46 protein-coding genes and 2 tRNA genes are annotated in these 57,671 nt (G+C 50.1%); 28 read left to right on the top strand and 20 right to left on the bottom strand.

The genetic code is table 11. The features are described 5' to 3' along the window. The first annotated feature begins 132 nt into the window (after positions 1-132). From rpmH to PG728_RS04245, 8 genes are read left to right on the top strand one after another with little or no spacing between them, the layout of a single operon-like run. Positions 133-270, top strand: coding sequence for a 50S ribosomal protein L34 (gene rpmH, locus PG728_RS04280; RefSeq protein ID WP_072510464.1), 138 nt, complete (start codon positions 133-135; stop codon positions 268-270). Between the two features lie 3 nt (positions 271-273). Continuing rightward, positions 274-627, top strand: coding sequence for a ribonuclease P protein component (gene rnpA / locus PG728_RS04275; RefSeq protein WP_270626022.1), 354 nt, complete (start codon positions 274-276; stop codon positions 625-627). Continuing rightward, the gene (yidD, locus tag PG728_RS04270; RefSeq protein ID WP_072510462.1) at positions 624-953 is read left to right on the top strand and encodes a membrane protein insertion efficiency factor YidD; all 330 of its coding nucleotides are present in this window, start codon (positions 624-626) and stop codon (positions 951-953) included. Before rnpA ends, yidD begins: the two co-directional genes overlap by 4 nt. Positions 954-968: 15 nt before the next feature. Continuing rightward, positions 969-2,339, top strand: a complete 1,371-nt coding sequence (gene yidC, locus PG728_RS04265; protein ID WP_270626021.1) for a membrane protein insertase YidC — start codon at positions 969-971, stop codon at positions 2,337-2,339. A 33-nt stretch (positions 2,340-2,372) separates the two neighbouring features. Further along, positions 2,373-2,894: a Jag family protein gene (locus PG728_RS04260; RefSeq protein WP_270626020.1), complete on the top strand. Its 522-nt coding sequence runs from the start codon at positions 2,373-2,375 to the stop codon at positions 2,892-2,894. A 54-nt stretch (positions 2,895-2,948) separates the two neighbouring features. Continuing rightward, a complete protein-coding gene (gene rsmG / locus PG728_RS04255; protein WP_270626019.1) occupies positions 2,949-3,602 on the top strand; it encodes a 16S rRNA (guanine(527)-N(7))-methyltransferase RsmG in 654 nt (217 codons plus the stop codon). 42 nt (positions 3,603-3,644) lie between these two features. Next, complete coding sequence (locus PG728_RS04250) at positions 3,645-4,565, top strand: ParA family protein (protein WP_270626018.1); 921 nt, start codon at positions 3,645-3,647, stop codon at positions 4,563-4,565. After that, positions 4,565-5,728, top strand: coding sequence for a ParB/RepB/Spo0J family partition protein (locus PG728_RS04245; protein ID WP_270626017.1), 1,164 nt, complete (start codon positions 4,565-4,567; stop codon positions 5,726-5,728). The genes PG728_RS04250 and PG728_RS04245 overlap by 1 nt, the downstream gene beginning before the upstream one ends. Positions 5,729-5,820: 92 nt before the next feature. Here PG728_RS04245 and PG728_RS04240 read toward each other — a convergent pair whose 3' ends face one another. From PG728_RS04240 to PG728_RS04220, 5 genes are all read right to left on the bottom strand, one after another. Beyond that, a complete protein-coding gene (locus PG728_RS04240) occupies positions 5,821-6,783 on the bottom strand; it encodes a D-alanine--D-alanine ligase family protein (protein ID WP_270626016.1) in 963 nt (320 codons plus the stop codon). Position 6,784: 1 nt separating this feature from the next. Then, positions 6,785-8,044: an aminotransferase-like domain-containing protein gene (locus PG728_RS04235; RefSeq protein ID WP_270626015.1), complete on the bottom strand. Its 1,260-nt coding sequence runs from the start codon at positions 8,042-8,044 to the stop codon at positions 6,785-6,787. Positions 8,045-8,139: 95 nt separating this feature from the next. After that, positions 8,140-9,000 carry a cytochrome c biogenesis CcdA family protein gene (locus PG728_RS04230; RefSeq protein WP_270626014.1) on the bottom strand — a complete coding sequence of 287 codons (861 nt, stop codon included), beginning with the start codon at positions 8,998-9,000 and terminating at the stop codon, positions 8,140-8,142. Beyond that, a complete protein-coding gene (locus PG728_RS04225) occupies positions 9,000-9,815 on the bottom strand; it encodes a DsbA family protein (RefSeq protein ID WP_270626013.1) in 816 nt (271 codons plus the stop codon). The genes PG728_RS04230 and PG728_RS04225 overlap by 1 nt, the downstream gene beginning before the upstream one ends. Positions 9,816-9,872: 57 nt before the next feature. Beyond that, the gene (locus tag PG728_RS04220; RefSeq protein WP_270626012.1) at positions 9,873-12,440 is read right to left on the bottom strand and encodes a lysylphosphatidylglycerol synthase transmembrane domain-containing protein; all 2,568 of its coding nucleotides are present in this window, start codon (positions 12,438-12,440) and stop codon (positions 9,873-9,875) included. A gap of 131 nt (positions 12,441-12,571) precedes the next feature. Here PG728_RS04220 and PG728_RS04215 point away from each other — a divergent pair, with 131 nt between their 5' ends. After that, complete coding sequence (locus PG728_RS04215) at positions 12,572-13,231, top strand: DedA family protein (protein WP_270626011.1); 660 nt, start codon at positions 12,572-12,574, stop codon at positions 13,229-13,231. Between the two features lie 42 nt (positions 13,232-13,273). On the opposite strand, the gene PG728_RS04210 is transcribed toward PG728_RS04215, so the two are convergent. From PG728_RS04210 to purB, 3 genes are all read right to left on the bottom strand, one after another. Continuing rightward, positions 13,274-13,546 carry a heavy-metal-associated domain-containing protein gene (locus PG728_RS04210; RefSeq protein ID WP_270626010.1) on the bottom strand — a complete coding sequence of 91 codons (273 nt, stop codon included), beginning with the start codon at positions 13,544-13,546 and terminating at the stop codon, positions 13,274-13,276. 190 nt (positions 13,547-13,736) lie between these two features. Further along, positions 13,737-15,026, bottom strand: coding sequence for a hypothetical protein (locus PG728_RS04205; RefSeq protein ID WP_270626009.1), 1,290 nt, complete (start codon positions 15,024-15,026; stop codon positions 13,737-13,739). A 236-nt stretch (positions 15,027-15,262) separates the two neighbouring features. Continuing rightward, complete coding sequence (gene purB, locus PG728_RS04200; protein ID WP_270626008.1) at positions 15,263-16,693, bottom strand: adenylosuccinate lyase; 1,431 nt, start codon at positions 16,691-16,693, stop codon at positions 15,263-15,265. Positions 16,694-16,778: 85 nt separating this feature from the next. Here purB and hisC point away from each other — a divergent pair, with 85 nt between their 5' ends. Then, positions 16,779-17,834, top strand: coding sequence for a histidinol-phosphate transaminase (gene hisC, locus PG728_RS04195; RefSeq protein ID WP_270626007.1), 1,056 nt, complete (start codon positions 16,779-16,781; stop codon positions 17,832-17,834). A 131-nt stretch (positions 17,835-17,965) separates the two neighbouring features. On the opposite strand, the gene PG728_RS04190 is transcribed toward hisC, so the two are convergent. The 3 genes from PG728_RS04190 to hemL all read right to left on the bottom strand — a co-directional run bounded on the left by PG728_RS04190 (position 17,966) and on the right by hemL (position 21,795). Beyond that, entirely contained in the window at positions 17,966-18,682 is a 717-nt protein-coding gene (locus PG728_RS04190; RefSeq protein ID WP_270626006.1) for a hypothetical protein, read from the bottom strand. Further along, complete coding sequence (locus PG728_RS04185; RefSeq protein WP_270626005.1) at positions 18,683-20,218, bottom strand: hypothetical protein; 1,536 nt, start codon at positions 20,216-20,218, stop codon at positions 18,683-18,685. It abuts the gene before it with no gap. Between the two features lie 158 nt (positions 20,219-20,376). After that, complete coding sequence (hemL, locus tag PG728_RS04180; protein ID WP_270626004.1) at positions 20,377-21,795, bottom strand: glutamate-1-semialdehyde 2,1-aminomutase; 1,419 nt, start codon at positions 21,793-21,795, stop codon at positions 20,377-20,379. 149 nt (positions 21,796-21,944) lie between these two features. Here hemL and PG728_RS04175 point away from each other — a divergent pair, with 149 nt between their 5' ends. The 3 genes from PG728_RS04175 to PG728_RS04165 are packed head-to-tail and all read left to right on the top strand — an operon-like array spanning position 21,945 to position 22,931. Further along, on the top strand, positions 21,945-22,157 hold the full coding sequence (locus PG728_RS04175) for a DUF4244 domain-containing protein (protein WP_072510443.1): 213 nt from the start codon (positions 21,945-21,947) through the stop codon (positions 22,155-22,157). A gap of 1 nt (position 22,158) precedes the next feature. Beyond that, the gene (locus PG728_RS04170; protein ID WP_270626003.1) at positions 22,159-22,563 is read left to right on the top strand and encodes a TadE/TadG family type IV pilus assembly protein; all 405 of its coding nucleotides are present in this window, start codon (positions 22,159-22,161) and stop codon (positions 22,561-22,563) included. Next, positions 22,560-22,931: an Rv3654c family TadE-like protein gene (locus PG728_RS04165; RefSeq protein WP_270626002.1), complete on the top strand. Its 372-nt coding sequence runs from the start codon at positions 22,560-22,562 to the stop codon at positions 22,929-22,931. The genes PG728_RS04170 and PG728_RS04165 overlap by 4 nt, the downstream gene beginning before the upstream one ends. A gap of 165 nt (positions 22,932-23,096) precedes the next feature. On the opposite strand, the gene PG728_RS04160 is transcribed toward PG728_RS04165, so the two are convergent. After that, positions 23,097-25,433 (bottom strand): DEAD/DEAH box helicase, encoded by a 2,337-nt coding sequence (locus tag PG728_RS04160; protein ID WP_270626001.1) that lies wholly within the window; start codon positions 25,431-25,433, stop codon positions 23,097-23,099. Between the two features lie 96 nt (positions 25,434-25,529). Between PG728_RS04160 and PG728_RS04155 the strand changes: the two genes are divergently transcribed. The 4 genes from PG728_RS04155 (at position 25,530) to PG728_RS04140 (ending at position 30,808) form a co-directional block, all read left to right on the top strand. Beyond that, positions 25,530-26,444, top strand: coding sequence for a phosphatase PAP2 family protein (locus tag PG728_RS04155; RefSeq protein ID WP_270626000.1), 915 nt, complete (start codon positions 25,530-25,532; stop codon positions 26,442-26,444). A gap of 235 nt (positions 26,445-26,679) precedes the next feature. Further along, positions 26,680-28,503 carry a ribonucleoside triphosphate reductase gene (locus PG728_RS04150; protein WP_270625999.1) on the top strand — a complete coding sequence of 608 codons (1,824 nt, stop codon included), beginning with the start codon at positions 26,680-26,682 and terminating at the stop codon, positions 28,501-28,503. Next, positions 28,496-29,239 carry an anaerobic ribonucleoside-triphosphate reductase activating protein gene (locus PG728_RS04145; RefSeq protein WP_270625998.1) on the top strand — a complete coding sequence of 248 codons (744 nt, stop codon included), beginning with the start codon at positions 28,496-28,498 and terminating at the stop codon, positions 29,237-29,239. The genes PG728_RS04150 and PG728_RS04145 overlap by 8 nt, the downstream gene beginning before the upstream one ends. A gap of 216 nt (positions 29,240-29,455) precedes the next feature. Then, positions 29,456-30,808: a variant leucine-rich repeat-containing protein gene (locus tag PG728_RS04140; RefSeq protein WP_270625997.1), complete on the top strand. Its 1,353-nt coding sequence runs from the start codon at positions 29,456-29,458 to the stop codon at positions 30,806-30,808. A gap of 91 nt (positions 30,809-30,899) precedes the next feature. On the opposite strand, the gene topA is transcribed toward PG728_RS04140, so the two are convergent. After that, a complete protein-coding gene (topA, locus tag PG728_RS04135) occupies positions 30,900-33,632 on the bottom strand; it encodes a type I DNA topoisomerase (RefSeq protein ID WP_270625996.1) in 2,733 nt (910 codons plus the stop codon). 668 nt (positions 33,633-34,300) lie between these two features. On the opposite strand from topA, the gene PG728_RS04130 reads away from it, so the two are divergent. From PG728_RS04130 to PG728_RS04120, 3 genes are all read left to right on the top strand, one after another. Then, a complete protein-coding gene (locus PG728_RS04130; RefSeq protein WP_270625995.1) occupies positions 34,301-36,067 on the top strand; it encodes a CAP domain-containing protein in 1,767 nt (588 codons plus the stop codon). 417 nt (positions 36,068-36,484) lie between these two features. Beyond that, positions 36,485-37,144 carry a hypothetical protein gene (locus PG728_RS04125; RefSeq protein WP_270625994.1) on the top strand — a complete coding sequence of 220 codons (660 nt, stop codon included), beginning with the start codon at positions 36,485-36,487 and terminating at the stop codon, positions 37,142-37,144. A gap of 213 nt (positions 37,145-37,357) precedes the next feature. Beyond that, positions 37,358-39,763 (top strand): CAP domain-containing protein, encoded by a 2,406-nt coding sequence (locus PG728_RS04120; RefSeq protein ID WP_270625993.1) that lies wholly within the window; start codon positions 37,358-37,360, stop codon positions 39,761-39,763. Between the two features lie 333 nt (positions 39,764-40,096). Here the strand turns inward: PG728_RS04120 and PG728_RS04115 are convergent, their stop codons facing one another. The 4 genes from PG728_RS04115 to purT form a co-directional block, all read right to left on the bottom strand. Continuing rightward, positions 40,097-41,227 (bottom strand): ABC transporter ATP-binding protein, encoded by a 1,131-nt coding sequence (locus tag PG728_RS04115; RefSeq protein ID WP_072510434.1) that lies wholly within the window; start codon positions 41,225-41,227, stop codon positions 40,097-40,099. Between the two features lie 310 nt (positions 41,228-41,537). After that, on the bottom strand, positions 41,538-42,272 hold the full coding sequence (locus PG728_RS04110) for a phosphoglyceromutase (protein WP_072510433.1): 735 nt from the start codon (positions 42,270-42,272) through the stop codon (positions 41,538-41,540). A 53-nt stretch (positions 42,273-42,325) separates the two neighbouring features. Then, entirely contained in the window at positions 42,326-42,649 is a 324-nt protein-coding gene (locus tag PG728_RS04105; protein WP_270625992.1) for a histone-like nucleoid-structuring protein Lsr2, read from the bottom strand. Positions 42,650-42,866: 217 nt separating this feature from the next. Next, positions 42,867-44,081 (bottom strand): formate-dependent phosphoribosylglycinamide formyltransferase, encoded by a 1,215-nt coding sequence (gene purT, locus PG728_RS04100; RefSeq protein WP_270625991.1) that lies wholly within the window; start codon positions 44,079-44,081, stop codon positions 42,867-42,869. 146 nt (positions 44,082-44,227) lie between these two features. Between purT and PG728_RS04095 the strand changes: the two genes are divergently transcribed. Continuing rightward, positions 44,228-44,300, top strand: a tRNA-Lys gene (locus PG728_RS04095). Between the two features lie 355 nt (positions 44,301-44,655). On the opposite strand, the gene PG728_RS04090 is transcribed toward PG728_RS04095, so the two are convergent. Genes PG728_RS04090 through PG728_RS04080 form a run of 3 tightly spaced genes read right to left on the bottom strand, consistent with a single transcriptional unit; the run spans position 44,656 to position 51,247 of the window. Next, positions 44,656-48,573 carry a murein biosynthesis integral membrane protein MurJ gene (locus tag PG728_RS04090; protein WP_270625990.1) on the bottom strand — a complete coding sequence of 1,306 codons (3,918 nt, stop codon included), beginning with the start codon at positions 48,571-48,573 and terminating at the stop codon, positions 44,656-44,658. Further along, complete coding sequence (locus PG728_RS04085) at positions 48,574-50,796, bottom strand: DUF6049 family protein (protein ID WP_270625989.1); 2,223 nt, start codon at positions 50,794-50,796, stop codon at positions 48,574-48,576. Next, entirely contained in the window at positions 50,744-51,247 is a 504-nt protein-coding gene (locus PG728_RS04080; protein WP_072510429.1) for an NUDIX hydrolase, read from the bottom strand. The genes PG728_RS04085 and PG728_RS04080 overlap by 53 nt, the downstream gene beginning before the upstream one ends. Before the next feature lie 86 nt (positions 51,248-51,333). Here PG728_RS04080 and PG728_RS04075 point away from each other — a divergent pair, with 86 nt between their 5' ends. The 7 genes from PG728_RS04075 (at position 51,334) to PG728_RS04045 (ending at position 57,627) form a co-directional block, all read left to right on the top strand. Beyond that, the gene (locus PG728_RS04075; protein ID WP_408648200.1) at positions 51,334-52,836 is read left to right on the top strand and encodes a CCA tRNA nucleotidyltransferase; all 1,503 of its coding nucleotides are present in this window, start codon (positions 51,334-51,336) and stop codon (positions 52,834-52,836) included. 140 nt (positions 52,837-52,976) lie between these two features. After that, a complete protein-coding gene (tmk, locus tag PG728_RS04070; protein WP_270625988.1) occupies positions 52,977-53,744 on the top strand; it encodes a dTMP kinase in 768 nt (255 codons plus the stop codon). Beyond that, positions 53,741-54,934: a DNA polymerase III subunit delta' gene (locus tag PG728_RS04065; RefSeq protein ID WP_270625987.1), complete on the top strand. Its 1,194-nt coding sequence runs from the start codon at positions 53,741-53,743 to the stop codon at positions 54,932-54,934. Before tmk ends, PG728_RS04065 begins: the two co-directional genes overlap by 4 nt. A 4-nt stretch (positions 54,935-54,938) precedes the next feature. Next, on the top strand, positions 54,939-56,501 hold the full coding sequence (locus tag PG728_RS04060) for an alpha/beta hydrolase (RefSeq protein ID WP_072510425.1): 1,563 nt from the start codon (positions 54,939-54,941) through the stop codon (positions 56,499-56,501). 15 nt (positions 56,502-56,516) lie between these two features. After that, a complete protein-coding gene (locus tag PG728_RS04055) occupies positions 56,517-57,044 on the top strand; it encodes a fluoride efflux transporter FluC (RefSeq protein ID WP_270625986.1) in 528 nt (175 codons plus the stop codon). Continuing rightward, positions 57,037-57,426, top strand: coding sequence for a fluoride efflux transporter FluC (locus tag PG728_RS04050; protein ID WP_270625985.1), 390 nt, complete (start codon positions 57,037-57,039; stop codon positions 57,424-57,426). Before PG728_RS04055 ends, PG728_RS04050 begins: the two co-directional genes overlap by 8 nt. Positions 57,427-57,550: 124 nt before the next feature. After that, positions 57,551-57,627: transfer RNA gene (locus tag PG728_RS04045), tRNA-Pro, on the top strand. Positions 57,628-57,671: the final 44 nt, after the last annotated feature.

The raw sequence follows: 57,671 nt of genomic DNA, 5'->3' as shown, positions 1-57,671 counted from the left end.
CTGAATAACTATTTGACCTGGCAAAGCGCTATGCGTAGGCTTGCATATGTTGTCTAATCCAGGTGAAATGAAACTGGAAAATAAAATATCGGAATCATTTTCGGTAAATAAATAACACTCAGGAGAACTACAGTGACAAAGCGGACTTTTCAGCCGAATAACCGTCGCCGAGCCAAAAAACATGGTTTTCGGGCGCGTATGAGTACCCGTGCAGGGCGCGCTATTATCGCTAGTCGTCGTCGCAAAGGGCGCAAGGAACTTACGGCTTAGGGCATGTTGCCGCGGGCAAATCGCCTGAAAAAGTCAGCCGATTTCTCTAAAGTCTTTCGACGCGGATACAGCGCGGGTAACAAGACTGTGGTGGTACATCATTTACCTGCACCATCAGGTGAAGGTAATCCCCTAGTCGGTTTTGTGGTATCGAAAAAGTCTTTACCTCGAGCAGTTGATCGTAACCTGGTTAAAAGGCGACTTCGGGCGGTTTGCGCTATGCGTCTGCAAAATTTTGGGGAAGGTACTGTCACGGTGATTCGCGCCCGGGAAAAAGCTAAGACCGCCTCTTTTCGTCAGCTCACTAGCGCGGTAGAGCAGGCATTGGCTAGGGCGCAGGCGAAAGGTAAGCAGTGAGTGGAAAACTTGCGAAAAGGGCAATCATTGCGGCGATAAACCTTTATCGACGCCGCCTTTCGCCCCTTTTCCCTCCTCGCTGCAAGTACTATCCCACTTGCAGTACCTATGCGCTTTCCGCAATTAACATTCACGGCGCTTTCAAAGGAAGTCTGCTGTCAGCGTGGAGACTTATTCGGTGTAATCCGCTATCTAACGGAGGGGTGGATTATCCTCCCCAAAAGGGAGAATGGAAGAGCGCTCCCTATCATCAAATGTCTTTAAGCGAACTTCAAGCTCATTGGGCAAAAATCGATAGTGGACTCCAAATAAGCAGGGGAAAATAGTAAAGGAGCAAATCCATGATGCTAAGTGCACAGCTGCTAGCGGCATCTACCGAACCCACCTCGGGCGGGTGGTATGACACAGTTTTATTTCCATTTAAATGGGTTACCGCCTGGGTATTAGTTGGTATCCACCGAGGACTAACTACGCTAGGTCTGCCGGAAGGACCGGGAATTACCTGGGTTTTGTCAATTGTGGTGCTCACTATTTTTGTAAGACTTTTGATTATCCCGCTGTTTATTAAACAGATTAAGTCCACGCGGGGCATGAGTGCTATCCAACCGGAAATAAAGAAGATTCAAGGAAAATACAAAGGTCGTAACGACCAGGTTTCTAAGCAGCAGATGAGCCAGGAAACCATGAATCTTTACAAGCAATACGGCGTTAATCCGATGGCATCTTGTTTCCCTCTGCTTATTCAGTTGCCGATTTTGGCCGCCCTGTATCGGGTCCTTTGGCAAATGCCCCTAATTGCATCCAAACCAGGGGCGCATATTGGGGGTTTTGATTCTACTCTTGCTGCCGAGATGGATAAATCTACCGTTTTTGGGGTCTATTTATCAGATACATTTTCTAATAGTGCTTCTAACCCAACGACTACCAAAATCCTGATTATTGTATCCGTTTTGCTTTACGCAGGATTAATGTTCTTCCAGCAGTTCATCAATATGAAGCACAATATGAACACCTCAAATGCGCAACAAATGCGGATGATGAAAATGATGGTGTATTTGATGCCCTTGATGACTGCTTGGTTCGGTTTTATCGTCCAGATTGGGGTGTTGGTCTACCTGGTAGTTACGATGGTGGTCAGCTTTATTCAGCAGATTTTTGTAATGTATTATCTGCCCACCCCCGGTTCAACGGCTCACGATGCGCAAATGCGCAGGCATCAGGCCAAATACGATAGCTTCAAAGAAGAGACTTTAGCGGAATACAACCAAAAGCTAATGGATTTGGGACTCAGTGGCGAGGACGTGGCTAAAGCTCTGCGTCTGGAGGTAAAAGCCACCCGCAAGGGTGAAGATGACCCCTTTAGCGGGATAGAAAACGGCGAGAAATTACGTGAAGGTCTCGCCCTCCATAAAGAAACCCAAGACCATTTACACAAGAAGGCTCAAGATCTTGAGCTAGAAGAAAAGCCAAAGAAACCAGTTAAACAATCAAAGATGATGGCGGCTTTGCAAAAGCAGGCTCGCCAACAAGCTGGGATGCAACCAGGGGTTAGGAATGCGCAAGCACAACCCAAGAGGCTAACGAGGGCGCAGCGTGATGCGCAGGCTAAACGGCGGCGGGCTGCCGGTCAGCTTAGTGAGGAAGAAAAAGCGAAACGCCGACAGGCACGGCGAAATAATAACGCAGGTAAAAAAGGTAACCAGAACCGATAGTATCGATGCTAATAGGCATGGAGGATTTGTGACATGAGCGAAGAACAGTCATCAGAACGGGTAGCAGCTCTAGAAGAAGAGGGCGATATTGCGGCCGACTATTTAGAAGAGCTGCTAGATATCGCTGATTTGGGCGGCGATTTAGAAATTGATGTTGAGCATGACCGCGCCAGCGTAGATATTGTGGCTGATGCCCAGGATTTGGGAGATTTACAGCGACTAGTGGGAAATGAGGGCGAAGTTTTGGAGGCTCTCCAGGATTTAACCCGATTGGCGGTTTCTCAAAAGACTGGGGAACATTCACGTTTGATGCTAGATATTGCCGGCTTTCGCCAGACACGTAAACAAGAGTTGCGGGCGATTGCAGAAGAGGCAATCACGAAAGCAAAGACCAGTGGGGAGCCGGTTCGCCTGGAGCCGATGAATCCGTTCGAACGTAAAGTTTGTCATGATGTTGCTGCTGAAGAGGGCGTGTATTCAGGCTCGCAAGGGCAGGCTCCCAACCGGGCAGTAGTAATCTATCCTGATGCTTCCGGTCCGCAGGAAGCTGAATAGCGCCCTGCTGCACCAGATTGATGTGGTGAGTTCCTGATTTAACAGATTTAAGTCATGGCATTAGAAACGCTTCCCCTGGTTGAGCAACCGGGACAAGCTGTTGCCGATTTTTTCGGTACTTCTTTTCCCTTAATGCTTAGCTATTCGCAGATGCTCATCGAGCAGGGTCAGTTACGCGGTCTACTAGGTCCGCGCGAACTTCCTCGGCTTTGGTCACGACATCTTTTAAACTGCGGTGCAGCTGAGAAGTTTTTGCCGATTGGGAAAAATGCCACGATTGCCGATGTAGGTTCGGGTGCAGGCTTACCGGGAATAGTTTTGGCAATTATGCGTCCTGACTTGCAGTTTTATCTTATTGAACCCCTTGGTAGACGCGCAGAGTGGTTAGAAGAGGTAAAAGAGGAACTGGATTTGCAAAACGTGGAAGTTTTGCGTTCTCGTAGTCAAGACCTACCAGCTGATCAGCAGTTTTCCGCAGTTACTTCCCGCGCGGTTGCCAACTTAAATAAACTGGTACGGATTTCGGGTAAATTGGTTGCTCCGGGTGGGATAATGCTTGCCATTAAAGGTGAACGCGCTCCTGAAGAGCTAGCTAATGCGCGCGAGGCACTGGTTCAAGCTAAACTAGAGGCTGCTCATATTGAACAGGTATCGTCTTTAATGGATGATTCCGTTACGCGAATCATTATGGCAACTAAACGCGCCTAGACTCCGCAATTTTTAAAATACCGCTTTTATATTGGAGGCATAATGAGTAAACATCGTTTGGCTGATGCCGAGATGGTTGAGCAAGCTATAAGCGGTCAAGAGAGTTTTTCATCGGGCGTTGTTACGGGACAGCGGGAAGCAAATAGGCAAGCTGTGGAAAAGCTACCTGCCCCACAAGCTACTCGAGTAATTGCGGTGGCTAATCAAAAAGGTGGGGTTGGCAAAACTACAACGGTTGTTAATCTAGCGGCAGCTATCGCCTTGGGCGGACTAAGGGTTTTGGTTATCGATGCCGATCAACAAGGTAATGCCTCTTCTACGCTGGGTTTTAGAAATCTTTCATATGATCAGGCTTCACTGTATGAGGTTATGACCGAGGGCGTACCCTTACGGGAAGTAATGGTAGAGAATCAGAGAATCCCCGGTCTGTGGGTTGTTCCCGCATCAATGGATATGGCTGGTATTGAACTCGAGCTAAATGCGAGAACTAATTTTCAACAAATTCTCTCAGAGGCAGTAAATGCTTTGCTCAGCAGCGGAGAGTATTTTGATTACATCTTTATTGATTCTCCTCCTTCCCTGGGGATTATGACGGTTAATTCTCTTGTGGCCGCTCATGAGGTTTTGGTTCCCCTCCAAGCTGAGTATTTGGCATTAGAAGGTCTTACGCAACTTACCAAAACCATTGATATGCTGGTTATTCGGCTAAATCCAAAGCTGCGCTTTACTGCAATTTTACCTACGATGGTAACCACTAATACGTTGTTGGGGAAAGGTGTGCTAGAAGAAGTTCGAGCCTATTACGGAGATATTGTAATGAAAACGATAATCCCTCGTAATGTAGCTTTAGCAGAGGCTCCTTCCCATGAGGAATCGATTTTGACCTATCAACCAGGTTCCAAGGGTGCAAAATGTTACTTAGATGCCGCGTATGAATTAATTAGTCGTGAGGTGAAATCATAATGGCACGAAAAAAACATTTAGGGCGTGGTTTATCTGCGTTAATCCCAACCGACCCTGTTGTTAATCAGGCTGAACAGCATAATTTAGACACTGCCTCTAGGCCGGCTGATATTTTTTTCGGGGGGCACGCTAGTTCTCCTAAAGGTGGTTCCGCACGAGAACTTCTTGAACCTCGTAAAAATGTTTCACGTGAAACATCGCGAGCTTCTAGCTCCAAGGGCACTGCACAAAAGGGTAAGTCTAGCGCAGCGCGGGTCACTTCTGACAACGCTAAAAAACAGAATGATGGCGACCGCTTAAATTCTACTAATGATGTTTCACGTGAAACATCATTAGTTCCGGTACCCGGAGCAAGGTTAGAAATGCTGGCAGTCGAAGCCATTAATCCCAATCGTGCGCAACCGAGGCAAACTTTTGACGATGACGAAATCGCAGAATTATCGGCTTCTATTAAAGAAGTCGGATTGTTGCAGCCGATAGTTGTTAGAAAAGACCCGGTAAATAAAGATGCCTATGAATTAATTATGGGTGAGCGGCGTTTAAGAGCCTCTAAGCTTGCAAAAATAAAAGAAGTTCCGGCTATAGTTCGGGAAACTTCCGACAACAAGATGCTCCTGGATGCCCTGATTGAGAACCTGCATCGCGTGCAGCTAAACCCACTAGAAGAAGCGGCTGCTTACCAGCAGTTGATGGAAGACTTCGGATGTACTCAGCAGGAACTGTCTCAGCGCGTATCAAAGTCGCGTCCAGCAATTACTAATGCGCTGCGATTACTGCGACTACCTGCTAGCGTACAACCCAAGGTGGCGGCAGGAGTAATTTCCGCTGGTCACGCCAGGGCATTATTAGCGATAAGTGACCCTGCCGAACAAGAGTATCTTGCTGAAAGGATTATCGCGGAAGGTTTATCGGTGCGGTCCACAGAAGAAATCGTAGCGCTCGGAAATGTGCGTGCTGGTGCGAAACGCACTAGCACGGGTGCTAGACGCACTCAAGTGGAGCTTTCTGAGAGACAGGAAAACGTCCAACGTCTTTGGAGAGATATCTTCGATACCCGGGTACTTATTAAGCCGGGTAAAAAAACCAGCAAGTTGGTAATTGAATATGCAGATGAAGACGATTTAGAACGGATTACCCAATTGCTAAAACATCTCCGTAAGTAATAGTCCTATCGTCTAAGAGAAAACTCCTCAGGGAGGGGTAAACTATTGCGAAAATCAGCGATTGTAGAACCTGTTAGCGGTAGTGATGGCTCTTAGCAACGTATGCCCCTGGCTGCACCGTCCCGAGTTACGGCATCAATTAGTTTGCCAAATCCAAGATCTGCTTCCGCTGCCAGTGGCCAAAGCGAGGTATCAGTCATACCCGGCACTGCGTTCGCATCAATAAACCAGGGGTTATTGTCATTATCGACAATCAGGTCAATCCGCGAAAAACCTTCTAATTCAAGGACTCGGTGGCACTGTAAAGCCAGCGCACGCACCCGCTCATCAAGCTCTTCTTCAAGCGGAGCGGGAGCAAAAAACTCGGTACGTCCGGTTAAATAGCGAGCGTCAAAATCATAACGACCAGCGTCAGTGCGAATCTCTACCGAGGGTAGGGCGCGGGATTTACCCGATTCTTCAACGATAGAAACTGAGACTTCTCGCCCGGAAACGAACTGTTCAATCAGAACTTCATCATCGTAAGCAAAAGCATTAACCATGGCGGTTCTAAGCCCATCTTCGTCCTCGACATAGGTTATCCCCATAGCGGAACCGCCTCGAGAAGGCTTAACCATTAAAGGAAAACCTAGCCTAGTCGAAACTTCTGCAAGTAGCGTAGTTGCTCCCACCTGCCGAAATAGTATTTGGGGGAGGGCGACCGAGCGGGGCGTAGGTAGCCCATTCTTTTCTACGACCGACTTAGCAACCGGTTTTGATAAAGAAATTCTGCATCCCTTCGGACCGGAACCAACATAAGGAATGCCCCCTAGCTCCAGGAGGTCTTGCAAGGAGCCATCCTCGCCCTCACGTCCGTGAATAACTGGCCATGCCACATCGGGATGGAACTCACGCAAGTAATCTAAAAGATTATGGTCTAATTCTAAGGTCTTAACCGTATGGGCATATTGGCGAAGCTCAGTTGCAACTCTGTTTGCCGAGCGTAAGGACACTTCTCGCTCTTGCAGCTGACCACCGGTAATAATCGCAACCTTTAAGCCATTAACCTCAGTCATATTAGTGCCTTTCTTGCGAACCAAATAACTTTAGAAGCTCAATTTCACGTTCCACTACTTTGGCAAGGCGACGTACGCCCTCACGAATCTCATCAGCAGGCGGATAACAAAACGAAAGTCTTAAGTTTTCGTGCCCTTGATTATCGGCATAAAATGCAGTTCCCGGAGTGTAGGCAACTAACTCGGCAACCGCCCGGCTGAGCATAGCTTTTGAATCCATTCCTGAAGGTAAAGTCAGCCAAGTGTAGAAACCTCCCTCAGGTACCGTCCAGGTGCATTCTGGTAGATAGGTAGCCAGGGCATCTAACATGGCGTCCCGGCGTCCCCGATACATTTGTCGGTAAGAGTCAATTTGTCCACGCCAATCATAATCACGCAGATAGGCATGAATAGACATTTGCCCAACCATTGAGGGAGAAAGAATTGCTGACTCGGAAGCTACTATCAGCTTGTCACGGACCGCTGGCGGAGCATATGCCCAACCGATTCTGAAACCAGGAGCAAATATCTTAGAAAACGAACCAAGATAAACTACGAGGTCAGGTGCCAGTTCTACCAGGGGAATCATAGTTTGCCCTTCAAAACCTAGCAAACCGTAGGGATTATCCTCCAGGATTAAGACCCCGTATTTTCGACACAGCTCTACTAGTTCTTTTCGCCTTGGAATGGACATTGACACTCCGGCGGGGTTGTGAAAATTCGGGATAGTGTAAAGATACTTAATTCGCTTTCCCTCACCGCGTGCCTGCTCAACGGCTGAAGCAAACTCTTCCGGTATTAAACCCTGGTCATCGAGCCCAACATGACGCACGTCGGCTTGGTAGGCGTTGAACACGCCTAAAGCGCCCACATATGAGGGCGACTCGGCAAGAATAACGTCGCCAGGCTCGATAAAAAGCTGTGTGACCAGGTCTAATGCTTGTTGAGAGCCAGTGGTGATTACTACATTGTCAGGATTGGCGTTAATGCCCTCGGCGGACATCACCTCGGTGATAGATTCTTGCAGCGGAGCCCAACCCTGCCCACTGCCATATTGCATTGCCTGTTCACCATGATTTAACACCAGTTGCTTAGCGCCTTCGGCCAGTTCCGCGAGTGGCAAATCGTGGATATTAGGCATCCCACCCGCTAAGGAGACAACTTCGGGGCGTGAAACCACCGAGAAAAGGGCACGAATTTCAGATTCACGCAGATTGTGAGCCCGCGCAGCGTAGGAATCCTGCCAAAGATCTAGATGCGTTCCTTTCTTTTGCGTACCCATGCGCGTCTCCTTTTTACTAGGTTAATTGCCATTTTTGCACGAAGCAGCGTTGCCGCCAAAACCAAAGTTAAAAAGGCATAAATGTAAGGTAAAAACTATTTATCTGATGTCGCCTCAGTAGCATTTTGGCTGTCATTTGAGCGCTGACTGCGTAAATACCAAATTAAAACCCCAATAAAGGCAACCGTTACTACCAGCAGTAGTGGCAGGAGAAAATCGGGAAGCGAGCTGACCGCCTGACTAATACGGGTCTCTAAGGAGATTTGCTGACCGGCGTCCAGTAAAGAATGGTTATTGGTACCCCCAGTAACCAGTAGTAATACCCCTACCAGTATGAATACTGCACCTGAGATAACGGAACCCCAGGTAGTTTCCCGTCCAAATAACCTCAAAGGACGCGGATGGAAGAAACGGCGTTGGCTAGCTGTTAGCGATCCCCAAATAAGAGATAACAGCGCCACTGGCGTTAGCATTCCTGCCGCATAGCAAAACATCAATGCTCCCCCTCGGAAACTAGAACCAGTTAGGGTTGCACTAGAAAGTACCGCCCCTAGGATTGGACCGGTACAACCAGAACCAGCCAACCCGTAGGAAATGCCGAATAAGAAAACCCCGGCCACACTAGCTTTGGTAGTTCCCCCTAAAGCCTTAGGTAGAGGGAGTTTTGGTAGGGGAAGGGCTAAAACCTGGGTAATACCTAAAGCTAGGATAACTACCCCGACTATTAAAGTTACCAGGTGAGAATGGGCTAGTAGCCAGCCCCCCAATCCCCCGGCTGCAAAGCCCAAAGGTACCAAAGCAACTATTAACCCCAAGAAAAAGACCGAGATTCTTTGCAATAGCCGAGAGCGGTCTTCAAAGGCACACGCAAAAAAAGCCGGTAATAAAAACGCCCCACAGGGAGCCAAAAAAGTGACTAAACCTCCAAGATAGGCAATAGTGAAGTTAATAGACATTACTTGTTGTTTCCTTGTTTAGCTGCGATTTCAATAGTTTTAATGAAAGTATCTGCCGGTAGGGAGCCACTAATAAAATAGTCGTTGATGAAAAATGCCGGCGTACCGTTGATACCGACCGAGCGGGCGTGCGTACTTTCGTCCTCCACTATTTTTCGAGTATCCGCAGACTTTAAATCCTTGTTAAATTGCGTAAGGTCGCTAACCCCACTGGATTTGGCAAGTTGGGTTACCAGCTGGTCGTCCCAGCTGATATGTCCCCCGCCCTGCTTGGTCGCCAGCTGGGTTGCCTGTTCTAGGAACTGCCAAAATTTCCCTTGCTTGGAGGCAGCGATAGCTCCGGTTGCTGCCAGATCGGAATGGTATTGGGCAGCGAAAATCGAGAGGTTATTAAACTCAATCCGCAAAGTACCGTTATCAATATAAGGTTTTAACTGCTTAAATACTGTAGATTCGTATTGATAGCACAAGGGGCAGGAAAAGTCCGAAAACTGAACCATAGTTACCGGAGCTTTAGGGTTACCAATTGCCCGGGGATCCTTTGGATTCGAGCGGTAAAAGGACTTAATGAGTTTTTTACCCTGTTCGTCAGTGATTTGATTGACTCCTTGCGGAAGTTCGCTGGCATCTTGGGAAGTCGAGGCACTTGTTTTAGGGGCTGATGAGGACTCTTGCGCGGTCGTATTGTTCTTGGCGGAACCCATATAGTAGGCGATAGAAAACACCAGCACTAAGAATGCCAATGCTAATAACACTAGGAGGGCGATTAACGCTGGTTTTTTCTTTTCGCGCCCTAACTTGGGGTGTTCACTCATTTACCTGTTTCCTCTCTTCATATTTAGCCTCAAGAATACCTAGCTTAAGCTATTTTCTTATATAACGTCACGCCGTTGCAGGTAGCGGGTGGCAATCCAACCTAGGGGGGCGCGAAGCCAAAAAGTGAGGAGGCGATAAAGTAGTGCACCCGAGAGCGCAGTCGCGCCAGGAACTCCTGCCACCTGCAAACCGGCGGTTAATGCGGCTTCAACCGGCCCTAAACCACCGGGAGTGGGAATCAGTGAACCTAAAGTATTGGATACCAGGAAAGTCACGGTGATAGTCGAGATGGGAAGATGATAGCCGAAAGCAGCAACCGCGCAGTAAAAGGCACTAACTTGCAAACCGGTTTGCAGCAAAGCCCCGATCGTGGTTAGCAACATTCTCTTTGGGCTGGAAGTAATCCAGATTATGCGCGGCCACACCTGGTGAAAAGTGGGTTTAACTTTTGTCCAAATACACCCGCGAACTTTGGGAATAGCTAACCCACCCACCAATACCGCCACAATCACTACCACAGTGACCACCATCGTTGAAGAAGGCAGATTAACATTCATGGAAGTGCCGGTAAACATGACCATTATCACCAGCAGCACTACGGTACATACAAACTGGAACAGTTGCATCAAGGAAACGGTCGCTAAGGCGAGAGCATTGCTCATATTCTTCTTAGTTAAATAGCGCAGGTTCAACGCGCCAACTCCGACTCCGGCGGGTACTACTAAAGAGGTGAAGGAGCCGGCAATTTGCAGTAAAAATAGTTCGCCGTAACCGAGACGACTGGGAGTTACTGCCTGTAAAGAAAGAGTTTGTCCGCTGCTCATCGCAATAGAGAAAAATGCCCCGGCTATAATCCACCAAGTATTGGCGGCAGCGATGGTGGTATAGATTTCCTTAAAGTTCAAAGAACCTAGCACCACCAGCACCGCAACCACGCCAAGGGAGGCAAATATTAGCGAGGAATAAGAGAATCGGCGCAGTTGGGCAGGCTGAATCTCGCTGGGATTAGTCCGGGTGCTGCTCAATAGTTCTTGGCGGAGGGTAGCGAGCAGCGCAGTTTTACGTAGTTTAGCTCTAGTTGATTGCGGTAGCGCCAAGGTTTGCAAAACCGGGACCATTGCTTGAATCTGGGAAGTAGGAAGGACTGCTTTCATGGCACTAACTGCCCGATCCTTTCCCAGCCCGAGGCTGGTTATAACTAGCAGCTGTACCTGGTCAATCAGGATTGACATCCTGGAAGCCGCAACTTCTCCCTGTGACCAGTTAAGGAAATATATAGCTCCATCGGCTCCTAAACACAGATTAGAAGAATTGATATTGCGGTGGGCTAACCCACCTTGATGGGCAGATACTAGCTGTTGCCAGGCTGCTCGCAGTTGAGAATCTGAAATATCTGACTCGGTGAGGACGCTAAAAGGGGTGAGCGCAATATCGTCCTCGAAAATGTTCAGCATGGTGCTACCGCAGTGCGCCAGGCCGTGGTAAGGGCGGGTTTTGATTTGAGCGCGAGTGGTCATTGCCCCCATTAGGGCCGTGTATTCCCCGTTTTGCCGCACGGTGGCAGCTGTAGATTTGGAGAAAGAACGCAAACGTAGATTATTCCAGATTCCGGTAATCCAGGTTATAAGCCGAGAGTCTCCGTCGGTAGCAATCATGCGGTAGCGGTGAGAGGTATCAGAGATTACGCAGTAAACTCTTTCTCCAGATTCGCTAGCCTCCCCATGAGTTTTCAAATCACCGCCAGCAAAGGTGCTCAGTTCTAAAACCGGATCAAGGCAAAGCTGCTCCCTTTGCATAATGCCTGTAGGAGTTAAGAACCCTGGTTCGGTGGAGAAAGCTATATCCTCTACCTGTAATAAATCCCCCTCGGTGGGGGTGTCTAGGCGAAGAATACGGCGCGGAGTTATCCCAACTTCGGTTAATGCCCGAATCAAAGAAGGTCCAGTAGGGCGGTGATTACTAACTCCCCAGAGGTAGCGTCCTAGGCAACCGGTGAAGGTGCCCAGCAGCACCGTGATTAGTGCCGAGGGCAGAGTCATTCGTCCTTGCAGCACTGCCAAAACCAGGATTGACCAGGTTATTATCCATAAGATACGCACCAGTTGGTCGCGGCGACGTTCCCCCGCCATGCTCATCATTGCGACCACAGCGGTAGAGGGGATAGAAATCGCGACGATTGAGCCACCTACCACCCACACTTTTAAGGCGTTAGAAAACACGTAGGGGAGGGCGGAGATAAGGGCGGTGAAAGCGCTGGCTACTACCGCTCCGATAATACCGGTAAAAGCGGCCTGGAAAGTACGTAACCACTGGGCTTTAAAAGCCAGCATAATCAACAGTGCTACCGGCGTTGCCAGGATAAATAGGTTCTGCAGCATCGATAAAGGCAACAGTAAAACCTGCGCTAAGGTGGTGTTCACGAATACTTTGGTCAGGTCTTGGGCAACGGCTTGGGTGGTGGCATGGGCATAGATTGCCAGCAATACCACCATGATAATTGCTGTTAGGTACAGCCCGGCACGGGCTAGGTCGTCTACTCGTCGCAAGCGTGAGTTTTTTGTATCAACTACTCGGGTGATGTGGTGGGTCAGCGAGGCCTTGACGATCTCTCCCGAAGTGCTCATGACTTGATTGTATGCAATGAACCGGTGCATACCTAGATGTGAGCTTACCCCTAAGGCTGCGCCTGGCGTACCAGGGCGTTAAAGGACTCATTTAGAATTAAAGAAGATAAGGTTTAGCCTCAGGAGGATGCATGGTTGCGGCACTACAAACAGCGGGGATATTCGATTACCTAACTGATCCCAATCTTTTGCTAAATACTCTTTTAGCCCAGCTGGGAGGCTGGATGGTGGTGGCAGTGGCCCTCATCGTATTCATCGAATCTGGGGTGTTATTTCCGGTATTGCCTGGCGATTCCATGATTTTTGCCTTAGGGATATTGCATAACCGAATCCCTTCCGTTCCGGAATGGCTTACTTTCCTAGTGCTTTTTGTCGCGGCTATCAGCGGTAATCTCGTAGGTTATTGGTTAGGTCGAAAATATGGCAGACGCCTGTTCAAAGACGGTGCCCGCTATTTATCTACCGAAAATATGCATAAATCTGAGGATTTCTTTCGCCGCTACGGCGGGGTAGCGCTGGTTCTGGCGCGTTTCGTGCCTTTTGTGCGCACCTTTGTTCCAATTATTGCCGGGATTGGGAAACAGCATTTCCGAACCTTCCTAATCTGGAACATGATAGGCGCGGCGCTTTGGATTGGGGCTTTCATGGTGGCAGGGGTGCTTTTGGGAGATATTCCCCTGGTTGCCAATAATGTGGAGCTGATTGCGATTGCCATCGTGGCGATTTCCGTGCTGCCGATGGTGATTAGCTTTATTAAGGCTCGGGCAACTAAAAAAACAGCCGATAAATAGGGATAGAAGGCGGTTTCCGCTGTTGGGGTCTGTCCCTTAACTTTATTGATTGCGTTCGATAGCTACGACGCTGTAACCGGCTTCTTTAATGGTTTCCCGGATGCACTCATCATCAATTTCGTAATCGGTGAGGATTGTGACCTGGCTGGGTTTGTCGCTGCGTAATAGCACCGATACTCTTTTAACATTGTCCAAATTGCTAAGAGCACGAGTGACGCGTTCTACGCATTTATCGCAAGTCATTCCGGTAACTAAAATATCGATGGTGCGATCAATGGCTTTTTGTCCTGGTCGTTTAGCTGGGAAGAACCGCATAATAGCCTCTTTTTCTCTAGGTATGCTCTGCTTGAATTGTAGTGCTTTAGCGGGGCTTTGTAATGGTTTCCCGAATTAATACCCAAAATAGAATCGGTAATGAAGATAGTAATACGGGGCAGGAGATTGAGGGAATCTCCTGCCCCGTACCTAACCAGTTAGAAGCCGTTAAGGCCAGTTCCCAGTGGACTTAACCGTTCATTAGTGACCTGGTTAGGGCAATGGCGCCACCTGCGCCGATTAACCCAAGTACTGCAATCGCGGCGATTGTTCCCAGTCCACCCATGCGATTAACAACGCTGGGATTGCTGGTCGTCTTGGCGGCTGCAGGCGCGGAGGGCGCTGCCTTGGGTTGTTCTACTCCCTGAACTTGACTGGCGGTCCCGTTGCCAGTTGAGCCACTCACGCTACCAGACCCCTCTTGAGTAGGCTGCGCGGTGCTGTTCGAGGTAGTAGAAGAAGAATCCGTACTGCTTGCGTTATTTCCGGATGAAGTATTGCTGGAAGTATTCCTGGGAGCTTCCCGATAACGAATCGGACCGGGCACAGTTACCGTGCGGGTATTTTCCCGAGTCTGAATGATGGTTCGGGTAGGAGCCGGTTGAGTGCGGTTTTGAGTAGCTGCACTTTGGGCAGCGGAGCTGCTCTGAGACGGTTTAGTTTGGGTGCTCTGGGAATCGCGAGTGCTCGGTGCTTTCGGTGAAGGGGAAAGCTGGGGAGTACTCGGTTCCAGTGTCGGAGAATCGGGAACTTCCGGAGGGTTAGGATCGGATGGTTCCGTGGAGGGGTCGGTAGTAGGCGGAGGGGTGGGACGAGAATCTAGAAGTTTGAAGTCCCCAGCTTGGGGTGCGGTGAACTGGTGGAGAGTCAAGCGCGGATTGAACTCTTGTTTTACCGCTGTCGGGTCGATAACCAGCTTCTTGATTTCCACGTATTTGTCGAAAACGTTATTTTCAAGCACGGTGGAAAAGTCGTAGTCACACCCGGCGTTTACCCTTAATGCTCCGTATAGTTCGTCATCAAGTTGTACCAAAAGCCAGCCGTAAGTCTTCTTTACGTTGTCGTTAAAGTGGTAGCTTCCTGCTAAACCGAAACCGGTATTTACTACCGCTTCTCGAATAAAACGATAGTTTGCGTTCGCCGCGGCATCAAAGGTGTACATATAGCCGCCAGCGTTAGGATTTTTGTAGCTACCGGCGGTAGCGAAGGGACTGTTTTCAGAGTCAGAGATGGTTAAGAACCAATCTTTCCCAGCGGGCAGCTTCTTGATGCTTACATTCTCGTGCCCAAGCTGATCAGTGCCGATGCAACCAGTCAGAAACTTTGGAGTGTTAGCTACCGAAGTGGTTACGCCGTCTTTGTTTGCCACTGGCTGCTCTTGTAGGTTGTTAGCCGCTGAGGCTGCTAAGAGACCGGCAGGAATTAGTGCCGCTGCGCACATCCCAGATACTAGGGTCTTTGCGAAGTTATTAAGTCTCATTTTTCAATCCCTCATCTGTCGCGGAGCCTTAAGTGGGAACGCTCCAATAAATGATGACAGTCCCAATCTTACCGCATGGTCACTAAAAAGCCAGCTGATAATTGTCTAATCTAGGTGAGATACGCCACATACACCTGTAACCAGGAAAAATGCTAAAAACATATCCCTAAAAATCCGACATTTTCGCAAGAAAAGCTAAATCTCGTTTACTTACCACCTGGTAAGTTTTTGTTATATTAGATGTTCCCTACCGCCAGTTCGCTAGCGTAACCAATATAATTATCGGGCCGCAGAGCCAACAGGCGTGCCTGCGCGTCCTCAGACAGACCTAAGGAAACCACAAAATCTCTCATTGTCGCTTCATCAACCCGGTTATCCCGAGTAAGTTCCTTTAACCGCTCGTAAGGGTTATCCATACCGGCAGTGCCAGCTAATCCCTCTACCCGCATTACCTGCTGCACGGCCTCGCCCAAAACTTCCCAGTTCTGATCGAGGTCACGTTTCATAACCTGGTCAGCTACGTCCAACCCGCGAAGCCCGCCCGCTAGGTTGTTTAGGGCAAGGAGAGAATGCCCAATCGCAACCCCAATATTGCGTTGAGTAGAAGAATCAGTTAAATCCCGTTGTAAACGGGAAGTAACTAACGTCGCGGACAACGTCTCTAGTAGGGCAGATGAAATCTCTAGATTAGCTTCCGCGTTCTCAAAACGAATCGGGTTTACCTTATGGGGCATAGTAGAAGAGCCGGTCGAGCCTTGCCCGGCTAGGTTCTGATGGAAGTAACCCATCGAAATATAGCTCCAACAATCGGTAGCCAAATTATGCATAATCCGATTTGCCCGACTGATATCGCTATAAAGCTCACTTTGCCAATCATGAGACTCAATCTGGGTAGTAAGTGGATTCCACTGTAGCCCCAGGTGCTCGACGAATGCCTTAGCAAGAAGCGGCCAGTTAGCAGAGGGAATCCCGACCTGATGAGCAGCCCAAGTCCCAGTAGCGCCGTTTATCTTCCCCAGATATTCCGTGTTTTCAATCCGGCGAATCTGGCGGCGCAAACGATGAGCAAAAACTGCAATCTCTTTACCTAAAGTAACCGGAGTAGCAGGCTGACCGTGAGTATGTGCCAACATGGGAACATCAGCTGCGCTGCCGGCCAGCTCGTCAAGTTGTTCTACCAGGCTAAGCAGTTGAGGAAGCCAAACATCGCTAACTGCGCCCTTAATGCAAATCCCGTAGGACAGGTTGTTAATATCTTCAGAAGTGCAAAAAATGTGCACTGCCGCTAGATAGCGAGGCAAATCGGTGTTGGCAATCTGCTCACCTGCCCGGCGCAAGCGCTCTTGCAGGAAATACTCCACCGCTTTCACATCGTGTCTAGTTTCCGCCTCAATGCGTTTAAGTTCGCTAACCTCTTCGCTGCCAAAGCTAGCAACTAGCTCTCTCAGGTAGCGTTTTTCGTCCTCGTTAAAAGGCGTAACCCCTGTCAATATCTGGTTCTCGGCTAAGAAAATCAGCCACTCGACCTCTACCAGTAGCCGAGCTCGGTTTAGAGCCGGTTCAGACAGGTAGTTGGTGAGCGCTGCCACCTGCGAGCGGTAGCGTCCATCGAGTGGACCTAGAGCAATATCGGATTTAGCGAAATCAAAACAGTTATCAAAGCGCATCTGCATATCTCCTATTATGCACGCATTCTGGCATACAATCTGGGACGAGGGCGCAAGGAGAATTAAAAAAGAGCAAACTTAGAATATGAGCCAGGTGAAATTTCGCGAGGTACTAGCTAAGCTTCCTGCCTATGTTGCCGGGAAAGGCGACGGTCATAAAACCGTGAAGCTGTCCAGTAATGAGCTGCCCTTTTTGACCGCACCGCAAATAATTCAGGCTGGGCAATGGGCTCTTAAAGATGCGAATCGCTATCCCAGTGCCACCGGAGCTGGTCTGGTAGAAAAACTCGCATCACGCTATCAGCTTCCAAACAATCAGGTGGTGGTAGGGCCTGGTTCTATCCAGGTTCTCGCGAATGCTCTAACTGCCGTGGCACAAAGCGGAAAAAACGTGGTTTACGGGTGGCGTTCCTTTGAGGCCTACCCGATTCTAGTGGGGATAACTGGAGCTTCCTCGCGGCAGATTCCCTTGACCGCTCAGGGCAGACACGACCTAGATGCGATGAAAGCAGCGGTGGACGGCGATACTGCGGCGGTTATTCTTTGTAGCCCCAATAACCCAACGGGAACTTCCCTGACCGAAAAAGAAGTCCGGGATTTTCTAGCCGAGATTCCCCCATCGGTGCTGGTGGTATTAGATGAGGCCTATTTTGAGTTCGATACCTTAAAAGGTCACGTTGATGGGGCTCGACTGCTCGCTGAGTTTTCTAATCTGTTAGTGCTGCGCACCTTTTCTAAAGCCTACGGCCTGGCCGGTCTGCGTTGCGGTTATGGTTTAGCCAGTCAGGAAATAGCTCAGGCAATCCAAAAAGTTTCCACTCCGTTTGCTTTGAGCGCGGTAGCTGAGGCCTGTGCAGTGGCGGCGCTTGCGGGCGAAGAAAAGATGCACTGCCAGGTACAAGAGATAATTCAAGAACGTGAGCGGTTAATTAGCCGCCTGCGCGAGACGGGATGGAATATCCAAGATTCGGGTGGGAACTTTATTTGGTTTCCCGGCAAGGTGAGTAAGCAGATACTTGCGGTTGCCTTAGCGCAGGGGATACAAACGCGCGGCTTTCCCGAGGGCGTGCGGGTTACCATTGGTTCGCGACAGGAAAATAATCAATTCTTGGCGGCAATCAGTCAGGTCGAACCAGGTTAGTAGCAGAGGTATTTAGCTGCGGTATCGAGGCTGGTAGCCGCGTAGTTATAAACTCTGATTTATCTGCTGTGTTCGCGTGGCTCATTAAGAGAGTTGCCGGTGTACGGCGTTAATGTTCTCGCCAGAGGGGGTTAGTCGCGAGCAAGCAGATGGCGGTAATCCCAAAATAAATCACGCCGCCAGTCGGCAACCGCCGGGTTTACCGCTATCACATGAGGGAAGTCTTGCTGAAGTTTTTCACTAAGTTCAGGAGGGATTTCATGGGGCATGGCTAAGGAATCAACCAGGAAAAGTACCGGCCAAGTACCCGGCTTGAAACCGTAAAAATTGGCGCTTAAGGCAAGGAATCCCAGTCCCTTAGGTAGGGGCAACGCAGAGTTAATACTTTCAAGAAGTTTTTGGTGCGAGGGCGAGCAGGTGGTTACTTCCAAAGATTCTGAAGCGATTGCCGTTAAAGCGTCCTCAGTGGGAATCCCTGCTACCAGTTCATTTAAGCGTGAAATGTTGTGTGCTTCTAGGGTAATTTCATGTTTTCCGCCAGGATTTAATCGCGCGCCCAAATGATTTAACCCTTTTTGAGACAGGTCTTTTAGATGCTCACTTATTAGAGCGCCGATAGCTTTTTTAGTTCCGGTGGCTCGTAGCTGAGTCGAGTACACCAGTAAAAACTGAGAATCGTTTTCTACGATAGTTTGCCCACTGCTATAGACCGGGTAGGTGGCGAGGGCGCGCAGTAGCGGTTCGAGGCGACCGGTAGCTATCGTCATGTAAATGGCTTCATCAAGGGGCTGGTCTTTTTCGTGTTTTAAACGGTAATCGCGCCAGCGTGAACGTAAAAATCTGTTCATTTAAGGATGTAGACGCGAGTAAATAACTAATCCGACTCCAAAGAACCCGGCGGAACCTAAACCTAGGACAAAGACCGCTAGAGATGAGCTGCTAATCCACTGTTTAACAGCGGCATCGGTAGAACCGCTGGCAGCATGGAATTTCGGAGGATTAATTAAGCTGGAGATGCTGCTATTGTTATCAGCGCTAGAAGCATCGGGAGCTTGGGAGTCGGTAGCTTCCTGTGAATTTGAGGTGCTAGAAGAACCGGAGCCCGAGGGCGCATAACCAGGGGAAAGCGGGAAACCTTTGGAATGGTTCGGGACGCTGGCCCCTAAACGGGATTGCGGATAAAGCGCGGCGATTAAATCTGTTCCCGTGGATTGTCTGCCGTTTTGACCCTGTAATCTAGCGGAGCTAGCAGAAGTAGAGGAGGCAAGATTCCTGTTACCGGAGTTCTGTCCGGATTGGGAAGGCAATCCGCCCTCACCGGGATTGCGAGGTGCAGTGGGGTGAGAGTCTGTGCCCGGATTTGTTGAGCCCCCTGGATTACTTGAAGGATGTTGCGGAGAGGTGGGTTCGCTTGAGGGAGCCGGGGAATCAGTTCCGGGACTGGGATTGCTGGGGTCTCGGGTGCCTGTGGGATTATCGGGGTTACCCGGAGTTGCCGGCTTGTCAGTAGAACCAGTGGAAGGCTTCGTGGAGGGGTCGGTCGAGGGGTCTGTACTGGGGTCAGTAGAAGGCTCGGTGGAAGGGTCGGTAGTGGGATCAGTAGTAGGACGAACTGCGTCCTCTATCTGGGAAGGTATTACCGCTTCTTTTCCAACGATAAAAGTGTAATCAAGGTAGGAGACGTACTGATTAGATGGCATATATTTATTCGTAGTCGTTGCCTTGATGCTTAGGGTGTAAAAGCCGGGCTCGGAGAAACTAAAAGACTGTGAGTATTCCTCTTGGCTTTTAATAGCAGGAAAAGCGTAAGGAGTTGCAAGCGTTCCAGCTTCAATATCTTTACTTTGAATACTTAGTGAAGCTGTGTTCGTGTAAAAACTAGCTTTGGTGACTTCGAAAGTAGTCGTGTAAGTCTTGCGTATTTTACTTGTTTTCCAAAGTAGGGTTGAGGCTTGCGGGTCAGACTTAAACAGAGCCCCATAGAAAATTTCGGCATTAATCGGGGTTGCTTGCTGTTTTGACTTTACACGTACGCAAGCAGCAAGTTTATCTTTAGATTGAACTTTACTGGGATCGATAAATATCCCGGTATCGTTAAACTTCGTGGATTGCGCCATCCCCAGGTAAGTCGATTTCTTTTCAGTAGAATACCCCAGATAGATAGGGGTGTTACCGAGTGAATGATTCTCTAATTGATCACCATTTGGGCAATGCTGTTTAGCCCAGTCATCCAAGTTCGTAGCTTGTTTAGCAGATGATGAAGTGGTGGGAGTTGGGCTAGTGGTCGCCTGGGCGAGGGAAGCAGAATAAAAGCCAACGCATAGCGGCGCTGCCGCCACGAACGCTGTGGCAGCAAAACTGCTGACTTTACGCAGAAGGCTCATAGTTAATCGGAACTTTCCTACCCAACCGATATTTACACTCTTAGTATAGCACAAGATTAAAGATTAGCGATAGAAATTTAATGGAGTTTAGGGATTATTTAATTTCACCCTGCGATAATGGTGTCTCGATTAAAAACTGCCCATAAAAAAGTCTTAACCTAACGGTCATCATCTTCAGCATCGCGGGCGGCTTCCATAGCAGACGGTAACGCCGATAAAATCCGTCCAACTGCCCGATCATCGTGAGCGGCCGAAACAAACCAGGCTTCAAAACCAGAAGGCGGTAACGCGATATTTTGTTCTTCCATAGCGTGGAAGAAAGCGCGGTAACGGAAAGTCTCTTGCGCGTTAGCCTGTTCGAAATTGTGTACTCCGTGTTCTGCGGGTTGTTGCCCAAAAAATACCGAGAACAACGAGCCAGCACGGTTCACTTTTAGCGCCACCTCTGCCTGCTCAGCTTCTTGTTCAATGGCACGCGAAATCACATCTGCTACAGCCGCAGTGCGCGCATATACGGCGTGGTCGGCGAGCTCCAGAGTTTTTAATCCAGCTGCGGTTGCCAAAGGATTACCCGAAAGGGTACCCGCCTGATAAACCGGTCCCAGCGGAGAAAGGTGTTCCATAATTTCACGCGATCCGCCTAAAGCTGCCAGCGGCATCCCTCCCCCAATCACCTTGCCGAAAGTGAAAATATCAGGAATAAAATCTAAGTTTTTAAGTTGTTGGATATGCCAAGCTGCGCGTGCGTCCTCATCGGAAAAATCAGGAAGCTTAGCTGGTAAATCAACCCAATAATCATTTTGCAATCCCCAATATCCGCTAGGTCCAACCCGAAAACCGGTGAGAACCTCATCGGTAATCATTAACGCACCATATTTTCTGGTGAGGGCGCGAATGTGCTGGTTAAATCCGGGTAGTGGGGGTACTACCCCCATATTGGCGGGGGAAGACTCACAGATAACTGCCGCGATTTGTTCGCCCTTAAGCTCGAAAGTCTCGGTGAGGGCATCAAAATCGTTATATGGCACAACTATAGTTTCGCTAGCTACCGCGGCGGTTACTCCCGCCGAGCCGGGAAGCCCTTGGGTTGCAACCCCCGAACCGGCAGCCGCAAGTAGACCATCGGAGTGACCGTGATAGCAACCCGCGAACTTTACAATCAGGTCGCGTCCGGTAACTCCCCGCGCCAAGCGAATCGCGGTCATAGTGGCTTCCGTACCGGTAGAAACCATTCTTACCTGCTCGCAAGAGGGCATCCGGGCAGTGATAGCTTGCGCTAGTTTTGTTTCCGCAACCGTAGGGGCTCCAAAAGATAAACCTTTAACGGCACAATCTTGAACTGCCTGTACCACCTGGGGACAAGAATGCCCCAGCAGAGCCGGCCCCCAAGAGCACACCAAATCCACAAAAGTATTGCCCTCTTCATCGCGCACATACGGGCCAAAGGCTTCTTTAATGAAATGGGGAGTTCCTCCCACGGATCCGTAGGCGCGAACGGGAGAGTTTACCCCGCCGGGAATCATCTCGCGTGCCTGGGCAAATAGTTCTTTATCGGATTGGTTTGCTTGCTTACTCATGCGCCTATTATCGCTCACAAGTCCCCAAAGGGTGATAATCACCGGCTGTGCTTAAACAATTATTTGAACTTCGCTTAAATATCTAAATCCCTGGCATCGTGGTTTTAACCGCAGACCGATAGCGGTCTGGGGAGGAAGAAAGGGGAGAAATGAAAGATTTAGCGTTGCGCATATTGGCTTGGGCGCAAACTCGGCAAGCGGTGGAGCGACTGCGAAACGAAGAGGACGGAATGACTACCGCAGAATATGCAATCGGAACCTTAGCTGCGGCCGCTTTTGCCGCTTTATTAATGGCTGTAATTAAGGGAGGGGGGATAAAAAGCGCTTTAACTGCGATTATTAAACAGGCGCTCTCGATTTAAAGTGAATAAATTAGTTCAGAAGCATCTGTGGTCGGCGCAGCAAAAGCAGTGGCTGCGCCGACTATGGCAACTTTGCCTAGCTAGTGAGGGTGGCTATGCCACGGTAGAGACTGCACTTACGCTTCCCGCACTGCTGGCGGTGGTGGCTCTCGCCTTAGGGGTATCAGCCGCTGGAGCAGCGAAAGTACAGGCGTGTGACGTGGCGCGCGTGGCAGCGCGCGCCGAAAGTATCGGCACGCCTTATAGGGCGGGAAATACGGTGTCAGTAACCGTGGATAGTTCCGACAAATGGGTAAAGGTTACTGCCCGGAAACATTTAGTTGGACAGGCAAAACTATTACCGGCACTAACTTGTAGTGCCAGCGCTCTTAAAGAACCAGAACTTGCTATGGGGATTGAACGGTGAAAAAGACTCCGAGTAACTCTAGAGCTCTAGAGGAAGGTTCCGCCACCATTTGGGCAGTGGGATTTATATGTTTACTGGTGGCATTAGTGGCAGGAATCGCGGTATTGAATGGAGCATTGGCAGCGAAAGCCCGTGCCCAAACAGGTGCCGATTTTGCGGCTTTAGCTGCCGCCAGCGCCCACTTTTATGGCAGTGAAACCTCCCCTTGCGTCCTAGCTGAACAAGTTGCACATCAAAATCAAGTTGCTTTAGATTCCTGTGAACTGGGCGAAAAGGACGTGCGAGTACAGGTGAGCGTTAGCGCCCTTTCCAACTGGCAGGTCTCGGCACATTCTAGAGCCGGTCCGGTGAAATATAACTGGCATTAGCCACTAACGGCGCATACCTTGTAAATGCGGACAGTAATAGCGGTTATAAGTCGTTATTTAGCGGGCGGCAAGCAGGGGATTGGCGGGAAATAGCCCTAAATCAGGGCGCAGCTAGATGAGATTTCTAGGCAGCAAAAGGTTGTGACCCCAGAAAAACTCTCCTGGTTAGCTGATGGTTTCATAAAAGCTCTCGCGCAGGTACTCCAGAAGGTCGCGAGCCCCTGATTTAGAAAGCATTTCGTTGCCATTGCCGCATTTAGGCGAATGAATACACCGAGGACACCCCTGGGTGCAGGAACACTGCGCGACCTGTTGATAGGTTAAATCCAGCCAGGAGGATAACTGATGAAACCCGTGGCGCGAAAAACCAGCTCCCCCCAAAGTGCCATCATAGATAAACACTGTTGGCAGGCCTGTCTGTAGGTGTTGCGTCAGTGAAAGTCCCCCCAAATCCCAACGGTCACAGGTCGCGACCAGGGGAAGCATTCCAATCAGGGCGTGTTCACCGGCATGTAAAGCCCCTGCCAACAATTGCTGATCATCAAAATGTAAGTGCTTAATAACCTCTTCATTCAAGGTGAAATAAGTGCCGGTAGTTTGAAACGCCCGGGTAGGGCAGTCCAATTGGAAAGTCGCCTGATATACGTGCCGGGGCAGACGCAGCAAATCAAAAGAGGTAACTGTGGTTTGAACCTCTATACGTCCATAATGCCAGCTGATACCCGCAGGAACACTAAGCGGATCTGCTTGCTCAGAAAGTATTGAAATGCTGGTGTCAGTATTTGGGCGAGTTCGCAGATTCTTTGGCCCCGCAACTACCTCCGCTACGTCCTCTTCACGCCGTAAAACCTGCCAAACACGCCCTTGATGCACATAAATAGCGTCCGGATGTAAGACGCTATCTGCGCGTTTGCTATCAACCGTGCCCAGTACTTGCGCGCTCTGGGACTCAATAATCTGAACCTGTCCACTCTCGCCGCGGATTCTAACTTTTTCCCAAGGGGAAAACGGCTTGGTGATGTCAAAACAAAGTCCCCCGGGTCTAGCTATCAGTAATCCTTGTTCAAGTAGTTCCTTGGTCACCTGTTCGCTTGCTTGCCCAAATAGGTCAGCATCTTTACTGGTTAAAGGGCTCTCGGCGGCTGCGCATAAAAGCTGAGGAGCCAGTACAAACGGATTTTCGGTATCGAAAACTATAGTTTCTACCGGGCGGAAAATCTCTTCTGGATGGTGAGCCAAAAAGTCATCAAGGGGATTATCTGAAACCACAAAAATACCGATACCATCTTTACCAGCCCGCCCAGCTCTGCCTATTTGCTGAAAGAAACTGGCGCGCGTGCCCGGCCATGAGCAGGTAACAGTGCAGTCAAGACCGGAAATATCAATCCCCAGCTCCAAGGCAGATGTTGCCGACAATCCTTGCAGCTTCCCGCTGCGTAAATCCTTTTCTAGCTGGCGGCGCTCTTCAGGTAAATAGCCGCCACGATAGGCAGCAACTTTCGGCATCAAAAGAGGGTTACGGGTACTTAAATGGTCGCGCGCAAGTTGAGCTATAGTTTCCACCCCCTGCCGAGATGGCGCAAAAGTGATTACTCGCCCTCCGCAATTTACTAGCTCCGCCATTAGGCGAGCACTCTCCCAGATAGCAGGAAAACGTGGCTGATTTTCCTCATCTTCTACGGGGATTTTCCCTGGCTGCCACACCAATACCGTCCGGCTTCCCGAGCCGGAAGTGTCGCGGTCAATGACCCGCAGGGTACGCCCTCCTCCTAAAAGATTACGTCCGTGAACTGCCGGATTGGCGGTAGTTGCCGATAGCAGCGCAAAAGTTGGCTGCGCATGATACAGGCGGGCGAGGCGGCGCAAGCGCCGCAAAATCAAGGCTACGTTAGCGCCTAATACGCCCCGATAATAGTGAGCCTCATCAATAATCACCAGGGACAGACCGCGCAGGAACGGTCGCCAAAGCTGGTGTGAGCGCAAAATAGCAAAATGTAAATAATCGGGGTTAGTGAGCACAATATCGGCGTGAGTGCGTGCCCACTTTTTCACCGGGGAAGAAGAATCGCCATCTACTGGCGCAATCTGCAAATCTAGATTTGCTTGCCCATTCCACTGGGTTAAAGTAGTTGCCTGGTCGCGGGCAAGTGCCTTGGTGGGCGCAATATAAAGAGCCGTAGACGAGACGTTATCGAGACAACTGTCGCCTGGGTTAGCGCCTTCGCGCCGCGCCAAGAACGCCAGCCAGGCGGCTAAAGATTTGCCCGATCCTGTTCCGGTAGTAAGGATTACGTCCCCACCCTCATGTAGAGTGTTTGCGCAGGTTGCCTGATGTTCCCATAGTTTTTCTATCCTATTTTGAACAAAACTATGGTGCAGGTTTTCGCTAACCCAAGGTGGCCAAGGAGCAAAACTGGCTCTTTGAGCGGGCAGGGTCTTTTCATGCAGTAACTGTTCAACGTTTAAGGAACGCAAGTGCGCTAACAAATCCGAGATAGCCACCAGCGCCTCCTTTTACTGCAAGATAGTTGGATAACATTCGTTGGTAGGTACTTGCTGATTGTAGAAATCTAGCAGGTGACAAAATAAGGTTAAACCATGAATAGCAGGTCGGAAAGTAATCTAACGCCAGGTTATGTGCGTCGTTTTTCAGCATCCTGTGCCGCCGCAATGTTGTTAGTGCTCTGTTATTTCATATTTGTTTGCACTCGCACCGGTCAGGTAGTGGACACTTTGACGATGTTTACCCTCTCCGATTTGAACGCTTCTTTCGCTTCCTGGGATCAGGTGTTACTGCGGGAGTGGTACTGGTTTATTTTGGCGCCTTTAATCGCGGCTGCGGTAATAGTAGCACTGTTCAGGCGGCGTTTCGCGTTAGGGGTACGAATGTTGATAATGGTGGTGGCGGCGACAGTTACTACCCAGGTGCTTAAACATATGCTGCTTTCTCGTCCGGCGCTAGGGGTCACCTACTATATGACTAACTCTTTCCCCTCTGGTCACACTACGGCGGCGGGGGCTGCTGCCGTAGCTTTGGTAATGGTTTCGGCTTCTAAGTGGCGCGAGCTGGCTACCTACCTGTCGGCGCTAGTGTTGTTCCTGGTGGCGCTGGCGGTGATTGTGGCGCGTTGGCATCGCCCCTCGGATGTTTTCGCCGCAATTTGTGTGGTTACAGTTTTTGCGCTCCTACTTTCACCGCTTGAGCTTGGTGATGAACGTGGTCAGCGGGCATTGGGGCGAGGACGAATCTTGACTGTGCTGGCAGCGGTAGTAGCTCTGCTGGGGGTAGTAATAGTCAGCCACTGTTATTTCAGGCTTACCTCGGGGCAAGGCTACTTCACGGCGGGTACGGTTACCAGCGATTTGAGTCGCCTGGCTGCCTCGCGCCACCCGCTCGCTCTCGCCCTGAGTGCAGGAACGGTGCTCGCCCTGCTGGGAGTCTGCTGGATTTTTGTTTTTGAAGTGGCGAGGGCGGGGTTGCGACCTGTGAAAAACCCCTCCTCTACCGCCTAGGGCTTTATACCTAAACCGTTTGTGCAGGTAGATGAAAGTCGTATTCTAAAATGCTGCCTTCATTTGCGTCGTAGCCTGGGAATATGAGAGAAATCTTGAAACCACAATATCTAGTGGTTAGCATTTAGGAAACCTACTATATCTCGTGTGTCGCTGCTTCCCTCGCTCTGATTGCACCTATAGTCGGTAACAGTGGCTAAAAAGCCCCAGAGCTGAAGGAAAAAAGAAGGAAAAAATGGCACCCCAAACTCAAGATAAAAACTTGGTTAATCCTGCTCAAACCGTTAATGAGTATCTATCCAAAGCTGATTGGCGGGTAAACGCAAACGCAAATCAGGGATACTCCCTAGGGGGAATGATTCTCAACTCTGCGGGAAAAATTATCGCTAACTACTGGTTAAACGAGATTTATACACCCGAAATTGGAAAGGCGCACCGCGAGGGCGACTACCATATCCACGACCTAGATATGTTTGCCGGGTACTGTGCCGGTTGGTCTCTAAAGCAGCTATTACAGCAAGGTTTTAACGGGGTTCCAGGAGCAATTGCCTCGAATCCTCCCACCCATTTTTCCTCCGCCTGCGGGCAAATCGTAAACTTCCTGGGAACTTTGCAAAACGAGTGGGCTGGCGCCCAGGCATTCTCTAGCTTCGACACCTATATGGCTCCATTTATCCGCAAAGATAACCTGGATTACCAGCAGGTTCGCCAATGTATGCAAGAACTGATTTACAACCTGAACGTGCCTAGCCGCTGGGGCAGCCAATGTCCTTTCACTAACCTCACTTTTGATTGGACTTGCCCCGATGACCTCGCAGATGAAAACCCCCTGATTGGTGAGGAATTAATGGATTTCACTTATGGGGATTTGCAAGCAGAAATGGACATGATTAACCGGGCATTTATCGAGGTAATGACCGGCGGGGACGCTGATGGACGGGTGTTCACTTTCCCTATTCCCACCTATAACATCACCCCCGATTTTGATTGGGATTCCCCCAACACCGAGCGCCTGTTCGCCATGACCGCTAAATACGGTTTGCCCTACTTCCAGAACTTCCTGAACTCTGACCTGGATCCCCATATGATTCGCTCCATGTGCTGCCGTTTGCAGCTAGACCTGCGCGAACTCTTAAAACGAGGCAATGGGTTGTTCGGTTCAGCAGAACAAACCGGCTCCTTGGGGGTTGTGACCATCAATATGGCGCGCCTCGGCTACCTCTATAAGGGGGATTTAAGCGGGCTTACCAAACGCCTAGATTATCTAATCGACCTGGCCAGCCAATCTTTAGAGAAGAAACGGGAAGTTATTTCCTGGCATATGGATTCCGGTCTTTTCCCCTATACTCGCCGTTACCTGGGCACTCTTGACAACCATTTCTCCACTATTGGGGTAAACGGAATGAACGAGATGGTGCGTAACTTTACCGATGACGCGGAAGATATTACCGGCGAGGCGGGACATAAACTCTGCGCTGAACTGCTAGATCATATTAGAGGTCGGATGGTGCAGCTGCAAGAAGAAACCGGGCATCTTTATAACCTGGAGGCTACCCCAGCCGAGGGCACTACTTACCGGTTTGCGAAAGAGGACGCCAAACGCTTTCCCGGGATTATCCAGGCAGGAACGGCGGAGGCCCCCTACTACACCAACTCTTCGCAGCTGCCGGTAGGTTATACCGATGATCCTTTCCAGGCTTTGGAAGAACAGGTAGAGCTACAAGGTAAATACACTGGGGGAACCGTGTTGCATCTGTATATGGGGGAGGCAGTAAATTCGGCTGAATCCTGTAAGAACCTGGTGCGCAGGGCGCTCGCGAACTTTAAGCTGCCCTATATTACGGTTACTCCCACTTTCTCGATTTGCCCAGTTCATGGGTATTTGTCGGGTGAACATTTCGACTGCCCGAAATGTGCCGCCGAAGGCAACCACGAGCAGCCCTGTGAAGTGTGGACTCGGGTTATGGGATATTTCCGCCCGGTGACTTCCTTCAACAAGGGCAAGAAGAGCGAATATGCAGAGCGCACGACTTTCTCGCAAGAGTTAGCCGGTGTCTGATTTTTCGCTGCCCTCCCAACCTAGTTTGTTAGGGCGAGCCCGCCAGTTAAATATCGCGGGGCTAGTGTCATTTTCTACTGTGGACTGGCCGGGAAAGATTGTGGCGAGCGTGTTTTGCCAGGGGTGTCCTTGGCGCTGTGTCTACTGTCAAAACTGCGAAATCTTAGATTTTTTAGTACCCGGCGCAGTCCCGTTTGCAGAGCTAGAGGAGTTACTAGGGCGCAGACAAGGTCTCCTGGATGGGGTAGTGTTTTCCGGCGGGGAAGCGCTAGCGCAGGCGGCGATAATCCCGGCAGCGCGCTGGGTGAAATCGCAAGGTTTCCAGGTGGGGCTGCACGCGGCGGGGGCTTATCCGACGCGCCTGCAAGAAATGTTGGCGGCAGGTTTGCTCGATTGGGTGGGGCTAGATATTAAAGCCTTACCCGCCGATTACCGGCAAGTAACTGGGGTAGCCGGCGCGCATAAGGCTTTCACCTGCCTAGATGCCGTGTTGTCCAGGGGTATCGACTACGAGGTACGCCTAACTGTTTACCCAGGTCACCCCGGAAAAGTGGTGGATTTGGCGCGAGATTTGGCGGCGCGAGGGGTAAAAAACTTTGCTTTACAGCAGGCGCGCGAGTTGGGAGCCTCTCCAGATTTTCAGGCGCAAGCTCAAGGTTGGGATAGCCAAGTAAAAACCTGGGCTAAGGAAATCGAAGATTTGGGATTTGAAAAGTTTTCTTTCCGTCCCGCTTAGGTGGGAAAGAGATTAAAACTCGTCCGTCGTGCCCGCTGCGTTCGGGGCGGAAAGCTGCACGCCCTATTCGCAACCTTAAACACTATTCCCTTAACTTGTTGCGGCTTTCTATTTGTACTGCTTTCGGGTTTAACTGATTTATTAGGTAAGCGCTGTACGCCGCCATTAAATGCTAGTTAGAATAGGAGCAGTGTTTTCCCAACCTAAAGGTAAGCCATGACTGATAGTGATGATTTAAAGAAATTGCGCGAACGCGCATTAGCGCCCGAAACCGACGCAAATCAACTATTCGAGATATCTGCGCAACATCCCGAGGTTTATGCAGAGGTCGCGGCGAACCCGAACGCCTATCCAGACTTGCTCAATTGGTTAGAAAACGTGGGCGATGACCAGGTGAAAGCCGTAGTACAGGCGCGCCGTAACGGTCTATCGGGTTTAGAAGCCTTAGGGCAGGCAGGGCGTACCCCGGCATCTCCAGGTGCGTTTGAACCGGAAAGCTCACCAGATAGTGGACCAGAGCGGTCTAATCAGACGGGCTTATCTCATAGCGCTTTTGCTCCCCAGGAGGAAGCGGATGAGATAGACAACGCCCAAGAGGACGCGAACGATTCCCCGCAGCCAAACGAGGAACAAACCCCGGAAAACCCGGTAGTAGAACCGGAAGCCCTCACCGATATCGCAGCTGGTAGCAAAGAATCTACTGAAGGAAACGGTCTTGGTCAGGAGAGTGCAAACCAATTTGAGCTGGGAACCGAGACCCAATTAGCTGACGTAGATGCAACTCGGTTGGGAAGTCTGCCCCCTAGCGATTTTACGGTAGCTGCGTCCTCATATGACGAGTCTGCAACGCGCATGGTTCCCCCAGTGATGCCACCAGAGGCTTATTCTGCGCCAGGCTATTCCCCCAGACCTCGACAATCAATCATGACTACACCTGCGCCCAGCTATTCGCCCTATCCCGTTTATCCTGACCCGGCAGCGCAGAGCTATCCCCAGAGCGCTCCTATACAGCAGAAACCTAAGCGCAGTTGGGGGATAATTATTTTGACAGTGCTGCTGGTTTTCGCCTTGATTGGCTTAGCGATTGTGGGTACCTGGATTATTTCCTCAAAAGGACAGAGCGAAGGGCAGGCTGCTAGCGGTCAGTCTGAGAGTGAAACTACCCGTACCTCCACGGTGGTAGAAACCACGGTGACCAGCACTGAAAATCCCACACCAGCAGCTAGACCGATACCCTCCGATGCGGTTTACGAAAGTCATGGTTTCTTCACCCCCACCAAAAATATTGCTTGCCTGATGAATGGAGATTCAGTGTATTGCCAGATTGGTGAACGGCAGTGGGAAAAAGGCTGTAATGACATCTGGGCAATTGAGCTAAACATTAGCGGAGTAAATCAACATTGCGATCCTGGTAACGGAACCGATCCGCAAGTAGAAGCCAGTTATGGCACCATCTATTACAATGGCGACTACGCCTGTGAAGTCGGTCAATACACTGGCGTGGACTGTTGGAACTCAAAGACTGGTCGGGGTTTCACTATGCGTCAAGCCGAGCGCACTACCTACTAAGTTGGCTGGGGGCGCAAAGGAGGCGCTGAGGCGTCGCTGCGCCCCAACCACGGTAGACGGGCAATTCTGACTAATGCTGACGGGATAGTATCTACTGTTCCTTTACGGTTTTAGCTGCGGATTTCTTGACGGTAGCCCGTTTCGCGGTAGTTTTCTTGGTTGCAGTTTTCTTCGCCGGTTTCTTGGCGGTGGCTTTCTTTGTGGTGGTCTTTTTGGTGGTTTTGCGAGTCCCGCGTTTTTTAGCCGGTCCTTTCGCCCGCTTATCAGCTAGCAAGGTATAGGCTTGTTCAGCGTCAATATCTTCAATGGTGTTCGAGCGCGGAACCGTCACATTGGTAGTGCCGTCCGTAATATAGGGACCAAAACGCCCGTCCTTAATCACTACCGGTTTGCCGGAGACCGGATCGGTTCCTAGTTCCTTTAACGGCGGCTTTGCGGTGCGACCGCGTCGGGTCTTTGGTTGAGCGTAAATCTCTAAGGCTTGCTCGAGCGTGATTGAGAAAATCTGGTCTTCGGTTTCTAGCGAGCGCGAATCCGTCCCTTTCTTCAAATATGGGCCATACCTGCCGTTTTGCGCAGTAATTTCGGTTTCGCTTTCGGGATCTTTGCCCACGATTCGCGGCAACGAAAGTAATTTCAAGGCATCATCTAGACCGACGCTCTCAATTGACATGGTTTTAAATAGGGAGGCGGTACGAGGTTTAGCACTCTTGGGGGCGTCCTCGGGTAATACCTCGGTAAAGTAGGGGCCGTAGCGCCCGTTCTTTACTAAAATCAAGTTCCCATTTTCGGGATCTTTACCCAGTTCCCGACCGGTATCTGCCGAAATCGTAAACAGTTCTGAAACTTTTTCGGCATTTAACTCGTCGGGGGCTAAATCCTCGGGGACTGAGGCGCGCTTGCCTTCTGCGTCCTCTAAATAGGGACCGTATCGTCCTACCCGCACGTTTATCCCTTTAAGTACCTGAATAGAGTTCAGGTCGCGGGCATCAATGTCCCCTAGACCTTCGACCGTATCTTTAAGACCACGTGCCCAAAATTCTCCGGAAGCGCCACCTCCAAAATAAAAGTGTGCCAATAGTTCTTTTCCGTCCCGTTCGCCGGCGGCTATCTGATCCAGGTAGCCCTCCATGGTGGCGGTGAAATCGTAGTCTACGAGGGAAGCGAGATTTTCTTCCAGGAGACGCACTACCGCGAATGCTTGCCAAGAGGGAATCAGGGCTTGCCCGGCGCGGCGCACATACCCGCGTTCAATAATTACCCCGATAGTCGAGGCATAGGTGGAGGGTCGCCCTACTCCGTTTTCTTCTAAGGTTTTCACCAAGGATGCTTCGGTGTACCGCGGAGGCGGGCTGGTCACATGCGCTGCTTTTTCCCTGTCTACCTCGGTAAACGCTAGTTCTTGTCCCTCGCTTAGTTTGGGCAGAGCCGTGGAAGTGTCGCTGCTAGCGTAGCGGGATTTGTCTTTACCTTCTTCATAGGCGGCCAGGAAACCCCGGAAAGTAATCACGGTTCCCGAGGCGGTAAACACCAGTTCGTGAGGGGTGTTATCTAAATTAATATGGGCGCTTACCCTAACTGTATCGGTAGTCCCGCTCGCATCATTCATTTGCGAGGCTAAGGTGCGTTTCCAAATCAGTTCGTAGAGGGCGGCTTGCTGGTCACTGAGCAAGGAACGCACCTGTTCAGGGGTGCGGAAGTTATCTCCAGCGGGGCGAATCGCTTCATGGGCTTCTTGCGCCCCTTTGGCTTTTTTCGCATAAAAACGGGGTTTTTCGGGGATAGCGTCAGCGCCATAGAGGTTCTTTGCCTGACGGCGAGCAGCCGAGATTGCCTGGCTTGAAAGCGCCGTCGAGTCGGTACGCATATAGGTGATAAAACCGTTTTCGTAAAGATATTGCGCAACCGCCATGGTTTGCCGCGACGACATCCTTAGTTTTCGTCCGGCTTCTTGTTGGAGGGTAGAGGTAGTAAAGGGGGGTGCGGGACGTCGCGTATAGGGCTTTGATTCGATAGAAGTTACCTGGCAGGTGGGTTTTTGTTCTAAAGCCGCACAGAGTTTTTCCCACAGTGCCTGGTCCATCACCGTGGCTTGGCGTTTTAATTGTCCGTGGTCATCAAAGTCGCGTCCTAGTGCGAAGCGTACCCCATCCATTTCGAGGGCGCGGGCAGAAAAATCTTCCCCATTGGCGCTAAAAGTGGCGGTTAAATCGTAATAGTTGGCGGGTATAAAGGCGATGCGTTCGCGTTCGCGTTGTACTACCAGGCGGGTTGCTACCGACTGTACCCTGCCAGCGGATAGGTGGCGGGCAACTTTTCTCCATAGAATTGGGGATACTTCGTAGCCATATAGACGGTCTAGAATCCGGCGAGTTTCCTGAGCGGATACTAAATCGGTGTCAATATCGCGGGTGTTTTCGAGGGCGCGTTCAATAGCTTCTTGGGTAATCTCATGGAAAACCATTCTTTTTACTGGAATCTTGGGTTTAAGTACTTCCAGCAGATGCCAGGCAATCGCTTCTCCTTCGCGGTCTTCATCGGTTGCGAGGTAGAGTTCTTCAGCTTTCGCTAAATCTTTACGTAGGGTGGCTACCGTTTTCTTTTTGTCAGGATTAACCACATAGTAGGGCTGGAAGTTGTCATCTACATCAACCGCGAACTTCTTGTAACCGGTTTGTTTGAGTTTGTCTGGTAGGGCAGACGGTTGTGGCAAGTCCCTAATATGCCCCACTGAGGCTTCTACCTGGTAGTCAGCACCTAGGTATCCGCTAATAGTACGAGCTTTAGCTGGAGATTCTACGATTACCAGTTTTTTAGCGCTCAAAGCTGCCACTTCCTTTTGGTTAATAACTCACCTTTATACCTTATATATACATTGCTTATGCCGAGGGGAAGCAAATGGTGTTTATGAGCGTGTCCATTTCTGGTAGCTAGTTTCGAGGTAAACATCATTTAACCAGCTAAGTTAGCGCCTTGTTAGCTCGTAGATGGAAAGAATTTCATAAAAGGAGCGAAAGATGAAAATAACTAAATGTTGTGAGGGCTTAACTGGTTAAGCCGTTTAGGTGAGTATGTACTCATGTGAGGAAGTTGTAGGGGTGGGACGACTGAGTTTCATTTAATTTAAGATGAGAGAATTGAAGATTACCGCTTATTTACGCAGGTGGCTACGTTTTTAGCATTAAAATCTTCATTAAACTATTCAAATGGTTAAAATTCGATATGACGGACTTCACAATATATCCCCAGGGTGCTGAAAAACCTGAAATTATCTGAAAACATTCTAATATTGCAGGTAAAACCTACTTTATGGTTGGTAAGTTTTCGCAAATAGTCCCTACCGGGTGTAAAACTTTCATTTTCAAACATTTTCGCTTTAAAGCATGTGCGTTTTCATGGATAATAGTTAATGAACGAAGCAAAGGAAGCGACGTTCACGGGAATCAAAGGATTTGATTTCCAAACCAGGAAAACGCAGAGAATGGATCTACGATGAAAACGTGGAAAGAGCACGCCAAGACTTTGGCCGTTGGTGTTCTAGTCGCCGGAGTAGTTGCCGCCGGGGTAAACCTAGCTGACGCAGCTACCTTTTTCACCGCAACCTCTACCACCGGTTCTGCCGTAGCCACTTCGAATGCGATTAATACCAACAACCGGGAAGAGGTTCGCGCCCGTTACCTCAGCGATATTGCCGATACCAACTACCCGGAAAGCCCCAATAATGGTGCCGACTCCAAGAATTGCCGGGCGGGGGTTGCTAATCCCACTACTGCCAACTCGGTAGCTCGCGCCCTAAACTATTTCCGGGGTTTAAATGGAGCCGAAGCGGTCAAAATGGATATGACTTCCGGACTGCAAGATTACACTCAGCAAGCCGCCCTTAATATGGCTGCCAATGGTCGCCTAACCCACTCGGTACAGAAAAACTCCAAATGCTACAGCCTTAAAGCTCAAACCGGAGCCTATATCTCTAATCTTTCTGATAGTGCCGGCCAGACTCCTGCTGAACAGATTCTTTGGTACTTCATTGATCCCTCCAACCTAGGTGCTTCCACTATGACCAAGGTTGGCTCTAATGACCGTCTCGGACACCGCATTGCCCTAATGGATCCCACTTTGGCTACCAGCTCCTACGGGAACGTTGATGGTTACAACGCGATAGTAGTTTCCGGAAATCACCTGGTAAGCACCCCTGATTTCAATAACAAACAAATCGCGAATGATAAAGCCTACAAGCCCGAAATTATGACTTGGCCTTCGGCTGGTTACTTCCCCTACCAACTACTGACCACCAATCGTGACGACCGTGATGATGTGGAACGTTGGAGCATTTCTTTCCGGGGTGAAAGCAAGTTTGACCGTCCTGACCTCTCTCAGGCTCGGGTACGGGTTACCGGTCCTAATGGCGCGGAAGTTCCGATTACCGTCCTCAGCAATGACCAAAACGGGAAAGGCCCGGGCACTTGGAACTACTACAACACCCTCCTAATCAAGATGGCGAAGATTACCGATCTTCCGGTGGGAACTGATGGCTCGCGTGACTACACGGTCAGCGTTTCCGGGATTAAGGGCGCAACTCGCAGCTCTTACACCTATACGGTAAAACTGTTCGACCCGATGATTTCCTCAACTCGCATGGCTCCGCAAATCAAGGTCTACGCTGCTCCCCGGGTTGCTCAGGGTGGATATTCCGAGCCGGCAAAGCTCGCGGTGCAGGGCTCTACCGGAATGAAATACCAGTGGCAGCGTTCCAAAGATGCCGGCAAGACCTGGGAGGACGTGAAAGACAAGTTCCGTATTCCCGACAGCCACACTTTCTATGGCACCGCAAATGATTTGGACTACGCTCCCGGTGCTCGCACCGAAGATAAATGGGGACTGCTGCGGTCTGCTCCGATTGCGAACCGTGCCGAGGCTGAGTCCTTACGCTTCCGCCTGAAGGTGACTAACCCGGTTGGAACTTCGATTTCTGAACCGATGAAGCTGGAATACTACGGATTCGATGAAGACAAGGTAATCCGCCAGGGTGACAAGCTGATTGCAAAGGTTAGCTTGCAGGGAAACAGCGACTCGGTGGCACGCCACAGTGATGTTATTTGGAAAGATCAGAACGATCAGAAAGTTGGAACTGGGGACACTTTGACTCTTACTCCCGAGATGAAGGGCAAGAAGATTCGTCCCACCGTTCAGTTCTGGCTCACTTCGTTCATGTCAGCTTCGCTTTACGAGTTGAAGCTACCTGCCTACTCCGTTGGGTAACTTGCGTTTTCTTAACCTAACGGTCCCGAGAGGAACCGCGTCCTTAGGGACGAGGACCTGGTTCCTCAACAATCTGTGAACCCAGTCGTTACCCAGTGATTGGCTTCAAAAATAAATAAATAGATTATTCTGGCTCCTAGGACGTTCCCAGTCTAGGAGCCAGAATAATTTAAGCAATATCCGGGCTTTAGATAAACGCTATTTGCAGCCTACTAAATAGTGATTTTCTTCTCTCAGATAATGACAGTATTTCCCGCTTTTAGCTGGACTTTTAGTGTCAAAAGATGGGAAGATTATAGAGAAGTTAAAAGTATGGTTAGCGCCTTAGTGCTAACTCGAAAACCTGGCGTGTTTGGCGCCGATAAATAACTCATTTAAGGGGAATCTCATGGCACAAAACGGGTTACTAAACTAGCGGTGGCAGCCGGAACCGGTATTGCTCTAGTAGCTCCAGCAGGGGTGGCGTTCGGGATTAATACTGACAATCAAGTCAATAAAGTAAATATGCCTACTTCGCTTACCCAGTGCCGTGCCTCAGTTGATGTTTCGGCAGTTAATAAAGCATACGAGGAATTTAAACGGGCTCAACAGGAAGCTGATAGTGCCGCCGCCGAGTTAGCGACCGCTAAAGCAAAACCGGAAATATCCAAGCCCTTAAATGAATACCTAGCTGCACAGGCTGCTTTACAGAATGCGAAAGCAAAACAGGAGGGCGCTCGAAAAGCTGCGACCAAAGCCCACGAACAGCTCCAAGCTAATACTCTGGCTGCTTTAAACAACGCGGTTTCTCAGCTGCAGCAAGCTGAAGATAACTTAGCTAAAGCAAAACAGCAAGCAGAAAAAGCAAGTGAAACCCTAAAAGCTGCCGAGGCAAATAAAACGGCAGCCGAGGAAGCTAGCGCTAAAGCCCAGGCCGCCGCTCCGGGAGCTGAAGCGGTAGCTGAAGCTAAGAAAGCTGCCGATGAGGCCGCCAAGGCTCTGGATGAGGCGCAAGAAAAAGCCAATCAGGCTAAATCTAAACTAGATGAAGTCACCAAGGCTGCAGACCAGGCAAAACAGAATGTAAAGCAGGCTTAAAGCGCCAAGCAAGACGCAGATCAAAAAGCTCAAGACGCTGCAGATAAGGTAAAAGATAAAAAAGAGGCCTTAGCTGACGCGCAGCAGAAACTGAAGAACGTTAAAGATGTTCTGAAAAACGACAAAGCGCTGCAGGAAGCACAAGATAAGGTCGATGCGGCTCAGCAGGAACTTAAGGCTGCAACTACTACTAAGGACGCGACAGCTAAAGATTTGGCTGCCGCCAAAGAGGTACTAAAACAAAAGCAAGCGGAAGCAGCGGAAAAAGACAAGGCAGAAAAGCAAGCTAATCAAGTCTTTGAAGATGCAAAGACTGAGCTACGTAAGTTAAATCAGGCACAGTTGGAAAAGCAGGCCGCCTATGAGGAAGCCGTCAAGGCGCAAAAAGAGGCTGAAACCAATAAGGATAACGCGCAAAATGCCTTAAATGAACAGCAGCCCAAATGCGACGCTGCCAATAAAAAGCTAGATGACGCAAAGAAAGCCAAGGAAGCAGCTGACGCGGCAGTTGCAGAAGCGCAAAAAGCAGTTCAAGCAGCCAAAGATGCCCTAGCAGCCTCCAAATCCAAAGCTCAGGAGCAGTGGAACTTGGGTTCGAAAGGATTTTTCCAAGAGAATAAATCCAGTAAGGCTCTAGCTCAGCTGAATACAGATTTTGTTGTAAATGGAAAAAAGATTACTTCTTACACCACCATTGGAAACCCTCAGGATGCTACTTCCCTGGAGAATATGAAGCTTGCTCTCGAAACCATGAAAGAGGGCAATGATTTGCGAGTTAAGGGTGATAATAACTTCGCTGCAATGCCTGCTCTTAAAGTAACTGATGAATTAATGGCTATTGCACAGATTAACGCGAACTATTCCGCAAATTACGATAATAGACATTCAGGAAATGGTGGTCCGTTTGTAAAATCTGCTGGTGAAAACCTCTCTTGGGGTGGGGGGAGCCCCTATACGCGCTCAGGGTTTTCTTGGTATACCAGTGAAAAAGCAATCTATGACAAAGATCCCTCGGGTAACAGCGGTGTGGTTGGACACTATACCAATCTGATGAATAAAGGATTCTTGTATACGGGATTTGCAAGCGGTACAAAAAATGCCTCCTATGGGATTGTGCATGCTCAAGAATTCTGGGGTGGTACCACCGACACGGAGTACACTTACGAGGAATATCTTGCACGTTTCATGAAGTATTACAACGGATTGAAGGACGCCAAGGAAAATGGTTCTCAAGAAGCTCGCGATGCGCTGGCTAAAGCTGAGGCAAACGCGGGTTTGCAAGAAAAACTAGCCAAGCAAGCTGAAGTCGAACAAAAATTGCAAGAGGCGATAGCCGCCTCTGAGGCAGAAGCAAAGAAATGCGAGGCCTGTAAAGCGAAACTTGAGGCTGCTAAAGAAGCACTCAAGAAAGCTGAGGAAGCTGCCACATCTGCAAAGCAAGACCTAGAAGCCGCTAAGGCTGCTGCTAAAGCTCAAAACGGTGTAGTTGAAAACAAACGCACGGAACTGCTAAACGCGGAAAAGGCTAAAGCGGCAGCAGATGAAGCAGTCACCCAGGCACAAGAGGAAGTTAATACTAAGCGGCAAGCCGCTGATGAGGCGCAAAAGAAAGTAGATGAAAAGCAAAAGGCTTTAGATGCGGCTAAAGAGAACTATGAAGCGGTAAAAGCCACCAAGGCTGACGCTACGAAACAGCTGGATGAGGCAGAAAATGCAGTAAAGCAGGCAGAAGCTGACCTGAAGGCTGCGGAATCCGAAAAAGCTAAAACCGATGCGGTAGTAACCGATGCCGACACCAAGCTAAACGAAGCGAAGCAGAAAGCTGCCGAGGCCGAAACCCAGGCACAAAATGCGCAGAAAGATAAAGACACCGCTGATCAAAAAGCAGCGGACGCCAAGACGACAAACGAGGTGGCAGCCAAGGATTACGCAGACAAAGCCGCCGCCCAAAAGGCTGCGGATGACGCCAAGTCTAATGTCGAAGCCGCAGATAAAGCGGTAACCGATGCGAATACGGCGAAAGAAGAAGTGGAGAAAGCAGCACAGGACGCTGAGGCGGCAAAAGATACTGCCCAGAAAGCTAAAGATCAGGCTGTGGTAGATAACGAAGCCGTACAGAAAGTACCCGACCTCGATGCCTGGGTCAAGCAGCAAACCGCCCCCAAGCCGGCTCCGGCCCCGATGCCAGTAGCAGCGCTACGCGCGCCCACAACTATTAAGGTTAGTGCCGAAAGCCAGCAGGCTATCGCTGAGGTAATGGCGCAATATCAGCGCTATTTAGAGGCTGCACAAGCTGTAAACACCCCTGCCGAACAGGTTGAAAAACTAAAAGCAGAATATGAAGCAGCCCTAGCGCAGTTAGAACCGCTAGAAAACGCGGTCAAATCGGCGAATTCCAAGCTAATAGACACTAAAGCAACCTACGAGAAACTATATAAGGAATGTACGGCACCCCTACCGGGACAGAAAGGAAAACCAGCAGCTAGCGCTAGCGCACAGGCTAAACAACTGCCAAGAACCGGGGCAGCAGATTTATCAACCGTGCTAGGACTATCAACCATTACTGCCGGTGCTGGCATCTATTTGCTCGCTAGGCGGCGCCAAGCAAAGCACTGCTAAAAGGTAGCATAAAATCAACTAAAAAATAGGGTTAATTCTCTAAAACCTTAGGGGTGGGGGAACGCCGAAATCGGCGTTCCCCCACCCCTTACGTTAAACAAGAACTGTCAATCGGGTTTGGGTTTATAGAGCCAAATAGGCGCAATAAACCCAAACCCGCGGTTACTCTCCACACCATTCCAGATAAAAATAAAAACCAGGGTAAAGACCCAAAAATTAAGCAATACCAAAAATTAAGGATTAGCAGCTAAAAATCTAAAACAAAAAAAGTTTTGGGGGCAGGAATTTCGCCAGCCCCCAAAACTTTGAGAGGAATCTAAATCCTATAACGCTCTATTCAGGCAACCGATTCTGAGTAGCAGCAGAGAAGTTATGCTGACCACCAGGGCGAATCCTGACCGGCATAATCGAACCTGCTGGAGGAGCGGTACGCGGAGGAACGCGAACCGTAACCTGAGCCAGGCGCGGCTTGTCATCAGTGCGCAGACTGGGATCATGACCAGCCAGCGTTCCATAAACGTAAGCATCAGAACCTAGTTCTTCCACATGGGTAACCTTAATTGGAATGCTATGAGCCATATCCTGACCGTCAGCTTGAACATCCAAAGCCTCAGGGCGGAAACCAATAATGATTTCCCCATTATCTTCAGGAGTCATCGCATCTAGCGTAGCCTGGCTGAGCGGAATGCGAGCATCACCAAGGACAGCCACTCCGTTATCAACCCGGAAAGTACCGATATTCATAGCCGGTGAACCAATGAAGGCCGCCACGAAAGCATTACCTGGGCGATCATAAAGCTCCTCAGGGGTACCAACCTGCTGCAAAACACCACCAGCGATAACCGCAATCCGGTCACCCATAGTCAGAGCCTCAGTCTGGTCGTGAGTAACGTAAAGAGTAGTAACCCCTAAAGTGCGCTGCAACTGGGCAATCTGGGTACGGGTTTGTACACGCAGCTTCGCATCCAAGTTCGACAGCGGTTCATCCATCAAGAACACCTGGGGTTTACGCACAATCGCGCGCCCCATCGCTACCCGCTGACGCTGACCACCAGAAAGAGCCTTCGGTTTACGATCCAAATATTCGGTCAAATCAAGAGTCGCGGCAGCCTGTTCCACCCGCTTATCGATTTCTGCCTGCGGAACCTTAGCGATCTTGAGGGCGAAACCCATGTTTTGACGCACCGTCATGTGCGGGTAAAGCGCATAGTTCTGGAAAACCATGGCGATATCGCGATCCTTGGGAGCCATATCGGTGACATCGTTATCGCCGATATAAATCTTGCCGGAATTAACATCCTCTAGCCCGGCTAGCATCCGCAAAGAAGTGGACTTTCCGCAACCAGAAGGACCAACCAAAACTAGAAACTCGCCATCAGCAATTTCCAGATTCAACCTGTCTACAGCTGGATGATCTGAACCGGGGTAAACCCGAGTAACGGAATCAAAAACTATTCTTGCCATATTAATATCTCTCCTCCACGGGCAGGTACGTGCCCGACGATCCGAGTGGAGTGCCTCATGTAACTGTTCAGCCGACGCCAGCGTCCACCAAACGTGTCACCAGTGACACAGGTGCAGGTAGCACCTGTCCTTAAGTTTGCCACAAATATGTGTTCACTGCTACAAACCTGCCCGAAAGTGGCGGTAATCTCTTTTAAAAACTTATAGCCCCTTAAAACCCCTATCATCAAAGGGAAACCGAAACCAGAAAAACCGAGGCAAAGAAAAATCCCCGAGGACGTCCTCGGGGATTAATCAAAAAGAAAAGCTACTATTTGCCCTGGTTAGCTACAGCCGCAATCTTTGCCTGCGCATCCGGATCCAGGTAAGTGCCACCCTTTTTCACGGGCTGGAGATTCTCATCCAACTCGTAGTAAAGCGGAACCCCAGTAGGGATATTAAGCTCAGAGATATCCTCGTCACTAATCTGATCCAGGTGCTTAACAATCGCACGCAGCGAATTGCCATGTGCGGCAACCATAACCGTCTTACCGCTCTTTAGCTCGGGGACAATCGCTTCCTCCCAATAGGGAAGTAGGCGCTCTAGTACCTGCTCTAGGCATTCAGTACGCGGAATCGGTTCCCCGCAGTAGCGTGGATCTTGATCTTGGGAAAACTCAGAACCCAGTTCGATTTCCGGAGGCGGAGTGGAGTAGGAACGACGCCACAACATGAACTGTTCATCGCCGTATTCGTCCCGGATAGCTTTCTTGTCTTTGCCCTGCAAAGCGCCATAGTGGCGTTCATTCAAACGCCAGCTTCGCTGAACCGGAATCCAGTGACGATCAGCCGCATCCAAAGAAAGATTAGCGGTCATAATCGCCCGGCGTAACAAAGAAGTGAAAACCACATCTGGCAAAATGTTCTCTTGTTTCATCAGTTCGCCACCATGAACAGCTTCCTGGCGTCCCTGATCAGAGAGGGGAACATCCACCCAACCGGTGAAAAGATTCTTTGCATTCCATTCGCTTTGCCCATGACGGAGCAGTATCAGTTTGTAAGTCATATCCTTAGTCTTTCATTTTTTGGTTCAAGGCGCACGGGGTGAAAGTCCCGAAACTATTGCAAATGGGTACGGTAATAGGCTGAGCGTATCTTGGCTGAGATACGTCCTTTCTCGGATACCTCGATATTTTGTTCCTTCGCCCAATCACGAATCTTGGCGGCATCAGAAGCTGGACGCTTATCGGTTCCCGCTATTCGGCGTCCACCTACCCGTCGTCCCGCCTGAACCCACGGATCTAAAGCTTCCCGAAGTTTATTGGCGTTTTCTGTAGATAAATCGATTTCATAATCGATACCATCCAGACCGAACTTTATGGTTTCATCACCAAGTTCACCGTTAATATCATCAATAAGAACTATTCTAGTTTTCCGTGCCATAAGGTTATTTTCCCCCATTTGATTGATTAATGATGTTTTTCTGATGTTCCTAATAGCAATAATTCTACTTAGTTACTTGTAGTTTAAACCAACATATCTGTTGGTGGAAAGTATTTCTATAAAATTTCCCTGATTGCTAACCGGAAAAAATATAGAGAAAAAATCGTCAAGAAAATAGGGTTTTACTAAGGTAAATAATCCTTTTATATTTCAGCAACTAAGCGTCCTCTACCGTAATTGAGCGTGCTGCTTCCTTTGCTCGGTTCAGTGCCTGAGGAATATCGTTCCCACGGGCTAAAGCTACTCCCATTCTGCGACCGGGACGGCAATCAGGTTTACCAAATAGGCGAATATCTACTTCCGGTAGGGAAAGAGCCTTAGCTAGACCTCGGTAAACCGGTGCCGAACTTTGAGTGGTGCCGCTAATAACCGCGGAGGCTCCGGGAGTGCGCAGACGGGTATCAACCGGTAGACCTAAAATAGCGCGGGCATGAAGCTCAAACTCTGACAGGTATCCGGTGACCATGGTGACCATTCCGGTGTCGTGAGGACGCGGCGACACCTCAGAAAATAGGACTTCATCACCACAAATAAACAGTTCCACCCCGAACAGGCCGCGCCCTCCCAAAGCAGAAGTGACTTTTTCAGCAATGTCTTGCGCTTTGCTCAATACTTCACTGCCCATAGGGGCTGGTTGCCAAGATTCTTGGTAATCCCCGTGCTCTTGCCGATGTCCAATTGGCTGACAAAAACTGGTGATTGTCTGACCGGTTTGAGCATCCAAAGAACGTACCGTTAGCAGGGTGATTTCATAGTCAAAATCAACCAGTTGCTCCACTATTACTCGACCTTGACTGTCTCCGCGCCCACCCTCTAGGGCGTAATTCCAGGCGCAATCGATTTCTTCCGGGCTTTTTATTAAGGATTGTCCTTTTCCAGAGGAGGACATTACCGGTTTTACAATGCAGGGCAGACCAATTTTCTCTACCGCTTGGCGCATTTGTTCTTTGCCGGTAGCAAAAAGGTATCGGGAAGTTGGTATCCCAAGTTTTTCGGCGGCAAGCCGCCGGATACCCTCCCTATCCATGGTGAGACGGGTGGCGTGAGCGGTGGGGATGACTGTTACCTGACTGGAAGCGGCAATTTTTTCGAGAGTCTCGGTAGCAATTGCCTCAATCTCGGGAACGATAAAGTGGGGACGGATTTTTTTAACCAATAGGGCGACCTGCTCACCGTTAGTCATATCGAGGGTATGCGAATAGTGTGCTACCTGCTGGGCGGGAGCATTTTGGTAACGGTCAGCAGCATGAACCTCTACCCCGATACGCATGAATGCGATTGCTAGCTCTTTGCCTAACTCTCCTGAGCCGAGTAACAGTACTCGTAAAGCAGATTTTGATAGGGGAGTTCCAAAAGTAGTTGGCGTGAGCATGAGAACCCTTTCTTAGAAACAAAACCCGCCGAAGTATGGAGGGATTTGAATACTACTTTACGGTGTCTTTAGTGAGGGAAGCAACCAAAATCTGAGTTGGGGGAAAGCGGGGTCTACTTGTAGAATGGAGCTTGTCTTTACGACAAGCGCCTGTAGCTCAGTTGGTAGAGCAACGGACTTTTAATCCGTGGGTCCAGGGTTCGATCCCCTGCGGGCGTACTAAATTATTTAAGCCCGGCCTTGCGCCGGGCTTAAATAATTTTGAGTCCCTGGGATCGAACCCGTGAGGGCTGGCGCGGGGAGGCAGCGAACGCGGGTTGAGCGTTCGCCCGCGCCAGTGGTTTTCGGGGACTCTGCTCCGAAAACCGTTGCTGGTGCGTAGCACCGCCGATCCCCTGCGGGCGTACAACGAGGAGTCCGAACGGTGAAAAAAGCCTTCGGGCTTTTTTCATTAGTGAGGAGGACGAAGTTGTGTGTAATCCTGAACGGGGTTACTGGTACAACGAGGAGTCCGAACGGTGACTCAAAGACCGAACCAATCTATTCGCAAACCTGGAAAACCCAATGAGCTTTGCTAGGAAACGGAAATCTCTGAAATTGTGGCTCGATTGTTGCCAGTGTTATCTACCGGCAGTTCTGGGAACCATAAAATCAGGGCATGAGCGTTAGTTGCAGGATTAAGCTTCAAAGTGACCGTATCAGCAAAAGAACCGGTAGTAAGCACTTTGCCATCCCGGGGAAGTCCCGAATCAGGCAGAGAACGTACCTCAATCTTTCCGCCCTGAGCCTTAGTTTTTAACCTAATCTCGGAAATAGTAGCTTTATCTTTAAAAGTAACAACCACCCCAAAACCATTCCGGTCGCCTAGTTTCGGGTTACGGAAGAACCGAGAACGCCACCAAGAATCCTCCTTGCCGTCAATCATCCGGTCGGCAAGCTCTGGGTGTTCAGTGTCATTACCCTCGGCATCTATAGAAGAAACCCCGGCAATCTCCGCCGGTTTTGCTGCCGTCACTGTAGAGGACTGCTTTTGAGATTGAGAGTGCGAAGGAGAAGGCTTAGCTACCGGAGGGTTATGCTGAGGCCAATAAATCAGCACTAACACCGAGATTACTAGCAGCGCCGCCATGCCAACAAGGCTAGAGGCAACTACTCGTCGAGTAGCATTTACCGGCTCTAAATCTCTTGGAGACAGCTTGGAAAGCCGCTTTTGGCGCCTTTGCTGCCGCTGCTGTTCTCGCTGCTGGGTACGGGCGACCCGCTGCATATCGCGCTGCATCTTCCTAGCGAGCTTCGCTTTCTGCTTTTCAACCTGGTGCGGATTCTTAGAACTAGCAGAAACTTTTTCTCCCGCCATTTCGTCCTTAGAAACGGATTGCTCCTCAAAAGGGGTAGACGGCAAAACCGTAGCAGCCAGCGTAGGGATTTGCCCTGCCGGTTTATCGCCACCACTTAAACGATCCAAAAAGTTCGGAGGAGTAGCCATATCCGACAATGAATCATTCTTGCTGACCGCTTGCGGAATCCAAGCCCCTGAACCAGCCTGCTCTTCCTCGGGATTAAGGTTCATTTCCTGCATTTCTGACAGCGGAATCGCCTGGGTTTCAGCCGGTTCAACAAAAGGATGATTACGCCTATCCGGGATTTTAGCTGCCGGGGGTAACACTGGTTTTATGACCAGCTCGACAGGGGCACCTTCCATTGCTAACGGTTTCTTACTGGGTTTTTCAGGGGTTTTCTCCATCGGGGAATCATCCTTTTTTAACCATTGCACGACCGGCTCTAGGTCAGCTTGCCCCAGTTGCTCCCAGATAGCCTGGCACAGACGCGCTGAAGGTATCGCCACCCCGGCGAGGGCGACCGCATCTAAATCAACATCGCTTCCGTTATGAAAATCCGAGGGCGGAGCCAGTTTTTCGCCATTTTTCGCCTGTTCAAACTGGTCACGTTTACCGCTGCACAGGAAATATAGCAGCTCTAATACTTGCTGACCATCCCGAGTTTGCGCCTCTTTTAAATGATTAGTAGCGTTCTGGTCAGCCACATCCAAGCGGATAATCACTTGCCCATCTGCACCAACCAAAATATGTGCCGGATCGATTGCTCCATGCGCCAAATCTGCTTGATGTAACTGGGAAAGCCCTTCGCTGACCTGGGAGATTAGAGAATGAATCACCTCGGGAGGCATTCCAGAGGAAACAATTTGACTTAGAGGACGGGCCGGGATTGCCCGCAATAAAACCGCATCCACCGGGTCAGAGCTAATCCAAATAAAGTCTTGCAGACAGGAGGCGTTTACCTGTTGTAGGCGCTGATAATAGCTTCTACTATTTTCCCGTTTACCCTGCAAAACTAGCAGCTCAGCGCTTTGTTCGCCCTCATCAGTAACCGTCCAAACATCCTTTTCTGGTAAGAAATCTCCGTCCAAACGTTGCCCCAGAGTAATCAAACCAAAATCTTCTTGCGAGGGAAAACGCAGATTCATACCGGATTGCAGATTAACGTATCCATCAGCGTTATAGCTCACGGCGCTAACTTTTACCTGGTCATTGCCCACTTTGTCCTCATCTTCTGTAGTTATTTCATCCTCAGGTTCCAGCGGTGATGCCTCAGCAGTATCGCTGTCTAGCGCATTTACATTACCGCCGATAACTGGGGTTTCATCCACTTGTGGTTCTACCTGCCCGGGAGAGTCTTGCCCCGATTTTATCTCGCTGAGCTCGCTTTCGTCTTCACTCAATTTATCGCTATCTTCCAAAACTGCCTCCTGCTGTGCATACGCTAGTATGCGCGGTAAAGGACGAGCACGCCCTAGTTTCTTCCAGACTGGAACCGCCAATAATCCCAGGGCGGGCGAACGCCACGCGAGCAGCAGACCTAAGTAAAGAATCGTCATTACCGTGGTCACTACCATCACCCTGGCGAAAGCCCCCATAATATGGGTAAGCGCTGAATCATGTTCACTGCCGGAAAATGGGCCCCAATAATGCAAAATCAACCAGCCCGCGCAGGCAGATCCCAACGCAGCCAGCATGATTGTCCACAGGGAACGCCAAAGCTGAGAAGTAAACTTTAACGGCAAATGTTTAGTATGCAACAACCAAATAGTTAGAGCTGCTCCCACCAGGTAAGACATTTGGGCACCCACCGCCGCACCTGCAACCCAGTATTTAACTGGTAAGAAAACAACGGTTAAACCACAAACAACCAAAGTGAAGATAGTCATCGGGATTTGCACAAAAAATGTGCTCCGGGCATCAGCGAAAGCCAAAATTAACCTTTGGGATAGGTTAAAAAATCCCAGGAACGGAATCCCAAGCGCCATCACCGCTAATACCTGGGCAAAGGCGCGCACGGAAGCAGTAGCGCTGGTAGGCATAATGAACTGCATAATCGGCACAGCTAAGACCATCATTAACGCTGCACATAGAGCGGTAATCAAACCAACCCCCTGCTGGGTGGCAAGAAACTGGTTACGCAAACGGGAAAGCTGCCCCACCGCCACCATAGCGCTCATCGAGGTAAACATGGCGGTAACCACCGAGGTTACAATCATGGATTGCGGAATCATATATACGGTGAAGGCAGTGTTATAAGCAGTGGTAGTAGCGATAGTAACGTGATTTTTTGAAGCATAACCGTTAGCTGCCGCCGCGATATTAGAAATCGCCAAAAACCCCAGTTGGGCTACGCATAACGCAGAAAACGCCCACATAGCGGTGCGAGATACTTCGCCGAGACCGTATCCACGAATCCCCCAGACCGGTCGCATTTTGAATCCCGAGCGACGCAGAGGAATCAATAAAATCAGGGCTTGCACCACGATACCTAAAGTAGATATCCCAGCAAGTAAAGCTATAGGCTCCCCAGTCCAAACGCTGGGATCTTTTGCCCAATCAGTTTCGGTACCTAATACCTGCCAAAAAATAAATATCCCGGCAATGCCCACCACATTGTTTACCACCGGTGCCCACATATATGGGCCAAAAGAACCTTTCGCGTTGAGGAACTGTCCCCACAGCGAATAAAGACCATAAAAGAAAACTTGGGGGAGTGACCAATAAGAAAACGTGATTGCCAGCTGTTTCCACCCTGGATCTAGTTTCGCGGCGAAAAGGGTGATGAAAACAGGTGCTAGGGCGACACAAATAAGAGTAAGCACCAGCAGCCCGGTAGTGAACAAAGTAAGCAGCCGGTTAATGAACTCGTCAGAATTCTTGCGTTGTAAAGCCCGCACAATTTGAGGTACCAGAACCGCGGAGAGGATAGAGGAGGCAAGCAGATTATAAATAATGTTCGGCAGGTTATTGGCAGCCTGGAATGCATCATTTGCGCCGATAGAACCAATCAGGGCAATAAGTAAAGCTGCCCGCACAAAACCGAGAATCCGTGAAAGCATCGTGCCCGCGAGCATAATCCCAGAGGCACGAGCCACATTTACCTTTTTAATCCCCCGGATTTCACTATCGGGTTTATCTGCTTGTGTGCTCACTCACTCCTCCTCTTCTTGGTTACGTTCCATGCGGGTACCTCGCCGCAAGTTAAGAACCAAACCCACTATGAAAACTGTGGCTGCACTCAAAATGAAACCTAGGAAAATATGATCCTCCCAGCCACTACGAATGCGCAGGTTAATCTGTTGTTGCTTGCCGAGTACCAGGTTACCGTCCTCAGATAGAATCTCCACGTTAGCGCTGACGTTTCCGTTACGCACCGCAGTTACCGGGATTCTAATATTCTTTGACCCCTTGGGAGCCAGGGTCACCTGCGGAGCCGAATCGGCTCGTAAACGCGCATCGGTCGGATGTAGCTGTAAACGTACCCTCACCTGCACTGGCAGCCGGTTTAATACTTTGATGGGTATTTCACTGCGATCGGAGATGAGATTAATATCCGAGGACGACTGGATTTGGACCGCCCCGGAAATCAGGTCAATCTCTCGGCTGGCATTACTGATTGCCTGGTTACGTTCGGCAACCGTCATCGCTCTAGAAGTGGAAAGTAATAGCTGCTGGTAGAGAGGGACACTAATCCGCTGCGGTGAGTCGGTTATTTTATTTAACGAGGGAAACACCTGACTACGTGCCCTATTCATGGCGGTAGTGGCGGGCTGGAAAGAACTACCGCTAACCCCGAGGGAACTGGCAGAGGACGCAGCTAGCCTAGAGGTTTGCGACCTTTTAGGGAAAGAAACCGGGGTAGGGTTCGAGCTGAGTGCCTGAGAAAGGGATACTGGGTCTACCCAGGGGTCTGAAAGAATTTTAGCTAAACGCTGCTGGGTGGTAGAGCTGGCTAAGGCGGCGTTCGCAAGCGCGATATTAACTAGGCGGGGCTGGGCGGGGCGTTCATTAGCTATTGCCGCCAAGATTGCCCGCGCCAACTGGGTGTCAGTAAAAGCATTTTGACCAGAGGATTTAGTCATTAACACCGACAGGTCACCATGGTCACCCAGATAGTTACGGGTTTGATTCTCTAAGCGTACTTGTCCTAAGAGATCCGGTTGGTAGTTGTATTTTCCGGTCAGCTCTAACTGGTTTCCGCCGGTAACAAAAACGCAACCGTTCGTAAGACGATTATCGCCTGTTTTACAAATCTTATCGGCGCGATCAACCCAAGTAGGATTCGCTAAGAAAACCGTGCTGGGCTCCAGTAATACCTGTTTCCCCAGCAGCTTCCCAAGCTGCTGATTCCACTGAGCTGACTGGATGAGCGCTCCCTCGTCAAGCTGCACAAAATCAGGAGCCCCCCATAAATCCAACGACAGGCTGGCTCCTTTGCTTTGCGCAACCTTTAGAGCTTCAAGCATGGTTTCATCGAGACTAAGGGGAGGTTTTCTCTCGGGAAGAGGATTAAAACTGCCGGTCAATAGGGGAGAATCACTTTGAAGCAGTGCCGGATCGATTACCCAAGTTATCCCCACCCTAGAGAGGGATTTAACTAAACCAGCGTTATCGCTAACGCTTTTCAAAGGCTTCGCACTGTCACTTTCCTGTTCCCCAGCAGTGGCAGCGCTGCCCGCACCCCCAGTCGCTAACCATTTCGCCATTTCCGGGGAAGAGGCAGAAAGTGGCGCAATCACCGAGAGCTTGGTTTTCGCGCTTAAGTTTTTCCCATCCCCATATAGCAGTAAAGATCTGCCCGCAGTAGCGTCCTCGCTGGTGAGTCGGTTAGCGGTGACGATAGTTTCCACCGCTAAGCTCCCAAATGCGGTTTTAGTAGGTTTAGGGAGGGAGCTAGCGGGAATCTCCACCGTAAAATCTACAGATTTCTTCGCTGGCAACTGTCCTAAAGATTTACTGGTCTTAACCCGCAAAGAACCAAAACCCTTGTCAGAGCTACCTTTAACCCAATCATGAATAGTCTTAGCGTCAGTAGCCAGGCGAGAACTGGTTCTAACTAGCACCCTCACATTATCTATGGCAGCGTCACTAGAGTTAGTGACGCTGCCTTTAACGGTAACTTTTTCCGGAAACCCTTTATCGTCCTCAGAAAAAGTCAAAATATCGGGACTGATAGCAGAGATTGCCACAGAAACTTTTGCCTGCCCCAAATCCTTAGCCATAGCACTAAGGGCGCAGCTCGCTTCCAGGGCAAAAGCAAAAATCAGAGCAGCGAAAGCCAGTGTCAAATAAAACTTTGCCCCCAGGCGTGACCCAGCCACCCTAATCCCCGATTTCCAACAATTCCAGGGCAGTAGCAACCACTCTGCGTTCATTAGGGTAAACCAGAATCTTTGAAACCTCCTCTAAAGGTATCCAAGCGGCAGCTTCAGCTTCTTGATCCGGGTCGTTAGCGACCGTAATCGTGCCCCCGGTTGCCTCTAACAGATAGTGATGCACAACTTTATGAATACGCCTACCCGCGCCAGCAAACCAATAGTCGATAGAAATTAGCGGAGCAACAATCTTGCCTTTAATCCCAGTCTCTTCAAATATTTCCCGCCGAGCAGCCTCCTGGGCAGTCTCGCCCGCCTCTAAATGGCCTTTAGGTAGGCACCACTCGATTTCTCCATTCCGGTTACGCCGAGCAATCAGCGCTACAAAAGCCTGACCTTGCTCAATTTTCAGCATCAAACCACCGGCAGAAGTCTCGTCCACAATTGGTAGCGAGGCAACGCGGCGCGAACCCATGCGTCGGCGGCGGCGATACGAATTGCGAACAGACATATCTTTAATGTTACCTTGCGCTCTTAATAACAACCCAACAACTTGCCACTTGGAACAGACGCATAATTTCTGGCAATCTGGAAACGATGAAAAGCAATCTTCACCTGGCTAACGAATCAGATAGCGCAGCCCCAGCGAAAGTAACCCTGCCGGAAAACGCAGCGCACGCCCTCGCTAATATGCTGGGAGCGCTCAGTAACCTGCCTGCCCCAATCCGCGAACTAGCGGAGCTGTTTACCGCTCGCGGGCAAGAACTATCCCTAGTAGGTGGGCCGGTGCGAGATGCCATGTGTGGCAGGATTCCGCATGATTGGGATTTAGCGACTTCGGCACGACCAGACGAGACCGAACAGATTTTGAAAAACTGGGCGGGAACCGTGTGGACCATGGGGAAAGAGTTTGGCACTATCGGTGCTCATAAACACGGATTAAATGTAGAAGTAACCACCTATCGCAGTGATGAATACCAAAGCGATAGCCGCAAACCTGCCGTCCAATTTGGGGATACCTTAGAGGGCGACCTCAGCCGCCGAGATTTCACGGTAAACGCAATGGCGCTGCGCCTGCCGGATTTAACCCTAGTTGATCCCCATCAAGGAATCACCGACCTGGTTAGTGGACAATTACGTACCCCAGTCTCACCCGAGCAGTCCTTTGACGATGACCCTTTGCGGATGATGCGGGCGGCACGTTTCGCTTCCCAGCTAGATTTAGATGTAACCATGCCGGTAATGGCAGCCATGGAAAATATGGCTAGCCGCATCGAGATTGTGTCCCCCGAGCGGATACGAGTCGAACTGGAAAAACTAATGCTGGGGGTTAATCCCCGTAAAGGGCTAGAACTCATGGTTTACACCGGCCTAGCGGCGCTGGTGCTGCCGGAAGTGGCAAATCTGCGAGCCACTGTCGATGAACACGGTCGCCACAAGGATGTTTATGAACATACCTTGACCGTAGTGGATCAGGCGATAGCCTTAGAGACCGACCCCGAGGGGGAGGTTCCGCGTCCCGATTTTATTTTGCGTTTCGCCGCCCTCATGCATGACGTGGGCAAACCGGCAACCCGCCGTTTTGAAAAAAATGGGACAGTTTCTTTTCATCACCATGAAATCGTGGGGGCGAAACTTACCCGAAAACGGATGCGCGCCCTCCATTTCGATAAACAAACCATTAAGGATGTAACCCAGTTAGTTGGTTTGCACCTGCGGTTCCACGGCTATGGGGAACAGGCTTGGAGTGATTCGGCCGTGCGTCGCTACGTAGCCGATGCCGGATCGATGCTTACCCGCCTACACCGCCTGACCCGCGCCGATTGCACGACCCGGAATCGACGCCGCGCGGCGCGCCTAGAACACGCCTATGATGACCTGGAAAAACGCATTGCCCAACTGACCGAAAAAGAAGAACTATCCCGGATTCGCCCCGAACTAGACGGCGAAGAAATCATGCAGCTTTTACAGATAAAACCAGGTCCAGAGGTGGGGAAAGCCTATAAATACCTGTTGAACTTGCGTCTAGAAAAGGGAGAGATTGGCAAAGAGGCGGCGCGCGAACGTCTGCTGGACTGGTGGAATAGCCTTTCCGATTAACAGAGTTTTTTGGGAAAAAGATTGTCTCTGCTCACCAGATTGGAGCTGATTAAAGGAGCGGAAAGTCGCAACCGATTTTCGGATTCCATCTCCCACAACTACCGCAGCGCCAATCCAGATAAGTTCGGTAAGCTAAACACATGAATGCCGCCACGCCCTATCCAGGTTTCTTTATCTCCTTTGAAGGAGGGGACTATACCGGGAAATCTACTCAGGTAAAACTGCTGATGCAGGCGTTGGCGGCGCGCGGTGCAGCAGCTATAACCACCTTTGAACCCGGAGGAACCAGCCTGGGGCAAAGGTTACGCCGGGAAGTCATGCACGGAGAGGACATCGACCCCTACACCGAGGCGCTGCTATACGCCGCCGACCGGGCTTGGCACGCACAGACGATAATCAAACCGCATCTGCTCGCGGGCGAAGTGGTAGTTTCTGACCGCTACCTGGATTCTTCACTCGCCTATCAGGGAATAGGACGAGGTTTAGGATTAGAAAAAATTGAAGAAATCTCCCTGTGGGCAACCGGTAATCTGCTTCCCGACCTGACCATTTTACTTGATGGGGATCCGCAGGTTTTAAGGGCGCGCAGTTTGGGAAATCCCGACCGAATGGAAGCGGCTCCTCTAGATTTCCATCAAGCAGTGCGGCAAGCATTCTTGCAGATAGCTGCGCGTGATAAGCAGCGAATAAAAGTGCTAGACGCTACCGGTGGGATAGCTAAAATCCATCAGCAAGTTTTGGATTTAGTCAGTGCGGCATTTGCCAAACGGACGACTGGAGGAAAAACTGCTGGTCAGGGTAGTGGGGTGCTGACTGGCGATGCGGGTGCGGTATTCTCAGGCGCTGCCGGTGATGGCCAGGACACCTCGGCGAGTGCTGATAGTAACTTAGGGTTGCGGCAGTTATGAGCGTTTGGGAGGACATTGTTGGTCAAAAGGGAGCGGTCGGGATTTTCCAGGCGGCAGCCGTTTCGGCGCGCGAGCTAAGACAAACCGATAAAGATGGAGGCGACAGCGGTTCGCTAGCCAGGAAAATGTCGCAAGCCTGGCTAATTACCGGCCCGCCCGGTGCGGGGCGTTCGGTGGCGGCGCTTGCTTTTGCGGCAGCGCTGCAATGCGAAGATTCGCAAATACCAGGGTGTGGCTGTTGCCCTGAATGTCAGCGCGTCCTCAAAAATACCCATCCAGACGTGAAAGTGGTTACCACTGAGCGACTGATTATAAAAATGGAGGAGATAGCTTCCCTGGTCACCTTGGCGCAGCAAGCTCCCGCTGGAGGAAAATGGCGGGTTATTTTGCTGGAGGACGCAGATCGAATGGTAGAGCGCACCTCTAATTTGCTGCTGAAAGCAATAGAGGAGCCACCACCGCGCACGGTGTGGTTGCTTTGTACCACTCAACCTGGCGACGTGTTACCTACCATTCGTTCGCGCTGCCGCCATGTTGCTTTAGTTACCCCACCAGTGTCGCAGGTGGCAGAGCTATTAGTGGAAAAGGAGGGGGCGGATCCGGTAACTGCTCGCCGCGCGGCGGCGCTTTCTCAATGCCATATCGGGGTCGCAAAATCACTGGTTCGTGATGAAACAGAACTTGCACGTCGCCACGATATTTTACTTTCTGCCGTCACTACCAGCAGTGTTGCTCAGGCAGTATTATTAGCACAAAAACTGGTGGAGGCGGCAAAAACCGATGCCAGTGAGCGGGCAGCTAAAAAAGATCAGGCTGAACTTGACGAATTGCATCGCTCCCTAGGGTACGGACAAGAGGGGTCACGACTGCCACCTGCCTTAAAAGCCCAAGAAACTGCGTTAAAAGCAGATCAAAAACGCCGCGCCACCCGGTATGTGCGCGACAGTCTTGACCGGGTATTACTGAATCTTCTGGGGTTTTATCGGGATGTGTATCTGCTGCAAAGCGGCGCGAAAGTACCCTTGATTAACGTGGATTTGTCGCAAACTATTGACTCCGTGGCACAAGGTTCTACCCCGCAGCGTACCTTGCGCAGACTAGATGCAATCCGCACCGCGAGGCGTCGCCTGGCGGCAAACGTGACTCCCCTGCTCACCATGGAAGCAATGATGATGTATTTAAGGCAGTAAGTTTATGGGTAAACAAAAAATGTTTGCGCTGCTCGCCAGCGTATTTGCGGTGTGTATGACGGCGGGCTGCTCTATTGGGATAGGTACGCAACCAAGAGTTACCCCCAGCTCGTCCTCGCAAACCAATCCTTTACAGGGAGACGATAGCCCGATTCCTGCGGGGCTTGAAGATTTCTATCGACAAAAAGCTGCTTGGACTGGCTGTAGCGAAACAGATTTCAAGAACTATCAATGCGCAAAAGTAAAGGTGCCGCTAGATTACGAAAAACCGCAAGGTGACACTATCGAGTTACAGCTGGCACGCCGAGCAGCCAGCGGGAAACGCTTGGGGAGTTTATTTATTAACCCTGGTGGTCCGGGAGGCTCCGGGGTTAATCTGCTGAAGAACAGCCAAGAAACCTTTTCTAGAGCGGTTTTTTCCGCCTTTGATGTGGTGGGATTTGACCCTAGGGGAGTGGGACGCTCTCACCCGCTGGAATGTACCACGGATGCGCAAAAGGATGAATCCTTGGCTGAAAGCATTAATCTGGCTACTGTTGCCGGTCGGGAACGTTCAGTTGCGCAAATGAAAGAGTTCGCTGAGCAATGCCGAGCAAAAAATGGCGATTTCGCAAAGTATTTGGATACTCGGTCGGCTGCTCGGGATTTAGACATCATGCGGGCAGTGCTAGGAGACAAAAAACTCTCCTACCTGGGATATTCTTATGGTTCTTTCTTGGGAACCACCTATGCGCAGCTATTTCCTAAAAATGTTGGGCGCCTGGTTTTGGACGGAGTGCTAGATGGTTCCTACTCTTACGGGCAGGTTTCTTTGGCTCAAGCGAAAGGTTTCGAGGACGCATTCGCTAATTTTGCTTCCTGGTGTGTATCCGAGGGTAAAGAATGTCCTTGGGCTAGCAAACAGGCCGGGCTTAAACGGTTGAAACAGTTCTTTTTAGACGCCGATGCTTCTCCGATTGAAAGTGGAGATAGGGCGCGCCCCGTGAATGGGGCTTTAGCTCTAGGGGCAGTGGTCGGGATGCTCTATTACGAGAATCTGTATCCCGCGCTCTTAGAGAATCTGAAATCAGCCTTTAATGGGGATGGCGCGCCGCTGCTTAAAGTCTCGGATTTATTTAACGAGCGGGGTGTAGATGGGAAATATAGAAATAATTCTCAGGATGCGTTTATCGCGATTAACGGGGCGGATTATCCGGTGCAGGGAGATAAAAAAGAATGGGATGCTCGCGGTGACCAGATAATAAATAGCTTCCCAATTATGGGTTCTTCTATGGCTTATGGGGAATATGCACTCCAGGCTTGGCCGTGGCCGTCTAAGGCTAGTCGTCAAAGAATTATGGTAGAGGGCGCGCAACCGATTTTGTTGGTTGGTAATACTAATGATCCGGCTACTCCTTTTGCGATGGCTCAGTCGGTTCATCAACAGTTGGATGGGTCGCGTCTGGTGAAATGGAAGTCTTATTCTCACACTGCCTATGGGATGGGTTCTGATTGTGTTCAACAGGCGGTAGATAATTATCTGGTGGGCGGAAAACTACCCGATAGTGACATTATTTGTGAGGATTAGTGGCGAGGGAAGAAAATGCCGCTGAAGCCTAAATCTGCTGATTTCAATACTTGGCGGAGTGCCTTTTTTTGTGGGATTTGTATCTTTATTGGAGGGATAGCAGGTACTTTAACACGCTGGGGGATAGACAGGGTTACGCTTACGTTTTCAAATAATTATTTCACCTGGTCATCGCTGACTTTCGGGGTGATTTCGGTTAATCTTTTGGGTGCTTTCCTGTTGGGGTATTTTAAGACCTCTGCTGATAGGGCTGGCACTCATGTAAACCGTTTGACACTTCCTATAAAACTGGGAATAACCACTGGATTTTTGGGTGCTTTCACTACTTTTTCTGCTTTGGGGATTGCGGCGGTAAGTGGTGAGCTAAGTTTTGCGAATAGCGATTTGTGGGCACTGGGTGGGAGGTTTTGTTTTACATCGATATTAGGTTTAATCCTGCTGGTAGTAGGGGTGCTGTGTGTGGACTTGGGCTCTCGGTTAGCCGGAAAAGACCTTCCTGCAGAATGCTCCAATCCGGACGGTAAGAAGCGGCGTTGTGAGTAGTTTTGGTTTCGTGATTTTGGTCGGGGTTAGCGGCGGCATAGGTGCGCTTTGTCGTTGGGGAATTGATTTGACGTGGAGGAAGCCCGAAAAACGGTATTCTTACGGCGGGATAGCCCTGGTAAACGTGGTTTCTTGTTTTCTGGGTGGATTTGTATTGTCAGGGGTTGTTACCGGACATTTTGAGGCAGGAGGTAGTCTTTTCGTCCTGATGGTTACCGGTTTCCTGGGTGGCTTTTCTACTTTTTCAACTTTTGTGTTTGATGTTTTTTCGCTTGCGCAGCGGGGAAAGTGGCTTCGTGCTTGCGGGGTGCTGGTGCTAGTTTGGGGGGCGTCTTTGCTGGCAGCGGTAGTGGGATTGGGGATTGGGGTCTGGCTGTTTTGATTCCTTTTTGAGGGCGAAACAGGTTTTTTTGGGTGTGCACTGCTGCTTATATGTGAAATCTATTGGATACCGGGCGGCTAATTTTTGGATTTACCGAGCGTATGCCTACAATATTTAAGTTGCTCGGGGTGTGGCGCAGTTTGGTAGCGCGCTTCGTTCGGGACGAAGAGGTCGCAGGTTCAAATCCTGTCACCCCGACCATGTGATGTCCCGCGACATATGTCCGCATATGTCGCGGGATTTTT

Source organism: Varibaculum timonense, from assembly GCF_027694345.1.
GTDB lineage: Bacteria > Actinomycetota > Actinomycetes > Actinomycetales > Actinomycetaceae > Varibaculum > Varibaculum timonense_A.
This window is presented reverse-complemented; position numbering and strand designations above follow the sequence as displayed.

Coding starts and splice junctions, on each gene's coding strand:
- rnpA (WP_270626022.1), top strand. CDS start 274: ATGTTGCCGCGGGCAAATCGCCTGAAAAAGTCAGCCGATTTCTCTAAA.
- yidC (WP_270626021.1), top strand. CDS start 969: ATGATGCTAAGTGCACAGCTGCTAGCGGCATCTACCGAACCCACCTCG.
- PG728_RS04260 (WP_270626020.1), top strand. CDS start 2,373: ATGAGCGAAGAACAGTCATCAGAACGGGTAGCAGCTCTAGAAGAAGAG.
- rsmG (WP_270626019.1), top strand. CDS start 2,949: ATGGCATTAGAAACGCTTCCCCTGGTTGAGCAACCGGGACAAGCTGTT.
- PG728_RS04250 (WP_270626018.1), top strand. CDS start 3,645: ATGAGTAAACATCGTTTGGCTGATGCCGAGATGGTTGAGCAAGCTATA.
- PG728_RS04245 (WP_270626017.1), top strand. CDS start 4,565: ATGGCACGAAAAAAACATTTAGGGCGTGGTTTATCTGCGTTAATCCCA.
- PG728_RS04240 (WP_270626016.1), bottom strand. CDS start 6,783: ATGACTGAGGTTAATGGCTTAAAGGTTGCGATTATTACCGGTGGTCAG.
- PG728_RS04235 (WP_270626015.1), bottom strand. CDS start 8,044: ATGGGTACGCAAAAGAAAGGAACGCATCTAGATCTTTGGCAGGATTCC.
- PG728_RS04230 (WP_270626014.1), bottom strand. CDS start 9,000: ATGTCTATTAACTTCACTATTGCCTATCTTGGAGGTTTAGTCACTTTT.
- PG728_RS04225 (WP_270626013.1), bottom strand. CDS start 9,815: ATGAGTGAACACCCCAAGTTAGGGCGCGAAAAGAAAAAACCAGCGTTA.
- PG728_RS04220 (WP_270626012.1), bottom strand. CDS start 12,440: ATGAGCACTTCGGGAGAGATCGTCAAGGCCTCGCTGACCCACCACATC.
- PG728_RS04215 (WP_270626011.1), top strand. CDS start 12,572: ATGGTTGCGGCACTACAAACAGCGGGGATATTCGATTACCTAACTGAT.
- PG728_RS04210 (WP_270626010.1), bottom strand. CDS start 13,546: ATGCGGTTCTTCCCAGCTAAACGACCAGGACAAAAAGCCATTGATCGC.
- PG728_RS04205 (WP_270626009.1), bottom strand. CDS start 15,026: ATGAGACTTAATAACTTCGCAAAGACCCTAGTATCTGGGATGTGCGCA.
- purB (WP_270626008.1), bottom strand. CDS start 16,693: ATGCGCTTTGATAACTGTTTTGATTTCGCTAAATCCGATATTGCTCTA.
- hisC (WP_270626007.1), top strand. CDS start 16,779: ATGAGCCAGGTGAAATTTCGCGAGGTACTAGCTAAGCTTCCTGCCTAT.
- PG728_RS04190 (WP_270626006.1), bottom strand. CDS start 18,682: ATGAACAGATTTTTACGTTCACGCTGGCGCGATTACCGTTTAAAACAC.
- PG728_RS04185 (WP_270626005.1), bottom strand. CDS start 20,218: ATGAGCCTTCTGCGTAAAGTCAGCAGTTTTGCTGCCACAGCGTTCGTG.
- hemL (WP_270626004.1), bottom strand. CDS start 21,795: ATGAGTAAGCAAGCAAACCAATCCGATAAAGAACTATTTGCCCAGGCA.
- PG728_RS04175 (WP_072510443.1), top strand. CDS start 21,945: ATGAAAGATTTAGCGTTGCGCATATTGGCTTGGGCGCAAACTCGGCAA.
- PG728_RS04155 (WP_270626000.1), top strand. CDS start 25,530: ATGAATAGCAGGTCGGAAAGTAATCTAACGCCAGGTTATGTGCGTCGT.
- PG728_RS04150 (WP_270625999.1), top strand. CDS start 26,680: ATGGCACCCCAAACTCAAGATAAAAACTTGGTTAATCCTGCTCAAACC.
- PG728_RS04140 (WP_270625997.1), top strand. CDS start 29,456: ATGACTGATAGTGATGATTTAAAGAAATTGCGCGAACGCGCATTAGCG.
- PG728_RS04130 (WP_270625995.1), top strand. CDS start 34,301: ATGAAAACGTGGAAAGAGCACGCCAAGACTTTGGCCGTTGGTGTTCTA.
- PG728_RS04115 (WP_072510434.1), bottom strand. CDS start 41,227: ATGGCAAGAATAGTTTTTGATTCCGTTACTCGGGTTTACCCCGGTTCA.
- PG728_RS04110 (WP_072510433.1), bottom strand. CDS start 42,272: ATGACTTACAAACTGATACTGCTCCGTCATGGGCAAAGCGAATGGAAT.
- PG728_RS04105 (WP_270625992.1), bottom strand. CDS start 42,649: ATGGCACGGAAAACTAGAATAGTTCTTATTGATGATATTAACGGTGAA.
- purT (WP_270625991.1), bottom strand. CDS start 44,081: ATGCTCACGCCAACTACTTTTGGAACTCCCCTATCAAAATCTGCTTTA.
- PG728_RS04085 (WP_270625989.1), bottom strand. CDS start 50,796: ATGAACGCAGAGTGGTTGCTACTGCCCTGGAATTGTTGGAAATCGGGG.
- PG728_RS04080 (WP_072510429.1), bottom strand. CDS start 51,247: ATGTCTGTTCGCAATTCGTATCGCCGCCGCCGACGCATGGGTTCGCGC.
- PG728_RS04075 (WP_408648200.1), top strand. CDS start 51,334: ATGAAAAGCAATCTTCACCTGGCTAACGAATCAGATAGCGCAGCCCCA.
- tmk (WP_270625988.1), top strand. CDS start 52,977: ATGAATGCCGCCACGCCCTATCCAGGTTTCTTTATCTCCTTTGAAGGA.
- PG728_RS04065 (WP_270625987.1), top strand. CDS start 53,741: ATGAGCGTTTGGGAGGACATTGTTGGTCAAAAGGGAGCGGTCGGGATT.
- PG728_RS04060 (WP_072510425.1), top strand. CDS start 54,939: ATGGGTAAACAAAAAATGTTTGCGCTGCTCGCCAGCGTATTTGCGGTG.
- PG728_RS04055 (WP_270625986.1), top strand. CDS start 56,517: ATGCCGCTGAAGCCTAAATCTGCTGATTTCAATACTTGGCGGAGTGCC.